This window comes from Blastocatellia bacterium, assembly GCA_016713405.1.
GTDB lineage: Bacteria > Acidobacteriota > Blastocatellia > Chloracidobacteriales > JADJPF01 > JADJPF01.
In genome coordinates this window covers 288,358-346,028 of sequence record JADJPF010000004.1, presented here as the reverse complement: position 1 = coordinate 346,028, position 57,671 = coordinate 288,358, and the positions used below count along the sequence as shown (strand labels likewise).

The 57,671-nt window shown below is 35.1% G+C and carries 50 protein-coding genes, 1 tRNA gene and 3 pseudogenes (2 of these 54 only partly in view); 37 read left to right on the top strand and 17 right to left on the bottom strand.

Annotation, left to right across the window (positions count from 1 at the left end; genetic code table 11):
* The 3 genes in view from IPK14_07865 to IPK14_07855 are tightly spaced (at most 34 nt apart) and all read right to left on the bottom strand, a layout consistent with a single transcriptional unit that may run on beyond the window.
* Nucleotides 1-1,203: the 5' portion of a penicillin acylase family protein gene (locus IPK14_07865; protein ID MBK7993332.1), read on the bottom strand. The gene continues 906 nt to the left of window position 1, outside the view; 1,203 of the gene's 2,109 nt are visible here — the first part of the coding sequence; the start codon lies at nt 1,201-1,203; its stop codon lies off the left edge, out of view.
* 29 nt (nt 1,204-1,232) lie between these two features.
* Nucleotides 1,233-1,628 (bottom strand): penicillin acylase family protein, encoded by a 396-nt coding sequence (locus IPK14_07860; GenBank protein MBK7993331.1) that lies wholly within the window; start codon nt 1,626-1,628, stop codon nt 1,233-1,235.
* A 34-nt stretch (nt 1,629-1,662) separates the two neighbouring features.
* Nucleotides 1,663-2,490, bottom strand: coding sequence for a Uma2 family endonuclease (locus tag IPK14_07855; GenBank protein ID MBK7993330.1), 828 nt, complete (start codon nt 2,488-2,490; stop codon nt 1,663-1,665).
* Nucleotides 2,491-2,656: 166 nt separating this feature from the next.
* Here IPK14_07855 and IPK14_07850 point away from each other — a divergent pair, with 166 nt between their 5' ends.
* The 4 genes from IPK14_07850 to IPK14_07835 all read left to right on the top strand — a co-directional run bounded on the left by IPK14_07850 (nt 2,657) and on the right by IPK14_07835 (nt 7,086).
* Nucleotides 2,657-3,382, top strand: a complete 726-nt coding sequence (locus IPK14_07850; GenBank protein ID MBK7993329.1) for an SDR family oxidoreductase — start codon at nt 2,657-2,659, stop codon at nt 3,380-3,382.
* Nucleotides 3,383-3,399: 17 nt separating this feature from the next.
* Nucleotides 3,400-3,672 (top strand): hypothetical protein, encoded by a 273-nt coding sequence (locus tag IPK14_07845; GenBank protein ID MBK7993328.1) that lies wholly within the window; start codon nt 3,400-3,402, stop codon nt 3,670-3,672.
* A 1-nt stretch (nt 3,673) separates the two neighbouring features.
* The gene (locus tag IPK14_07840; GenBank protein ID MBK7993327.1) at nt 3,674-5,680 is read left to right on the top strand and encodes a hydantoinase/oxoprolinase family protein; all 2,007 of its coding nucleotides are present in this window, start codon (nt 3,674-3,676) and stop codon (nt 5,678-5,680) included.
* Nucleotides 5,681-5,883: 203 nt separating this feature from the next.
* The gene (locus tag IPK14_07835; GenBank protein ID MBK7993326.1) at nt 5,884-7,086 is read left to right on the top strand and encodes an ATP-dependent Clp protease ATP-binding subunit; all 1,203 of its coding nucleotides are present in this window, start codon (nt 5,884-5,886) and stop codon (nt 7,084-7,086) included.
* 96 nt (nt 7,087-7,182) lie between these two features.
* On the opposite strand, the gene IPK14_07830 is transcribed toward IPK14_07835, so the two are convergent.
* A complete protein-coding gene (locus tag IPK14_07830) occupies nt 7,183-7,380 on the bottom strand; it encodes a hypothetical protein (protein MBK7993325.1) in 198 nt (65 codons plus the stop codon).
* Nucleotides 7,381-7,609: 229 nt separating this feature from the next.
* Here IPK14_07830 and glmS point away from each other — a divergent pair, with 229 nt between their 5' ends.
* The 5 genes and pseudogenes from glmS to IPK14_07805 all read left to right on the top strand — a co-directional run bounded on the left by glmS (nt 7,610) and on the right by IPK14_07805 (nt 12,869).
* Complete coding sequence (glmS, locus tag IPK14_07825; GenBank protein MBK7993324.1) at nt 7,610-9,466, top strand: glutamine--fructose-6-phosphate transaminase (isomerizing); 1,857 nt, start codon at nt 7,610-7,612, stop codon at nt 9,464-9,466.
* A gap of 157 nt (nt 9,467-9,623) precedes the next feature.
* Nucleotides 9,624-10,989 (top strand): annotated as a pseudogene (gene rimO, locus IPK14_07820) (30S ribosomal protein S12 methylthiotransferase RimO).
* A 127-nt stretch (nt 10,990-11,116) separates the two neighbouring features.
* Complete coding sequence (locus IPK14_07815; protein ID MBK7993323.1) at nt 11,117-11,491, top strand: hypothetical protein; 375 nt, start codon at nt 11,117-11,119, stop codon at nt 11,489-11,491.
* Nucleotides 11,472-11,696, top strand: coding sequence for a hypothetical protein (locus tag IPK14_07810; protein MBK7993322.1), 225 nt, complete (start codon nt 11,472-11,474; stop codon nt 11,694-11,696). The genes IPK14_07815 and IPK14_07810 overlap by 20 nt, the downstream gene beginning before the upstream one ends.
* 162 nt (nt 11,697-11,858) lie before the next feature.
* Nucleotides 11,859-12,869 carry an NAD-dependent epimerase/dehydratase family protein gene (locus tag IPK14_07805; protein ID MBK7993321.1) on the top strand — a complete coding sequence of 337 codons (1,011 nt, stop codon included), beginning with the start codon at nt 11,859-11,861 and terminating at the stop codon, nt 12,867-12,869.
* A gap of 18 nt (nt 12,870-12,887) precedes the next feature.
* On the opposite strand, the gene IPK14_07800 is transcribed toward IPK14_07805, so the two are convergent.
* The 5 genes from IPK14_07800 to IPK14_07780 form a co-directional block, all read right to left on the bottom strand.
* Nucleotides 12,888-13,400: a HEAT repeat domain-containing protein gene (locus IPK14_07800; protein MBK7993320.1), complete on the bottom strand. Its 513-nt coding sequence runs from the start codon at nt 13,398-13,400 to the stop codon at nt 12,888-12,890.
* A gap of 153 nt (nt 13,401-13,553) precedes the next feature.
* On the bottom strand, nt 13,554-15,122 hold the full coding sequence (locus IPK14_07795) for a HEAT repeat domain-containing protein (GenBank protein ID MBK7993319.1): 1,569 nt from the start codon (nt 15,120-15,122) through the stop codon (nt 13,554-13,556).
* A 1-nt stretch (nt 15,123) separates the two neighbouring features.
* Nucleotides 15,124-17,409, bottom strand: a complete 2,286-nt coding sequence (locus IPK14_07790) for a HEAT repeat domain-containing protein (protein ID MBK7993318.1) — start codon at nt 17,407-17,409, stop codon at nt 15,124-15,126.
* A 262-nt stretch (nt 17,410-17,671) separates the two neighbouring features.
* Nucleotides 17,672-17,959: a hypothetical protein gene (locus IPK14_07785; GenBank protein MBK7993317.1), complete on the bottom strand. Its 288-nt coding sequence runs from the start codon at nt 17,957-17,959 to the stop codon at nt 17,672-17,674.
* 353 nt (nt 17,960-18,312) lie between these two features.
* Complete coding sequence (locus tag IPK14_07780) at nt 18,313-19,653, bottom strand: hypothetical protein (protein MBK7993316.1); 1,341 nt, start codon at nt 19,651-19,653, stop codon at nt 18,313-18,315.
* 239 nt (nt 19,654-19,892) lie between these two features.
* On the opposite strand from IPK14_07780, the gene IPK14_07775 reads away from it, so the two are divergent.
* From IPK14_07775 to IPK14_07755, 5 genes are all read left to right on the top strand, one after another.
* Nucleotides 19,893-23,843: a protein kinase gene (locus IPK14_07775; GenBank protein MBK7993315.1), complete on the top strand. Its 3,951-nt coding sequence runs from the start codon at nt 19,893-19,895 to the stop codon at nt 23,841-23,843.
* A gap of 10 nt (nt 23,844-23,853) precedes the next feature.
* Nucleotides 23,854-25,182, top strand: coding sequence for an SUMF1/EgtB/PvdO family nonheme iron enzyme (locus IPK14_07770; GenBank protein ID MBK7993314.1), 1,329 nt, complete (start codon nt 23,854-23,856; stop codon nt 25,180-25,182).
* 172 nt (nt 25,183-25,354) lie between these two features.
* Entirely contained in the window at nt 25,355-26,005 is a 651-nt protein-coding gene (locus IPK14_07765) for a ferritin-like domain-containing protein (protein MBK7993313.1), read from the top strand.
* A gap of 42 nt (nt 26,006-26,047) precedes the next feature.
* Nucleotides 26,048-27,232 (top strand): acyl-CoA dehydrogenase family protein, encoded by a 1,185-nt coding sequence (locus IPK14_07760; GenBank protein ID MBK7993312.1) that lies wholly within the window; start codon nt 26,048-26,050, stop codon nt 27,230-27,232.
* Between the two features lie 42 nt (nt 27,233-27,274).
* Nucleotides 27,275-28,171 carry a phosphotransferase family protein gene (locus tag IPK14_07755; protein ID MBK7993311.1) on the top strand — a complete coding sequence of 299 codons (897 nt, stop codon included), beginning with the start codon at nt 27,275-27,277 and terminating at the stop codon, nt 28,169-28,171.
* Nucleotides 28,172-28,230: 59 nt separating this feature from the next.
* Here the strand turns inward: IPK14_07755 and IPK14_07750 are convergent, their stop codons facing one another.
* Both IPK14_07750 and purH read right to left on the bottom strand, forming a co-directional pair.
* Nucleotides 28,231-29,226 (bottom strand): M48 family metallopeptidase, encoded by a 996-nt coding sequence (locus IPK14_07750; protein ID MBK7993310.1) that lies wholly within the window; start codon nt 29,224-29,226, stop codon nt 28,231-28,233.
* Between the two features lie 20 nt (nt 29,227-29,246).
* A complete protein-coding gene (gene purH / locus IPK14_07745) occupies nt 29,247-30,827 on the bottom strand; it encodes a bifunctional phosphoribosylaminoimidazolecarboxamide formyltransferase/IMP cyclohydrolase (protein MBK7993309.1) in 1,581 nt (526 codons plus the stop codon).
* Nucleotides 30,828-31,031: 204 nt separating this feature from the next.
* Between purH and IPK14_07740 the strand changes: the two genes are divergently transcribed.
* The 5 genes from IPK14_07740 to IPK14_07720 all read left to right on the top strand — a co-directional run bounded on the left by IPK14_07740 (nt 31,032) and on the right by IPK14_07720 (nt 35,525).
* Nucleotides 31,032-31,907, top strand: coding sequence for an ABC transporter ATP-binding protein (locus IPK14_07740; protein MBK7993308.1), 876 nt, complete (start codon nt 31,032-31,034; stop codon nt 31,905-31,907).
* 46 nt (nt 31,908-31,953) lie between these two features.
* On the top strand, nt 31,954-32,937 hold the full coding sequence (locus tag IPK14_07735) for a hypothetical protein (protein MBK7993307.1): 984 nt from the start codon (nt 31,954-31,956) through the stop codon (nt 32,935-32,937).
* Between the two features lie 201 nt (nt 32,938-33,138).
* Nucleotides 33,139-33,663: a hypothetical protein gene (locus IPK14_07730; protein ID MBK7993306.1), complete on the top strand. Its 525-nt coding sequence runs from the start codon at nt 33,139-33,141 to the stop codon at nt 33,661-33,663.
* Nucleotides 33,664-33,669: 6 nt separating this feature from the next.
* Complete coding sequence (locus tag IPK14_07725) at nt 33,670-33,957, top strand: hypothetical protein (protein ID MBK7993305.1); 288 nt, start codon at nt 33,670-33,672, stop codon at nt 33,955-33,957.
* 98 nt (nt 33,958-34,055) lie between these two features.
* Nucleotides 34,056-35,525 carry a hypothetical protein gene (locus IPK14_07720; protein ID MBK7993304.1) on the top strand — a complete coding sequence of 490 codons (1,470 nt, stop codon included), beginning with the start codon at nt 34,056-34,058 and terminating at the stop codon, nt 35,523-35,525.
* 5 nt (nt 35,526-35,530) lie between these two features.
* Here the strand turns inward: IPK14_07720 and IPK14_07715 are convergent, their stop codons facing one another.
* The 4 genes from IPK14_07715 to IPK14_07700 all read right to left on the bottom strand — a co-directional run bounded on the left by IPK14_07715 (nt 35,531) and on the right by IPK14_07700 (nt 39,123).
* On the bottom strand, nt 35,531-35,893 hold the full coding sequence (locus IPK14_07715) for a hypothetical protein (GenBank protein MBK7993303.1): 363 nt from the start codon (nt 35,891-35,893) through the stop codon (nt 35,531-35,533).
* A gap of 27 nt (nt 35,894-35,920) precedes the next feature.
* Nucleotides 35,921-36,241, bottom strand: a complete 321-nt coding sequence (locus IPK14_07710; protein MBK7993302.1) for a hypothetical protein — start codon at nt 36,239-36,241, stop codon at nt 35,921-35,923.
* 153 nt (nt 36,242-36,394) lie between these two features.
* The gene (locus IPK14_07705; GenBank protein MBK7993301.1) at nt 36,395-37,081 is read right to left on the bottom strand and encodes a response regulator transcription factor; all 687 of its coding nucleotides are present in this window, start codon (nt 37,079-37,081) and stop codon (nt 36,395-36,397) included.
* Nucleotides 37,078-39,123, bottom strand: coding sequence for a HAMP domain-containing histidine kinase (locus IPK14_07700; GenBank protein MBK7993300.1), 2,046 nt, complete (start codon nt 39,121-39,123; stop codon nt 37,078-37,080). The genes IPK14_07705 and IPK14_07700 overlap by 4 nt, the downstream gene beginning before the upstream one ends.
* Before the next feature lie 166 nt (nt 39,124-39,289).
* Here IPK14_07700 and IPK14_07695 point away from each other — a divergent pair, with 166 nt between their 5' ends.
* Nucleotides 39,290-40,372 carry a hypothetical protein gene (locus IPK14_07695; protein MBK7993299.1) on the top strand — a complete coding sequence of 361 codons (1,083 nt, stop codon included), beginning with the start codon at nt 39,290-39,292 and terminating at the stop codon, nt 40,370-40,372.
* Nucleotides 40,373-40,529: 157 nt separating this feature from the next.
* Here IPK14_07695 and IPK14_07690 read toward each other — a convergent pair whose 3' ends face one another.
* On the bottom strand, nt 40,530-41,366 hold the full coding sequence (locus IPK14_07690; GenBank protein MBK7993298.1) for a PEGA domain-containing protein: 837 nt from the start codon (nt 41,364-41,366) through the stop codon (nt 40,530-40,532).
* A 363-nt stretch (nt 41,367-41,729) separates the two neighbouring features.
* On the opposite strand from IPK14_07690, the pseudogene IPK14_07685 reads away from it, so the two are divergent.
* The 8 genes and pseudogenes from IPK14_07685 (at nt 41,730) to IPK14_07650 (ending at nt 47,265) form a co-directional block, all read left to right on the top strand.
* Nucleotides 41,730-43,048 (top strand): annotated as a pseudogene (locus tag IPK14_07685) (inositol-3-phosphate synthase).
* A gap of 10 nt (nt 43,049-43,058) precedes the next feature.
* Complete coding sequence (locus IPK14_07680; protein MBK7993297.1) at nt 43,059-43,775, top strand: hypothetical protein; 717 nt, start codon at nt 43,059-43,061, stop codon at nt 43,773-43,775.
* A gap of 145 nt (nt 43,776-43,920) precedes the next feature.
* Nucleotides 43,921-44,355: an STAS domain-containing protein gene (locus IPK14_07675; protein ID MBK7993296.1), complete on the top strand. Its 435-nt coding sequence runs from the start codon at nt 43,921-43,923 to the stop codon at nt 44,353-44,355.
* Nucleotides 44,356-44,530: 175 nt separating this feature from the next.
* Nucleotides 44,531-44,935: a large-conductance mechanosensitive channel protein MscL gene (gene mscL, locus IPK14_07670; protein MBK7993295.1), complete on the top strand. Its 405-nt coding sequence runs from the start codon at nt 44,531-44,533 to the stop codon at nt 44,933-44,935.
* A 24-nt stretch (nt 44,936-44,959) separates the two neighbouring features.
* Nucleotides 44,960-45,460: a hypothetical protein gene (locus tag IPK14_07665; protein ID MBK7993294.1), complete on the top strand. Its 501-nt coding sequence runs from the start codon at nt 44,960-44,962 to the stop codon at nt 45,458-45,460.
* A 7-nt stretch (nt 45,461-45,467) separates the two neighbouring features.
* Entirely contained in the window at nt 45,468-45,710 is a 243-nt protein-coding gene (locus tag IPK14_07660; GenBank protein MBK7993293.1) for a hypothetical protein, read from the top strand.
* 229 nt (nt 45,711-45,939) lie between these two features.
* Nucleotides 45,940-46,860, top strand: a complete 921-nt coding sequence (locus tag IPK14_07655; protein MBK7993292.1) for a VWA domain-containing protein — start codon at nt 45,940-45,942, stop codon at nt 46,858-46,860.
* Nucleotides 46,861-47,142: 282 nt separating this feature from the next.
* Nucleotides 47,143-47,265 (top strand): hypothetical protein, encoded by a 123-nt coding sequence (locus IPK14_07650; protein ID MBK7993291.1) that lies wholly within the window; start codon nt 47,143-47,145, stop codon nt 47,263-47,265.
* Between the two features lie 221 nt (nt 47,266-47,486).
* On the opposite strand, the gene IPK14_07645 is transcribed toward IPK14_07650, so the two are convergent.
* Nucleotides 47,487-47,559, bottom strand: a tRNA-Phe gene (locus IPK14_07645).
* A 200-nt stretch (nt 47,560-47,759) separates the two neighbouring features.
* On the opposite strand from IPK14_07645, the gene IPK14_07640 reads away from it, so the two are divergent.
* From IPK14_07640 to IPK14_07600, 9 genes and pseudogenes are all read left to right on the top strand, one after another.
* Entirely contained in the window at nt 47,760-48,533 is a 774-nt protein-coding gene (locus tag IPK14_07640; protein MBK7993290.1) for a hypothetical protein, read from the top strand.
* Nucleotides 48,534-48,642: 109 nt separating this feature from the next.
* Entirely contained in the window at nt 48,643-49,728 is a 1,086-nt protein-coding gene (locus IPK14_07635; GenBank protein ID MBK7993289.1) for an ABC transporter ATP-binding protein, read from the top strand.
* Between the two features lie 20 nt (nt 49,729-49,748).
* On the top strand, nt 49,749-50,633 hold the full coding sequence (locus tag IPK14_07630; GenBank protein ID MBK7993288.1) for an ABC transporter permease: 885 nt from the start codon (nt 49,749-49,751) through the stop codon (nt 50,631-50,633).
* 1 nt (nt 50,634) lies between these two features.
* Complete coding sequence (locus tag IPK14_07625) at nt 50,635-52,461, top strand: extracellular solute-binding protein (protein ID MBK7993287.1); 1,827 nt, start codon at nt 50,635-50,637, stop codon at nt 52,459-52,461.
* Nucleotides 52,462-52,473: 12 nt separating this feature from the next.
* A complete protein-coding gene (locus IPK14_07620) occupies nt 52,474-53,082 on the top strand; it encodes a phosphoribosylglycinamide formyltransferase (GenBank protein MBK7993286.1) in 609 nt (202 codons plus the stop codon).
* Nucleotides 53,083-53,126: 44 nt separating this feature from the next.
* Nucleotides 53,127-53,495, top strand: coding sequence for a DUF423 domain-containing protein (locus tag IPK14_07615; protein MBK7993285.1), 369 nt, complete (start codon nt 53,127-53,129; stop codon nt 53,493-53,495).
* Between the two features lie 147 nt (nt 53,496-53,642).
* Nucleotides 53,643-56,490 (top strand): annotated as a pseudogene (locus IPK14_07610) (bifunctional transaldolase/phosoglucose isomerase).
* Nucleotides 56,491-56,731: 241 nt separating this feature from the next.
* On the top strand, nt 56,732-57,316 hold the full coding sequence (locus tag IPK14_07605; protein MBK7993284.1) for a hypothetical protein: 585 nt from the start codon (nt 56,732-56,734) through the stop codon (nt 57,314-57,316).
* 114 nt (nt 57,317-57,430) lie between these two features.
* Nucleotides 57,431-57,671, top strand: partial view of a hypothetical protein gene (locus IPK14_07600; protein ID MBK7993283.1) — the 5' portion only. 59 nt of this gene lie beyond the right edge of the window; 241 of the gene's 300 nt are visible here — the first part of the coding sequence; the start codon lies at nt 57,431-57,433; the stop codon falls past the right edge of the window.

Here is a 57,671-nt window from a genome sequence, read left to right as displayed (position 1 = left end):
AGGGTTATAAAGATGTGGCATTTCTTCAAAAGGAATATAACCTGTCCATTCCCCTTCATTTGTCCGACCATCAAAAGGCAAATCTCCTTTGCCATTTGCGCGTATTGGGATACGACCGGCAGCATAATAGCCAATATTTCCTTCCTTATCAGCATAAACATAATTAATTATCGGCATTGCTCCACCGCGCAAAGCATCACAAAATTCTTGCCAATTTTTTGCTTGATTTAATTTATAGGTGACAGGAAATTCTGATGGAGCATCTCGACCAGTCCAACAAAGAGCGATTTTTTGACCTTTAGAACTTGCAACAATGGGGCCGTGACGAGTGATAACTATTTCATGCTCAATAGTTTTTGTTTTAGAGCTTGCAAGCGATTCTCTAACCTGAATTTGTTCTTTAATTATTTCTGCTTCTTTCCATTCTTCGCCAATACGATAACGAGTAGGGTTAGTTGGGTCAAATTCTTCTATATAAACATCTTGCACGTCAGCCATTACATTTGTTGCGCCCCAAGCAATATGGTCATTATGACCAATCACTACACCAGGCGCGCCAATTACAGAAACGCCAGCAGCATAATAACTGCCATCTGTAGCACGTAAATTTATTTGATACCAAATCGCTGGTAAAGATAAGCCTTGATGAGGATCATTAGCTAGCAAGGGTTTACCAGTATCAGTAAGTTTTCCTGATATTACCCAGTTATTACTACCAATCATTGCTTCATTGCTGCTTAAAACTAAGTCTGACAAAGCATTATCTGTTCTTTTAGTAGCAGCAAAAATTTCTGTTTCTATTTTTGGATAACTATTTTTAGCTGTTTGTGCTTGTATTTTTTTTGGCTTTTCTAGATTTTCTTGTGGCTTTTCTTCTATTTTTGCAGGCAAGTCAAAGATCGGTTGGCTAAAGTCGCTACTATCATCAAAAAGCATTTTATAGACTTTTTCATCTAATTTTTCTTTTAACTCTGCACGCATTAAATCAAATTTCCAAGTCCCTGTAAGCGATAGTGCCATCAATTTTCCTATTGCCAAGCTATCAACAGGTTGCCAAGGCTCAGGTTTGTACCTAAGCATCTTAAATTCAAACGGTAATCTATCTTGATGAGCAGTTATATAAGCATTTACACCTTCAGAATAAGCCGTTAGCATCTGTTTTAAGTCTTCAGAAAGACCAGGAAAATCCCTTTCCCGCTGCACGTCTTAACCCTAAACTTCGGTGTAGTCTATCAACTTCTAAAGTAGCGTCTTTTTTCACCTGCCCCTAACACAGCAGAAAGTTCCCCTCTAGCAGCACGCCTAAGCAAATCCATTTGCCAAAGCCTATCTTGAGCCGTTGCATAACCTTGGGCAAAAGCTACGTCTGCCATATTACCAGCTACAATATAAGGAACTCCCCATTTATCGCGGTTAATCGTAACATCTGTTTTAAGACTAGTTACCTGCACTTTTCCTACTACTTCGGATAATGCTCTGTTCTTCCAATTTTCATAAGTTACTTTACCAACAACTATTACACCTAAACCAATAATAAATACTCCTAAAATAACTATAGAAAGAAGTCGGACTATCCAATGTCGCTGTTTAGGCTTTTTTTCAAAATCGTTTGTTTTTTTATCTGTCATAAATTTATTATAATCAACATATTAAAAGCAATTATTAGAGATTATCAGGATCTATTCCTAATAATCGTAATTTCTCTGCTAGCTTTTCAGCACGCAGTTTTTCGGCTTCGGCACGTAGTCTTTCTTCTTCAGCGCGTGTTGCTTCGGCTTCAGCGCGTAGTTTTTCAGCTTCGGCTCTTGCTTCTCCTTCTTCAGCACGGGCTTTTTGTCTTTCAGTTCGTATTTTTTCCTGCTCTAACTCCAATTCTTTTTCCTCAATACTTTTAGCCATTTTTAAGTAATCAAGAAAAGGTTTGCCGTCAGGCCGGTAAAGTTGAATTTCTTTGTCTTTAATTTCAAACTTTATTTTTAATTTAGGACTAACCCAACCATTCATTTGAACAATTGGAGATAATTGATCCCCTGCTCTAATATAACCCTTAAGTTTTTTTCTATCAGGGTCAATAATGTAGTATTCTTGCACTCCATATTTTTCATAAAATTCAAGTTTCTTTTTCATTTCCCTAGCACGGTTGCCAGGTGAGAGAACTTCAAAAACAACTTGAGGGGCAATATTATTTTCTTTCCACTGCATATAAGAGCCTCGGCGACCTTTGGGACGACCAAAGGCAACCATTGTGTCTGGAGCAAGTCTAGTCTTATTATCACCTTCCACTGGATACCAAAGTAAGTCCCCCGCTACAAATACATTTGGGTCATCAGCAAAAATTAGCTCTATTCCTAGCTTCACAACTACTATTAAGTCAAACTGCTCTGTATTATCTGCCATACGTTTACCGTCACTATCTGGGTAAATTATTTCTTTTGTCTTCTTTTGTTGTAGTGTTTGTATTGTTTGATCAGTTTTTAATACTTTTGACATAGCAATTACCTTAAAAAACTTAATTTATAAATGAGGTAAATTTTCTGATTTTCTAGCAAGTTAGCTTAAATAAAACATCTTTTCCATCAAATTTCTAGCCTAGTTTGCAATCATAACTATAGCTAAGGCACAATAGCCAGCAGAAATTTTAAGTATCGAGGTTTCTATGTCTTCAACAAATAATGAACGTGTTGCACTAGTAACAGGCGGAAGTCTAGGTATCGGCTATGCTACTGCATCAATGCTACTAAAAGAAGGTCTAAAAGTAGTTATTTGCTCACGTAGACAATCAGAATTAGACCATGCCATTAGCGAGCTAAAAGAAATAGGTGGAGATCGCATTACTGGAAAGACTTGTGATGTACGCCAATATAGCCAAGTCGCTAGCCTCTTTCAATATGTTGAAAACACTTTTGGCGGACTAGATATTTTAGTTAACAATGCTGGTGTTGGCTTATTCGCAAGCGTAGCAGACATGACGGTTGAACAGTGGCACACAGTTATAGAAACTAACCTTAATAGCCTGTTTTATTGTTGTCATGAAGCAATCCCTAAAATGCGTATGCGTGGAGGCGGTTATATTTTTAATATTGGCAGTTTAGCGGGTAGAAATGCTTTCCCTAATGCCTCAGCTTATAATGCTTCTAAATTTGGCCTCATAGGATTTTCTGAAGCTCTAATGCAAGAAATTCGTTATGACAACATTCGTGTTAGCTATATTTTACCTGGAAGCGTAAAAACTTCTTTTCGTGGTGCAGACCCTAATGATGAATCAGCAAACTGGAAATTAATGCCTGAAGATGTTGCCCAAGTTGTTATTGACCTGCTACATCACAATCCGCGAAGTTTGCCCAGTTGCGTTGAAATTCGACCCTCAAAACCAAAGAAATAAAGAAATTAAGAGGTTTTATGTCTGTATTTAAGACTCATCAAGAAGAATTAGAAAAACATGAGTTTATGCTAGGAAAATGTCGCGGACGTTTAGCCGTTTCGCTTGATATTTTAACCGATGCACTTACTTCAGTAGGAATGCATGGAGTTTACTGCCATAGCGCAAGACATCCAAATAAACCTAAACTTGATATTCAACAAGTAATTAAAGATTTAGAAAGCACTAAAGAATTAATTAGCAGTGTAATGCAAGAGCTAAAACAACAAAAAGCTTTGGAACAATCAAAATAACATGCAAGTTTTAGTTGGTATTGATACAGGTGGCACATTTACAGACTTTGTTGCTTGGTCTAAAGAAAAATTACTTACTTTTAAACTTCCCTCCACACCAAATAACCCTGCAACCGCTATACTTGCGGGGTTAAAACAAATTCATGAAAAATTCCAAGCTACTAGCTATCAAGTTGTACATGGAACAACTGTAGCAACAAACACTTTGCTAGAGCGCAAAGGCGCGAAAACTGCACTTATCACAACATCAGGTTTTGAAGATGTATTGGAAATAGGCCGTCAGGCCCGCCCAGAAATTTATAATTTTAGTGTTACTCGTAGCCAACCGCTTGTCCCTTCAAAACTTCGCTTTGGAGTAAAAGAACGTATTAACAAAAATGGCGATGTTTTAGCCCCATTGGATGAATCTCAACTAGATGAAATTTTGCTTCAATGTCAAAAAAATAAGGTAGAGTCCGTTGCTATATGTCTATTGTTCTCTTTTGTTAACCCTACTCATGAAAGAAAAATAGCGGAAAAGTTTGCTCCCATTTTCCCTACGTCTTTATCCAGCGTTATTTTGCCAGAATATAGAGAATATGAACGTACTGCTACAGTAGTAATTAACTCTTATCTAAGCCCAAAGGTAGGAAACTATTTATCATCATTAAATAATAGCTTATCAACAGTTGTTCAAGGCCAAGCTATATCATTAAGAGTAATGCAATCTAGCGGTGGGGTAGTTTCTGCTAATTTAGCTAGCCGCGAGCCGGTGCGAACAATTCTTTCTGGCCCAGCAGGTGGCGTTTTAGGTGCTTGTTTACTGGCTAACAAGGCTGGTTTTAACAAACTCATCACTTTTGATATGGGTGGAACTTCTACAGATGTTGCGCTAATTGATGGTCAGCCAACAACAACTAATGAGGCGATGATTGCAGGTTTACCTGTTTCTGTTCCTGTTTTAGATATTCATACGGTTGGCGCGGGTGGTGGCTCAGTTGCTTGTTTAGACAGCGGTGGAGCATTAAAAGTAGGCCCGGAAAGTGCTGGAAGCGTCCCTGGGCCAGTTTGCTATGGTCAAGGTGAAAAACTAACTGTTACAGATGCAAATCTAATTTTAGGGCGTTTTGGAGAAGATAGTTTGCTAGGTGGAGAACTTAAGTTAGATAGAGCGCGAAGTTTAGCTGCTTTTGAAAAATTTGCTGCTGAAATTACAAATAAAACAGGGTTTCAAACTACAGCTATTTCTGCTGCACTAGGTGTAATTGCTGTAGCAAATGCCAACATGGAACAAGCTTTAAGAGTAGTATCAATTGAACGAGGTTTTGACCCACAAGACTTTATTTTAGTTAGTTTTGGCGGTGCTGGCGGATTGCATATTGTAGAACTTGCCCAAGCTCTAAAAATTTCTAAGATCTTGATTCCTCCTTCGCCCGGCGCACTTTCTGCTTTAGGCGTACTTCAAGCCGATGTAGCTAAAGATTATTCTCGGACAGTAATGTTAAAACAGCTAGATTTAGACAGGGCAGAAGAAATATTTACCGAGCTTAAATCTATTGCTCAAAATGACTTAGAGCAAGAGGGTTTTACAATTGAACAAATAAAATTTTCTCGTGCTGCTGCAATTCGTTATCAGGGTCAATCATTTGAATTAGATATTCTATGGTCAAAGCAAATGTTAGCTAATTTTCATCGCGCACATGAAAAAAGATATGGTTATGCCGATCCAACGCGGAAAATAGAAATTGTTAGCTTAAAACTTAGAGCAACAGGACAAACTCAAAAAGTACCTGTTAAACAACATCGAGCAAATACAAAAAAGGTAAATGCTAAGTTTTTCTCCACAGTTTACTTTTCTTCTAAACCAACCAAAACCCCTGTTTATGAGCGTTCAGAACTTGGAGTTGGTACAGAATTAGTAGGGCCTCTAATTATACTAGAATATAGTTCTACAACATTAATACCTATAAATTTCAACTTAAAAGTAGATGAATTTTCAAATCTAATAGTTTTTCGTAGTGAAAACTAACGTATATCTGGTAAATAAAACCAAAAAAGGTAAATATTTCTGACAGGAAATTTTGCTGTTACTAATGAAAAGTCTTATAATCTCCAAAGCCAACTCGCTAGTTTAGAAATACATCTGAAGTAACACAATGGTAAGCCATCAAGCTCCTTGTAAGTTGGGCTTGAGGATGAGTTAAGCACTGGCAGAAAAAAGAGGGTTATTCAATGCAAAAAGAAACTAAAGAGTCTAAAGACAATAAACCTACTCAAAAAAGGATAAAACTTAATCCTAATCTTAAAAGCTCCCGCGCCCAGGAATTTGAAGATAAATTAATGTCTCGTATTGTTGGCCAGGATCGTGCCGTCAGGCGAATTGCTAATCTTTATCAAATTCACTTAGCAGGACTTGCTAATCCTGGACGACCTGTTGGAACAATGTTATTTCTTGGCCCTACAGGATCAGGAAAAACTCGTGTAGTCGAAGCCGCCGCAGAAGTGCTTTATAATGACCCAAATGCAGTAATAAAAATAGATTGTGCTGAATTTCAACATAGCCATGAAATTGCTAAGTTGATTGGTTCGCCCCCTGGTTATTTAGGACATCGTGAAACCTCTCCTATGCTTACCCAAGAAAATTTGGATCGTTATCATACTGATAAAGACCAAATTAGCTTTGTCCTCTTTGATGAAATAGAAAAAGCGTCTGATGCTCTTTGGCAACTTCTCTTAGGCATTTTAGATAAAGCTACTTTAACTTTAGGTGATAACCGTAAGGTAGATTTCTCTAAAGCTATGATTTTTATGACCTCCAACCTTGGAGCAAAAGAAATGTCTGAGTTAATTTCTGGTTCTATAGGTTTTGCACCTGCACGAGGCAGAGCCGGCGAGGAAAGCGATGTAGACCAAAAAATCTATCGCACTGCTTCAGAAGCTGCAAAACGCAAGTTCTCCCCTGAGTTTATGAACCGAATTGACAAAGTAGTAGTTTTCCGATCATTAAAAGAGCATCATTTACAAAGAATCCTAGAATTAGAATTAAAAGCCGTTCAAGACCGCATAATGAAAGGGACTGCACAAAAATTTATCTTTCAATGTTCTGTGGAATCAAAGAAATTTTTACTTGAAGAAGGAATAGATCTTAAATATGGCGCACGCCACTTAAAACGCGCAATTGAAAGGTTTATTGTTTATCCATTGTCTAACTTAGTTGCTACAGAGCAAGTTAAACTAGGCGATTTAGTTTTAGTAGAATTAGAAGGTGATAGCGACAATTTAGATTTTTATAAAGAATCTGGAGGCGCGTTAGTTCATCCTAGTGCAGGTGATTACGCAGAGCAGTTAGGTTTAGAAGGAGATGGAAATACAGCTTTAGCTGCTCGTCCTAAAGCTGCTTCAGCTAGCAATAAATCCAGTGAACATGACTCTTAGTTTTTAATCTAATTTAAGCATCAAAAGATAAAGCCACAAAGTTGATTAAAATCTTGACTTTGTGGCTTTTATCTTTGAAAAATAAAGCTTTTAACTCTAGGACGCACTTTGTTGCTCGCTTGACTCAGTTGATTCTACACCTTCTTGTGAGGGTTGATAAGAACCTAATAGCCGTTTTCCTTCATTGCTACGTGGGTCTATTGTGCGAACGTGTTTACGTCCTTTCATTTCCCATATTGCGGTGACAACCCCATTTCTTTCTACCGCGTTATAGGTAGTTTCTTGATCTGACATTATATTTCCCCCTAAACAATTATCTATTTCTAATATTAATCTTCTTAAATTCCGAACATTATTCCATAAGGAAAGCAAAATGGAAAGCCTCTTAATCCTGTGTTGCTCTAAGAGTGAGCTTTCTGCTAAATTGCTAATTTATTTATGCAAAGCTTTTGCAACCTATTTCAATAGCAGTTGTTTAAGCACATTATTATTTGTGTTATTTTTGAAAGGAATAAATTTATTTATGTGTGGTATTGTTGGCTATGTAGGCAATAAAAATGTTGTTGATGTAATTTTGGATGGGCTAAAACGCTTAGAATATCGGGGCTATGATTCTGCTGGCATTGCTGTAGTAGAAAACTCTAAGCTAGAACTTAGAAGAGCATCAGGAAAACTACGAAACTTAGAAGAAATCATTCGCCTTCATCCAATACATGGCACATATGGCGTAGGACATACACGTTGGGCCACACATGGCCGACCAACAGAGGAAAACGCCCATCCACACCGCGATTGCAGCGGACGCATTGTAGTAGTTCATAATGGAATTATTGAAAATTATTTAACCCTAAAAAGAAGTCTCCAACAAGAAGACCATCAATTTGTTACTGAAACTGACACAGAAGTAGTAGCACACCTTATTGAAAAACACCTCCGTCAAGCTCCTAATTTAGAAACTGCCGTCCGTGAGGTTGCTGTCCAATTAAAAGGAATTTTTGCAATTGTTGTAATGTCAGCCGACGACCCAGATAAAGTTATAGCTCTTCGTCAAGGCCCTCCTGTAGTAATTGGCTTAGGTAATAATGAATATTTTATTGCTTCTGATATTCCTGCAATCCTCTATCACACAAGAGATATTTTCTTCCTAGGTGATGGTGAAATGGCTGTGCTTAGGCGTGATGGAGTAGTCACAACAGACTTTGAAGGTAATCCTGTTACTCCTATTCGCCAACGTATTACTTGGGATCCAATTATGGCGGAAAAAGGCGGCTTTAAGCACTTTATGCTTAAAGAAATTTATGAACAACCCCGCGCCGTTAGAGAAACTATCCAAAATCGAGTCTCCATTGAATCAGGAAAAATTTATTTAGATGAAATGCAGATTACAGATCAAGACTTCCGTAATATCACTAGCATAAAAATTGCTGCTTGTGGTACTAGTTGGCATGCTGCTCATATTGGTAAATATATGATTGAGGAACTAGCCCGCGTTCCTGTTGAAGTAGATTATGCTAGCGAGTTTCGATATAGAAATCCATTGCTAGATGAAAAAACTCTTCTTATAGTTATTACTCAGTCTGGGGAAACTGCTGACACTTTAGCCGCACTTCGTCAAGCAAAAGAAAATAATTGTTATATTCTTGCTATTTGTAATGTTCAAGGGTCAATGGTGACTAGAGAAGCTCATGGAACAATTTTAACTCATGCTGGCCCGGAAATCGGCGTAGCTTCGACTAAGGCTTTTACTTCACAAATGACCGCACTCTATCTTTTTGCTCTTTACTTAGCTCAAGTTCGCGGCAATCTCACACCTGAACAAGCCCGCAAACATATTTCTAGCTTAAATGAAATTCCTATCAAAATAGAAGCTTTACTTAGCCAAGATGATTTAATGGAAGATTTAGCTAAAGAATTTCAACGCGCCAGCAACTTTCTTTATCTTGGACGAGGAATTAATTTTCCTGTAGCTTTAGAAGGCGCGCTTAAATTAAAAGAAGTTAGCTACATCCATGCAGAAGGCTATCCAGCAGGAGAAATGAAACACGGGCCCAATGCTTTGATAGATGGTCAACTGCCAGTAGTTTTTATTGCTCCTAAAGAAGTAGGTAATAGTGCTTCAGAATTACGATATGAAAAAACTATCTCTAATATAATAGAAGTAAAAGCGCGTGAAGGTCGTGTGCTAGCAATTATTACAGAAGGTGACACAGAAGTTGCTGAAGTTGCTGATCGTGTTGTTTATGTTCCTGCTACTTCAGATTTACTTTCCCCAATACTTGCTATTGTCCCTTTGCAACTACTTGCTTATCATATTGCTGTAAGGCGAGGATGCGACGTTGACCAACCAAGAAATTTAGCAAAATCTGTTACAGTAGAATAACTAATCATAGTAATTAGTTAGCTGTCTTGGATTTAAATTTACTTTTGGTTAAATTAAACTTTTGGCGAAAAATTTTAAAGTAAGTAGGAAGTAATTAGTGAGTAAGATAGGTTTTGTTAGTCTAGGTTGCCCCAAAAATTTAGTAGATAGCGAAGTAATGATGGGACTTTTAGAAAATGCCCAACATGAACTTACCCCAGAAAAAGAATCTGCTGATATTATTGTAGTAAATACTTGTGGTTTTATTGACGCTGCTAAACAAGAATCTATAGATACAATTATAGAAATGGCTCAATATAAACAAACAGGTCAATGCCAAAAATTAATTGTAACTGGCTGTCTTGTAGAACGTTACCGCCAAGAACTACAAACAGAAATCCCAGAAATAGATGCTCTTTTAGGCACTAATGAGGTAGAAGAAATTCTCTCTGCTTGCAGCCCAAACACAAGCAGTAAAACTTTTTCTCGCTCATTGCCAATTATTCCTGCCGCTGTGTTATCAGACACAGATAATTTTATTGATTTAACTGGTGAAACACCTATTAGAGAGCAAGCTAACCCTGCATCAGCATATCTTTATAATGATGCAACACCTAGAAAACGCACTACACCAAAATTTTATTCTTATGTAAAAATTTCTGAAGGCTGCGAGCATCCTTGCACATTTTGCATTATCCCAAAACTGCGCGGAGATTTTCGTAGTCGTCGTCTTGGTTCTATACTAAATGAAGCTGAAAAGCTGGCCGCTCAAGGTGTAAAAGAATTAGTGCTAATTGCTCAAGATAGTACCTGGTATGGTCAAGACTTAGGTATTAAGGATGGGCTAGCAACTTTACTTAGATCTTTAGCTAAAGTAGAAGGTATTGAATGGGTACGATTTCTTTATAGCTATCCTTCCCGGCTTTCTAATGCTGTTTTAGATGTAATTGCACAAGAACCAAAGCTTTGCAAATATGTTGATATTCCGCTTCAACATGCTAGCACTCGAATGTTAAAAGCTATGAAACGTCCCGGGAAATCGTGAGTTTGTAGAAAAGTTAGTTATGCGAATGCGCGAACGTGTGCCAGGTATTGCACTTAGAACTACTTTTATTGTTGGCTTTCCTGGAGAAACTGAAGAAGATTTTCAAGAATTAATGGATTTTTGCAAAGCAATGGAGTTTGATCATTTAGGAGTGTTTACTTATTCTGATGAAGAAGGCACGCCTGCCTATGAATTAGCTGATAAAGTACCTTTGCGAACGGCTCAAGCTCGTCAACGTAAATTAATGGCACAGCAAGCAAAGATTTCTCGCCGCCGTAATAAAAAAATGATAGGCCAAAAAGTAAAAGTCTTTTTTGAGGGCCCATCTAAGGAAAGCGATCTACTTTGGCAAGGTAGAACTGAGTTTCAAGCACCTGACATTGATGGCTGCATATTAATTAATGACGCGCCAGAAGATTTTTCACCTGAAAACGGTAAATTTGTCACAGTAGAAATTACCGAAGCTCATGACTATGATTTAATAGGACGAATAATCTAAAGCTATAAACTATTATCTTTACTAATAATGTAAAAATTGATATACATTTAAGTTTTGTTGGAAAACATTTTTATCTATTCAAGACATCAAAAGAGCGACTTTATAATGCTACTTTGGAGTTAAAAAATTGAAAAAGCTTATTTTATCTTTATTAATATTAATTCTTTTTACTATAAATTTATCTGCACAAATCTTAGGAATTTCTGGCTCTCGTGTAATGCCTGTCAATGAATTATCTGTAAGGGCTGATGTAATAGTACGCGCCAAAGTAAAAAAAGTAGAAAAGGCCAGTTATTTAGACTACACTCAATTAGCCTCACTCCAAGTAACAGAAATTATCAAAGGCGACAATCGATTAAAAGATGTCCGTGTTTGGTCAGGAACGCAAAACATTAATGCAAACGACACATTTAATAAAGATATAGAAGTTTTAGTTTTTTTAGTTTATGAACAGACCTTTTATAGACTCTTAAACTTCCAACATGGAATTTTTTGTTGTTGAAGGTGAAGCTGTAAGAAACTGGCGTGTTCCTATTGTCTTATCACCAAATGCTAATAGCTCAAATAATCCAAATACTCCAAATAACTCAACAGATAATGAACTTGAATATACTCCAATAGATAAAAGCTATCAGGAAGTACGAAAAGAAATAGAAATTGCAGTAAGATCAATTAAAACTACTGGTAAAGAATTTCTTCCTAAGTAAAATATATTTTCAGTTAAACAGCTTTTTTGATTTGTCCCTGAATTTCTCAGAAAAGCTATCCATTCCTACACTCTTTTTCTAAATCATAATTTTCATGCTAATATGCTAATTTCCCACAAATAAATAAATCATTTTAATTCTATTAAACTAGGTGTATTTGCTATGAAGAAAGTTTTAGTAACTGGTGCAAATGGGCATGTAGGCAATATTTTAGTCCGACTTTTAGTAGATCGCGGCTATCAAGTACGTGCTTCTGTTAGAGATGCAAATAAAAAAGATCTGACCCAACCTCTAGCAGGTTTGCCCATTGAAATAGTTTCTGCTGATATTATGAAGCCAGAAACGCTAGCAAATGCAACTAAGGGAATGGATGGCGTTTTTCAAGTAGCAGCCGCCTACACCACAATCTCAGACGACCCACAAAGAGATATCCTTGACCCTAGCATTATTGGTGGAATCAATGTTTTACAGGCTTGTAAAGATGCAGGAGTTAAAAAAGTAGTTTTTACATCTAGTATTGCTGCTGTAGGTTCTGATGGTCAAAAAGATAATCCGCTAAATGAAAATAATTGGAATGATAAGGCTTGTAGCCCTTATATGGTTGCTAAAACTCAAGCAGAGAAGAAGGCTTGGGACTTTGCTAAAAAAAATAACTTAAATTTAGTAACAATTTGTCCGTCTGGTGTTTTAGGCCCAGGCTTTTATCGTCATACTCCAACAACCCAACCTTTTGAACTAGCTCTAAGAGGCCAAGTTCCTGCTGTCCCTCGCTTTGGATTAGGTTATGTTGATGTTCGTGATGTAGCTACAGCACATCTACTTGCTTATGAAAATGACAAGGCTGAAGGTAGATATATTGCTACAGATCAATGTTTTTGGTTAAAAGATGTTTTAGCTTTGGCTAAAGAAATTGACGACCGAGTAAAATTACCGCTTATTGAAATTCCTGTTGCTGTTGCTGGAATTATCCCACTTTTTGATTGGTTAGGCTATAAGCTTACTGGCGCACCTCGTCAAATTACTAGCGAGATGTTAGAAGACTTTAATGGTAAAGCCCAGTATATTTCTAGCGAACGAATTAAAAAAGAATTAGGCTGGAAGCCTATGGACATCAAACAAAGCATAAAAGATACCCTTGATTGGATTCATAAAACTTTTATTAATAAAAATTAGGTTGTTTATTGCTAAAAGTTATTCTTTATTTATTTCTTTTAATGCCTTTTTAGCACTATATCGAACATAGAAACGATCGTCTTCTAAAAGTAGGTTTAAAGCCGGAATAGCTTCCTTTGCTTTTAAGTTGCCTAAAGCTTTTGCTGCCTCACTACGTATAGATTCTGTTTTACCCTTAAGAATTGGTATTAAAATAGGGATTGATTGCTTCCCCATTAAATCGCTTAATCCTTTAAGTGCTGCACTACGAAGAAAAAAATAACTATCTTCTTTCAAAATAGTTATTATAGTATCTGTAGCTAGCTTCCCACCTATAACACTTAAAGTTCCTACTATATCTTGTCGTAATTGCCTTTCGATGTTTTTATCTTTCAATTTAGAAATCAAAAGGGGTATTGATTTTTTGGATTTTAATAAACCTAGAGCTTTAATAATCTGACTATGAAAATTACTATAAGACTCATCCTTTAAGTTAGCTATTAATCTTGTTTCAATATCTTTTTGTCCTAACTTGCTCAAAGCTACTGCCACGGATCCATAAACTTCTTCTTTATAGTTATCAAAATAAAAAAATTTAAGTTGTCTATTTCTAATCTCTCTACTTAATAAAGATTGTAGTTGAGTAGTAGCTTCTTTTAGCTCCTAAGTCTCCCTAGTGTTGTTGCTACAACAGATACAACTTTACTATTTTTCATGCTCTAGCAACTTTATTAAGTCAGGAATTATTTCTTTGACTTTTAATTCTCCTAAAACCTTTGCTGCAACACATATTGCATCAAAATTTTCACCTTTCAATAACTCTATTAAATAAGGAATTGCTTCTTGAGATTTTATTTCGCTTAAAGCTGATGCAGCATCTCTACGAACATATTCATTTTTATCTTTTAATGACTCTATCAATAATGGCAAGGTTTCTACGGCTTGAAGCTTTATAAAAGTATCTAAAACATAAGACCTTTCTTTTGGGCTATCATTAAAAGCTTTTATTAATTCTGGGATTGCTTCTTTTGCTCCTGAACGACCTAAAATATAAGCTGCTGTTCTACGAATATTTGGGTTTTTATCATCTAAAGCATTAATAAATAAATCCTTTGTTTTTTCTAAATCTATTTCTTTCAAGCTGTTAGCAGCTACTATTCGCAATTTTTCAGGCTCATTTTTATTTACAAAAATTTTAATTAATTCAGGTATCGCTTCTTGGGCAGTTAAGCTAGCTAAACTATAGCAAGCAGAGGCACGAATCTTTTTTTCTTCATTTTTATCTTTAATCACACTAATTAGTGCATTTATAGACTCTTTGCTGTCTATAGAGCCTAAACTAAGAACAACTCGATTTCTCACTTCTAAAGTCCCATCTTTTAAAGTTTCAATTAATAATGGAACTGCTTGTTTTGCTCCTACTTGTCCTAACAATTGAATAATTCTAATTTGTGTAAACTCATTTTCTGTTTTTAGAGCTAGCATTAGTTCTGGAATGTTTTCTTTTGTAACTAACTCATATAAAGCATTAAAAGCAGTATTTTTGATATTTTCATCTTCATCAGACAAAGCAGTTATAAAAGTAGGAATAGTTTCTTTTGCACTTAGATTGCGTAAAACGCTGGCTACTGCATTACGTTTCACACTAGACTTATTTTTATCTTGTAAAATCTCAGTTAAAGTATCTATCGCTTCTTTTCCTACTAAACCAGTTAAAGCCTGTTCTATAGATGAAGAATTTTCTAAGATGTTTAACTCACTTATCAAATCTGGAATTGTTTTTTTTGCACCTAGCTTTTTTAATACATTATTTAGGTTGTGCCTAAGATTATCTTTAGTATCTTTATCTTTTAAGATATTTATTAGAATTGGAATTGCTTCTTTTGCTTCTAATTCTCCCAATGCTCTAGCAGAAGCTTCTTTTACATAATCATTTGGGCTATTTAAGCTCTCAATCAAAATTGGAATTGCTTCTTTTGCTTTTAATTGGCCTAAAATGTAGATTGCAGAAACAGCATAAGATCTTTCAGAAGAATCAGTTGCTTCATCTTCAACAAAATCTATCAAAATTGGAATTAGTTCTTTAGCATTTAATTTTCTTAACACGTCGATAAACGCAGTTTTATAAAAATTATCATCTGTTTTTTTTAAAGCAGTTATTATATCTGAAGTGGCTTCTTTAGCACCTAAAGAACCCAATGCTTCTGCAATATAAAGTGCTAAAAGGCTTGATTCTTCAAACTGAACATTTATGTCTTTTAGAAGACTTTGCAAGCTAGGAATTGCTTCTTTTTGCTTTTAATTTGCCTAATGTTGTAACAATATAGACTAAGGGTATCTCTTCATCTGTTTCAAAAACTTTTATTAGCTTTGGACTTACTTCTTTAGCTTCTAATTCGCCTAATACATCAACTGCCATTCTACGTAATTCCATACTTTCATTTTTATCTTTGAAAATACTCAATAAAGGTAAAGTAGCTTCTTTTGAGCCTAAATTTCCTAAAAACTGAGTGACTTTATGACGCGTATCCTCCGATTGGCTTTTATCAACTAAAATTTTTAATAAGTATTCTGTAGCTTCTTTTTTAATTTTTAGATCAAATAAAGATAAAGAAGATATATAAGCTCTATTAAAAAAAGTTTTCTCAATTTCTTTATTCTTATACTCAAAAGCAGCCATTAAAGCGATAATTTTTGAATCGTCTGTTAATTTATCTATTATCCCTATTAATTGTTGATTTATAGAATAACCTGCAAAATTAACGCTCTTTACTAGAGTTACAATTAGATTTTTACGCTCTACTTCTCCTAATTCTTCAATAATTCTCGCTGTATTTTTATTATTTTGTAAAGCAATAATTATATCTTTACGAATATCCATATCTTCATTGTTAAGAGCATCTACTAGCATTACAACGGCTTTTCTATTGCCTAAAATATCTAAAGATGTAATTGCAACACGTTTCACATTTTTATCTTCTCTTTTAAGCATATTTATTAATATTTCGGCTGCTACATCTTTTTTTGTATATGAAGATAAAGCTATTGCTATATCTTCATATAATTCTTTGTCCTCTGACATTTTTATCAATATGTTTTCTGCTTCTTTATTTTCAAGACTTATTAGGCTATTAATAGCTGCTTTGCGGGTAAATTTACTTTCATCTTTTAACATCAAAGTTGCTATAGAAATAGTTTCCTTTGCTTCTAGTTTTGCTAACTGCTCAACGACAACACCCCGTATAAATTCATCCTTGTGAGTTGCTAATTTAATTATATTTGGAATAGTTTCTTTAGCTTTTAGTTTCCCTAAAACCATAATGGTTTCCTTTACCACTTCATTATCTTTATCATCTAAAAGACTTATCAAATCAGGAATTAGTTGCCGACTATCTAAATCACCCAAAATCTTAACAAAAACACGTCTAACATTTGCATTATGATCCTTAAGCAAAACAATCAGATCTTCTATATTTTCATCCCTTGTTAGTTTAGTTAAAAGAGCCTCAGAGTTATTTTTAATATCAGCATCAGCATTTCTAAGTAAATTAATTAGGATAGGGATAATTTGCTGCTTTTCTTTTAATATTTGCAAAGTATCGTAATAACTAAATTTGCTTAAAACTTTCAGTACATATTTATGAAGTTCTATATCTTCATTCTTAAGCAAATCAAATAGTGTTAGTTGATTTTCGTCATGTACTTCTATTTTTATTAAAGCTTCTGTTAGTTGATTACGAACTTCTATTTCTTTATCTTCTTGCAGTATTTTTATTAATTTAGCACCATTTTGTTTTGTCGCTATACTGACTAAAGTTTTAGCTGCATATCTACGAACTTCTAAATTCTCATTTTTAAGTGCTGAAATAAAAATTTCCTCTGTTTCACTTGTAGCCAACTTTCTTAAAAGCTCTAGCATAGAGTTTCTAACATCAGCACTTTCATCTTTTCTAAAAGCGGTAACTATTAAATATGGAACTACTTCTTTAGTTCCTACTCTTTCCAAAGCTAAAGTTATAGTTTTACGACGCTCAATTTCAATATCTTTTGTTGTCTTAAAATAATCTATCAAATTTGGAACTACTTCTTTAGCTCCCATATTTCCCAAAGCTAAAAATATTTCTCTATAAACAGCCTCTTCTTTTTCTTTTTTAAGAGCAGCTATTAAATCTGGAATTACTTCTTTAGCTTCCATGTTTCCCAAAACCCTTACCGCATTGCTTCGTAAATGAATAGGCTCATATACATCTTTTAAGATATTAAGCAAACTAGGAATTGCTTCCTTCACATTTGATTTACCCAATAACCTAGCTATGGTACTACGGCTTCCTTCATACATTTCTTTGTTGTTAAGCATAAATAACAGATCAGAAGTTAGCTCTTTAATGTCCATATCTGCTAAGTTATAAGTAATCTGATGATGTATGGTATCTGGTATTTTCCCTTCCTTCATAAGACTTATTAAAGTTTGGGCTACAGATTTATCTTTTAACCATGATAAAAAATTAACTATCTGCTTTTGAGCCTTTGGATCTCTATTTTCTTTAATTATATCTAGCAAAACAGGAACAATCTCTTTTTTAGATAGTTTTTGCCTTGAATTTATACTTTGTAAAGCAGAAAAACTAGAATTTAGTATATCTATATCATTATCTTTTAAGAGGTTTATTAAGGTATTTTTTAACTTGTTTACTATATAAAAAGCTTAAGTTGTTTATTGTGTATTTACGAATTTCTTTATCTTCACTTTGGTTTTCTGCAATTAGAATAAGTGTTTTCACAGCATTGTTATTTGTATTAAAATCTGATCGTTTTACAACTCCCTATATTCTTTTTAAAGCTACTTCCTTCAAGATCTCTATTGCCATTTTACGAATCTGTTTATCTTTACTTTGATCTTGTGCAATTAAGGCAACTAAATTTTTAGTTTCTTCTGGTAATTTACCAATTGCTGATAGTTTAGCTGTATAATTGTTAGTTGGGAGTTGTTTATACAATTCTTTTAATGAGTTTTCATCATTGGTTTGTGCTTGCAAATTTGAAGTTAAAAACATTGATAAAGCTATTATTATAAATATTTTAGCTAAGTTTTTTCTAATAAAACTATTCATGAACTTAAAATCCTCTTCTTAAACTTTATACACTTTAATGATTTTTATTTTAAAAACATTACAAATATTTATCGCTAACCTTCCTATTTTGCATTTGTTAGAAAATTTGAAGGGTTTGATCATTAACGCGAGATTAAATAATGGTTTGGAGAGTTTTTTAATTTGATTTGTAATTTAAAAAAAGATAGAACTTAAAGCAAAAAAGTCCAAGAAAAGATTGATTTCCATATATATTTCTTGGACATCGCTTTTTTTAATCGCAAGTATTGTTTTTATATATTTTTCTATTAAAGAAAAAAAGCTCTCTTCAAAAAAACAATACAAATATTAGATCTAAAAACTAATCATTTTTATTACTTTGCTGAAGCTTTTCCTTCAATTAAATGTTCTGGAATTTCACCAAGTGAATAAATGAAATCACTTCCATCTGTTGCAACTCTAGCGTTTTTATAAGCAGTTTTTCCACCATCATCTTTTCCATCAAAACCCGCTAACCATACAATAGGCTTATTATTTTCTAGCCTATAACCAGCAATTTTTTTTGTAGCTATATCTAAAGGTATTTTTAGGCTTGCATCTTGTAAAGCTGCTTCTAAATTCTCAGGGAATTTCCCATTTTCTTGTTCATAAGCTCGAATTATAGCTAAAGTTTCAAGTGCGGCTGCGTTTGCTCTTTCGGCGTAAAAACTGTTTACTACACCTTTTGCACTTGGTATGGCTACACTAAACAATACTGAGGCTATATATTTATCTACAAATAAGTTTTTATACCATTTATTTTCTTGTTCAATAAATTCACTTATTTTCTTATCCACTTCTTGCATAGCTTTAACATCAAGTGTTTCAAGACTTGGTTTTATAAGTTTTTCTACCATCTCATTATGTTTAAGTACAAAATTATTATAAACCCTTACAGATAGATTTTTAGGAAACTGTTTTTGTGTGGGGCCATTAACTAAGGAATCTTCTAAAGACCTATTACCAAATTGCCATTCCCATTCCATAATCTCCTGTGGAGTAGAAGATTTGCTGTCATCTTCTGCTATTTTATTTGCTATTTTTAAGTATAAATCCTTGTCTCCACCACCTTTATTTAGTCTCTTAAACAAAGCTTTAGCAACCACTCTATGACAACTCCATGACAACAATGCCGATGTCATAGGTGTATAAGGCTCAAATACTTGTGTACCCATATGATAAACAGCTAATTCTAAGTCTAAAGCTTCGTTTGATTTGCCTTCTTTTTCTAAGCGAGAAGCTTGGGCAATAGCTAATTTACTTAAGTGAATAAAATCGGTAATGCTTAAAAGTTTGGTGTCATGTGTTGCTAATTCTTTGTAAAATTGAAACTTAGGTTTATTTACTCCTACTTTTAGATAATCTATTGCTTTGATATGTTTATCCAAATCTGCTTCTTGTTCAGGAGTTAATTCTGCAAGTCCATCATATTTTTCCCATACGGATTTATCACTATCCTTAAACACTTCTGTAGCAAGTTTATAGTCTAACCAAGCGTTTTCTGCATCAGAAACTTTTTCAATTGTATATCTTTTTGCAGGTGATTTAATGCTAGCAGGAAAAAAGCCTAAGTATAAATTCACAGCTAAAATTACTCCAAAAATCACTCCAAAACCTAAAACTAAACGTCGAACCCATTTTTTTAAGCTTGTCTTAGAGCTAGTTTGATTAGACATAATAATTTTCCCTTAAGTATATAATTATTGAAAAAGATTTTTGAATTGTACCATTGAAACAATATAAGCAAATCACAAACTTAATTATCCAGCAAAAATTTTGTCCACTTTTTTATCTTTTCGCGCCTTACCTAATAACAAAACAAGCCCAAAATTTTATGTTATCCAACAAAATACTAAAACCTGCTAATACTTACGGATAACCATCTAAAAATTAAGTTTTTGTGGGAGAAAAAGCTATGCTACTACTAAAAGAAGAACCTACAACATTAATAGGTCGCACATTAGGGGAATTTATTATTCGTGAAAAGCTTGGAGAAGGCGGTTATGGAACGGTTTATCGTGCTGAACAGCCTATTCTTGGGCGTGAAGCCGTTATTAAAGTTATTCGTAATAAACATAATTCTGACCAAAAATTAATAGAACGTTTTAAGAAAGAAGCTAAACTTGCGTCTAAATTAGAACATCCTTACACAGCTTCGGTTTACGCTTTTGGAGCAGAAACTGACGGGCTACTTTGGATTGCTATGGAGTTAGTAAATGGCACACCTCTAAGCAATTTATTAAAAGTTCAAGGCCCTTTGTCACTAGAAAGATTTGTTCCTCTTTTAGAAAAGATTTGCGAAGTCGTTCATACAGCACATGAAAGCGGAATTGTTCACCGTGATATAAAACCATCTAATGTAATGGTTATTTCTCGCGCTGGTCGCTTGCTTCCTAAACTGCTTGATTTTGGTATAGCTAAAGGTTTAGAGCAAAACGATCTAACAACCCAAGAGCAAAAATTTACTACTAGCGACTTAGAAAAAGAGTTTAGCGAGAACACAAACGAAACCATAAATTCTTCAACTGAGCAAAACGCTAAAGATACAAATTCCAACCAAGCAAAACAAACTCAAAAAGATGCTACAGGTGCAATAGGTTCACCTCGTTATATGCCTCCAGAACTTTGGGAAAGTGGTTCAAATGCTGATACTCGCACAGATATTTATGCTCTAGGTGTGCTAGCTTTTGAGGCTCTTACAGGTAAAGTTCCTTTTCCATTAACAGGCCCTCAACTTATGTTTGCACATATGTTTAAGCCGGTTCCTTCCTTAGAAGGTTCCTTTCCAATAGCTCTTGATGAAGTAATTAAAAAAGCAATGGCAAAAAAGCAAGCTGACCGCTACCAAACAGCTTTAGAATTTGCTGCCGCTTTTCGTGAAGCAGCCGGAATGCTTGAACTTAAAACCCCATTGCCCCAGCTTGAAGAGCTTTTAAGAGAAGAACTTTTAACTAATGCTCCTAAACCTTTGGCCGCTTCTGTTGCTAATTTATCTGCCACTCGTAACTCCTACCAAGCAAGAGAGCGTATTTCTGATATTTTACAAGTTTTAGCACAATATTTAGGCGTTTTAGCTCTATCTTGTCGCGTTCGTGTAGGTAGCGGAAGCAAAAATGATTCTACTTCTATACTTAATACAATACAAAAACTTAGCCAACAAAATCTTAATGAAATAGAATGGTTAGAGCTTGCTCAAGAATTATGCAAACCTTTTTGTTTTCAACGTGATGCTTATCCAATTCCAGAATTAATAACTTTTTTCTATGAACCAAATAGCGATAAAAAAACAAATCAAATAAATCTTTTCCAATCAATTCTTGAAATGTGCCAGTCACGTACAGCAAGCGACAAAGAAGCATACTTGCAAAATTTGTTAAATGAAAAAATGACGCAACTTGTTTCTTTGCTTCGCTCACTAACTTTTCTTTCTGACTACAACTTAATAGTCCCAAGAAAAAACCACTCTGAAAAATGGATGGGACATCAATTAAAAGAATCTTTTTTTGTCTCCAATGAAGCTTTACTTGAAGAAAATAAAGTAGTTTTAGCAAATGCTCAAGGTGATGTAATTATTTCTCTATGGCCGCTTGTTCAACTAGCCGCACCAACAACAGCAGCAACAGAAGAATTATTTTTCTTTTCTGGAAAAGGCCGCACAGGTGCAAAATTCCTAGCAATTCCATCAAGCTTTGAACTTTATGACGAAGATTTTTGGCAATGGTTTGGAGAAAATCTTTTTGATACACAAACACAAACAGGTGAATTAATCACCCAAGAACAAACACCTTATCTTGGTCTAGTTTCATTTAGCACAAGTGATTCAGAAATATTTTTTGGTCGTGAAAAAGAAACACAAAATTTTCTTAATCGATTGCGTAATCAAGCTTTTTTAGTTGTTGCAGGGCCTTCGGGAGCAGGTAAAAGCTCATTTATTCAAGCTGGCGTTTTGCCTTGGTTAGAAAATTCTCGATTAATAACTTTACGACCTGGTGCTTTTCCCCTAACAACATTAAGAAGCCGATTAATCAAAGAAGGAATAGAAGTTCATGATTTACATATTGCATTAAAACATGACGCAAATGCGTTAGGAAATGCACTTCGCGCATCATCAGATATTTATGATAAAGCTATTGTGCTTGTTATTGACCAATTTGAAGAGCTTTTTACACTCTGCCAAGATCAAACAGAACGAGATCTTTTTGCTTTAGCTTTATCAAATGCTGCACGTTCTGAAGAAGAATCTATCCGCGTTATATTAACTGTTAGAGATGATTTTTTGCTTAAAGTCAAAGAATTACCTGCAATTGGCGAGCGCGTTACAACTAGCTTAGAACTTCTTTCCACACCTGGCAAAGATGATTTAGTTAGAATCCTTATAGAACCTGCTCGTCGTGCTGGCTATATTTTTGAAGATAAACAAATGCCGCTAGAAATGGTTGAGTCTGTGATAGGTCGACCTGGAGCATTACCGCTACTTGCTTTTACGGCTGCAAAACTTTGGGAGCTTAGAGACCGTCAATTTAAGCAACTGCGACGCAAAACCTATGACGCATTAGGTGGTGTTGGTGGTGCCTTAGCAAGTCATGCTGAAGAAATGATGAAAGGCATGACGCAGCATGAACAAAAATTAGTTAGAGCCGCTTTTCAACGTCTTGTTACTAGTGAAGGAACTCGTGCTGTAATGAAGCGTGATGAACTTTATCAAATTTTAGGCGCGGAAAATCAAGATGTACTAGAAAAACTTGTTGCTTCGCGTTTATTAACGGCCTCAGAGGGTGAAGACGGCTTAGAACAAATTGAAGTTGTACATGAAGCTTTGCTTTCTGCCTGGCCTCGACTGGTTAAATGGCAGCAAGAAACTGCTGAGGGTGCAAGACTACGCGATCAACTTCAAGCTGCATCCAGGCAATGGCAAGAGCGAGGCCGTCCAAAAGGCTTACTTTGGCGTGATGAAGCACTAACAGAATATAAACTTTGGCATTCACGATACAACGGAAAATTAACAGATATTGAAAACGCTTTTGCTACTGCTAGCTTAAATGAAGCCTCTCGCGCTCAACGTCAACGGCGAATTTTAAGCTCTGTTGCAGCTATATTTTTAGCAATTACGTCCATTGTTTTTTACTGGCAAAATCAACAAACAAAAGAAAAAATCCTTAGTCTTTATGAGGAACAAGGTCGCCAAGCTTTACTTGCTAACAAAGCTGACCAAGCAGTTCTTTATTTAACGGAAGCTTATAGTGGAGGTAATAACAAATATTCATTAAAATTTTTGCTTTCACAATCTTTGCTACAATTTAATCAAGTTCAACCGCTTACAATTGCTGGGCATAAAAATTTTGTTTTTCATTCAACATTTAGCCCTGATGGAAAAAATATACTTTCAGCAAGTGCTGATAAAACTGCAAAACTTTGGGAAGCTTCAACAGGAAAGCTTTTGCGCTCATTTGAAGGACATAAAGATTGTGTTCGCTCTGCTAGTTTTAGCCCTGATGCAAGCAAAATTGTAACTGCAAGTTTAGATGGCACTGCAAAAGTTTGGAAAACTGACACAGCCGAAGTTTTATTAACTTTATCTGGTCATAACGCAGCAGTAAATTCTGCTGTTTTTAGTCCTGATGGTAAGTTGATTGCTACATCTGGTTTAGATAGAACTGCTAAAATTTGGGATGCTGAAAGCGGCAAGTTGCTCTTTTCACTACAAGATCATCAAGGAAGCGTTAACTATGTAGCGTTTAGCTCTGACAATAAAAAATTAGTAACAGCAAGTGCTGATAACACCGCTAAAATCTGGGATATTGCTTCTGGTAAATTATTAGTCACTTTCTCAGGTCATAGAAAATTCGGTAAATTCTGCATCTTTTAGCCCTGATAACTTGCTTGTAGTAACAGCTAGCTCTGATAACACTACTAAAATTTGGGATGCTATTTCTGGCAAAGAATTACGAATACTTAAAGATCACACATCTGTAGTTAATTCAGCACAATTTAGCAGCGATGGAAGGCTTATTATTACTTCTAGCACAGATAGAACTGCTAAAATTTGGCAGACTGAAACCGGAAAATTAATGAACAACTTAAAAGTTTATGATTTTCCTCTAAAATGGGCTGCATTTAACAATGATGGTTCTAGTGTAGTTCTTGCTAGCAATGACAATACAATGAAAGTTTGTAATGTTGAACTAGAAAAACGTGATGCTTCAACTATTGCTGAAATGGTAGAAAAAATAGTTCCTATCAGATTTGAAAAAGATAGTTTTGCACCTAATCTAAAAGCTGCAATTACTCCAAAACCTATTGAAAAAACGCCAACTTCTACACCAACTCCTGAAGTCCCACACCCAGAAAAAGTTGCTAGCGTTCCTGCATTGCCTAGCGAGCTAAACTTAAAAACTTTTGATTTTTTAACTGTAAAACTTGATGAACAAGGCAAAATCGCCGAGCAAATCAAAAAACAAGCCCAATACTTTACACAAGAACTTGTTAACGGCCCTGGTATTGATATGATTTTTATACCTGAAGGAAGTTTTCCTATGGGACAACAAGATTGTGGCCCAAATGATAAGGAAGCTTGCCCAAAACGCGAAGTAAAATTATCAGCATTTTATATGAGTAAATTTGAAGTTACCCAAGCTCAATGGAAAGCCGTCATGGGCAATAATCCTTCACATTTTACAGGTGATGAAAATTTGCCTGTAGAGCAAGTAACTTGGTATGACGCGATGGAATTTTGCGAAAGACTTTCACAAAAAACAGGCAAGTTTTTTAGATTACCAAGTGAAGCAGAATGGGAATATGCTGCCCGTGCAGGCACTACAACAATGTTTGCTTTTGGAAATACCATTAATCCAGATATTGTTAATTATGATGGAACTTTCCCTTATGGCAAAGCACCAAAAAGCCTTTATCGTAAAAAAACTATCCCTGTTGGAAGTTTAGGATTTGCTAACAGTTTTGGTTTATATGATATACATGGAAATGTGTCTGAATGGTGCTTAGATCCACTGCATGAAAATTACATAGACGCACCTCAAGACGGAAGTAACTGGATAGAAAACGGTCAACTAAGTCATCGAATGGTTAGAGGTGGATCTTATAACAATATGGCAGCACTTTGTTTTTCATTTAACCGCAACTGGAACGCTGCCACCAGCAAATATAACCGTTACGGTATCCGTTTAGTTATGAGTGCTTCCAGCAATTAGTAGCTTAATTAAAACCAGGTAGCTTAATCTATAAATATAACTTAAGCTACCTGATTGCTTTTTTATACTATGATAAACCTTCTTTATCTTGTTCGCTTGACGCAATATTGAGGCTAATGTTAATTTCCTGAAATAGATTAAACAGTCTTAATTATTTGTTTTAGGATAAATTATGGGTTTTATAGAAGGACTTTATCAAGAAGTAGCACAAGCCTTACGAAAATTAGAAGTCATCCCTGTTTTACCTCCAAACATATCACCTCAAAACGCGGTTATTGATTTACTAAAAATAGCATTAAAAAATGAAATAGAAGCTAGCCAGCTAGCAGCATTTTGGATGCCATCTACAGCAGAGCTTGATGTAAAGCTAGGTTTAGCTCGTCAATGTGGCGATGAAGCTAAACATTATCGCTTAATAGAGAACCGACTTTTAGATTTAGGAGTTAATTTAGAAAACTTTTCACCTCTAGCCACTGGCTTTAGCCCTCTTTATCAATGGCTTACGACTTTAGAAACCACTGTTGAACGAGTTGCTGCTGGGCCTTTTGCCCGTGAAGCAATTGCAATTAAGCGCAATAGCCAATTAATTGCTGTACTTGATGCTATGGGAGATAAAACTAGCGCGGATCTCTACCGCAATCAAATCCAGCCAGATGAAGAATGGCACCATAAATTTGGACTAGAAATATTACGTAAATATGCAATTACTCCCGAACTACAACAAAAAGCTTTTTCTGCAACACTTCATACAATTAATTTAGCAGATGAGCTACGTAGCGCGGCAATGAGCAAAACAGGTGCTTGTGTAGTTCCTGGTTGTTAAAACTTTTATTATTACAAAAAATTATTTTAAGGAGCTAGTAGAATGATTGACTTTAGCATTCCTCCCGATGTAGCCGAAATGCAAAAACAACTATCTGAATTTATGGAGCAATATGTTTATCCTAATGAAGCTAACGCCGATGAACACGCAGGTTTAGACGAAGCAATAGAAAAAGACCTGCAAAATAAAGTTAAAAGTCGTGGTTGGTGGGCCCCTCATATGTCAAAAGAAGAAGGAGGAATGGGAACTAGCGTTGTTAATTTAGGGTTGATGAATGAAATTATTGGACGCTCCCCTATTGGGCCAAGAATTTTTGGTTGTGCTGCTCCTGATGCTGGCAATGCTGAGTTGCTTCATATAGCAGGCACAGCAGAGCAAAAAGAAAAATACTTAAAACCTTTGGTTAATGGTGATATTCGTTCTTGCTTTGCTATGACTGAACCTGAAGTTGCAGGATCTGACCCTACAGGGCTTTTAACAAGTGCCGTTCGTGATGGTGACGATTGGGTCATAAATGGTCATAAATGGTTTATTACTGGTGCAATTGGGTCACAATTTGCTATTACTATGGCAGTAACAAACCCAGCAGCAAAACCACATCAACGCGCTAGCATGATTATTGTCCCTACCGATACACCAGGCTTTAATATTATTCGTGATATTGATGTTATGGGATCTGGTGGACTTGGGGGACATTGCGAAATCCGCTTTCAAGATTGCCGAGTACCTGTAACTAATTTACTAGGCAAAGAGGGAGAAGGCTTTCATCTAGCACAAAAACGCTTAGGCCCAGGCCGAATCCAACATTGTATGCGCTGGCTAGGAATTGCTCAACGTAGCTTTGAACTAATGTGCAAACGCGCTTTAAAACGTATTTCTTTTGGTGAGCCGTTAGCTAATAAACAAAGCGTTCAAAATTGGATTGCTGACTCTGCCGCAGAGCTTAACGCAGCTAGGCTTATGACCTTGCATGCGGCTTGGAAAATGGATCAAGGAGATGAAGCTAGAGTGGAAGTTTCTTTAATTAAATTTTATGGTGCTAAAGTGCTTCATGATGTAATTGATAAAGCAATTCAAGTGCATGGAGCATTAGGATTTTCTAAAGACACTCCGCTAGAAGCCTTTTATCGTGGTGCTAGAGCAGCGCGTATTTATGACGGAGTTGATGAAGTACATAGAATGGTAGTAGCTAGAAAAATCCTATCCGATTTCAAAGAGGATAAATAAAAATGATTAAAGCCCACGAGTAATTTAACTTATTTAGTTAAAATTGGTAATCAAGAATTTGTTTTGCGTCGTCCGCCTTTTGGCCCTGTTCCACCCACTGCACACGATATGCCAAGGGAATTTCGATTGCTTTCAATGATTAACCCTCATTTTAATTTAGCTCCTCGTCCCTATTTGCTTTGTGAAGATACAAATGTAATTGGTGCAACATTTTATCTAATGGAGCGTCGTCAAGGGATCATTATCAGACGGACATGGCCGTCTGAATTAGCACCAGATCCAGAACTGCGAAAAAAAATTAGTTTAGCAATGATTGACACATTAGCTAAGCTGCACTCAGTAGATATTTATGCTAATGGGCTAGATAAAATTGGAAAGCCTGCTGGGTTTGTTGCTCGTCAAGTTAAAGGTTGGTCAGAGCGTTGGCAAAGGGCTAAAACTACAGTTGTGCCAGCTATGGAAACTGTAATACAGTGGCTAAATGAAAACATGCCGCTAGAAAGCACTCCAGCAACGTTAATTCATAATGATTTTAAGTTAGACAATGTAATTTTAGACTCGCAAGATCCTAGCAAAGTTATAGGTGTGTTGGATTGGGAAATGAGCAGTGTAGGAGATCCGCTAGTAGATATAGGGATTTTCTTGGGCTATTGGGCGCAAGCTGATGATCCGGTAGCACGTCGGGAATCCATAAGCCCTGTTACTTGTGAAAATGGCTGGCTAACCAGAGTAGAATTAATTAAGCGTTATCAAGAACAAACTGGCCGAGATTTATCTAGCATTGCCTTTTATGAAACATTTGCAGTATTTAAGCTAGCTGTAGTTTTACAGCAAATTTACTATCGTTATGCTTGTGGTCAAACTAAAGACGAGCGTTTTAAAGAATTTGGGCAAGTGGTTATTGGTTTGGCTGATGCTGCTTTGGGATTAATTAAATAACAAAAATAGCCTAGCAATAATCAGCTAGGCTATTTTAGGTAAAAATAAGCAATTTTAATTTATTTGTTAATTAGACGACGGTAGCCTTCTTCTTTTTCTGCCCATTCAATAATTTCTGACACACGCCAAACTGGGAAAGGATGGCTCATAGTACCAGCAATTATTGTTGTCCAGAATTTATGTAAGAAATCTTCGGCAGCGCGTTTATCAAAATCACGTGCTTGTGCGATAAATTCATCTAAATCAAGTCTGGATGCTAATGTCCCGCCAGCAAGTTTCATCATTGTACTAGCAACAACTCTTTCATTTTGAGTAACTAGCAAAGCAGCACGATCACAGCTTAATTCTGCTTTATGTCGCCAAGTGAGTAACGCAATTCTAATCGGGAGAGACAGCAAATCGGCTATTGCTGCAAATGGAGAACCTCTTAAAATTACGTCACTTAGGAAGAACAACAAATCAGCAGCAACTTTATATAAAAGGTGTTGGGAATGAATATGTCCTGCTTCGTGGGCTAAAACGGCTAAGACTTCCATATCGTCCAAGCGTTCTAAAAGCGAGGAATATATAACAATAAAAGGCTTTTCTACACCTCCAGTAAAGGCATTAAATCCTAAACCACCGCCAGGCCCGGTGACAGCAATATAAAGCTCTGGTTTTTCAATTCCTAGAGTTGAGCAAACTACATCTAACTTAGCGTCTAGGTCTGGGCATTGTCGCTCGTTGACTCGGACACTGTTGGCTGTAAACATCACTCTAGCCGAGCTTTCATGAAAAATTTCCAGTGCTTTTTTTAGAATTGTGTCTATGCCAGGAAGTTTTTGTAAGGCACTTAAGGCTTGAGAATCCAACGGATGAATATAGCTATGTGGGTCTAAATTTGTCCATTTTTTATGAGGATCACTACTTAAAGGTAGTCTACAGCGTCCACAACGAATGCTAGCACTTGTAGTTGTGCTAGGGGTTTTAACTTTATTTAATCTTTCACAAAAGCGGCAACGGACGCGCTCTTCTTCTGGCTCGATAATTGGTAAATCATCAGTAACTTCACTCATTTAGAAATATCCTTTCTTAATTAATGCTTAAAATGTCTCACCCCAGTAAAGACCATTATTAACTGATGTTCATCAGCAGCATCAATTACTTCTTTATCACGAATTGAGCCGCCTGGTTGGATTATTGCGGTGATCCCATATTTTTTAACTTCGTCAATGCTGTCTCGGAACGGGAAGAAAGCATCACTCGCCAGTACGCTACCAACTAAAGAAAGTTGCGCTTTTGTTGCACCAAAACGAACAGAGTCAATCCGGCTCATTTGCCCTGCACCAACGCCAATTAGTTGTTCCTCTCCAGCATATACAATTGCATTTGATTTAACATGTTTGCAGATTTTCCAAGCAAAGTCGAGAGCCAGTAATTGTTCTTTGGTAGGTTGTTTTTTAGTTACAACTTTAGCATTTTCTATTAGTAATTTTTCTGTGTCTTTAGTTTGCACTAAATAACCGCCGGAAATATGCTTTATTTCTAGTAAGTTCTGGGTTTGTTTTTCTTCTTTTTCTAGCATTAAAAGCCGTAAGTTCTTTTTACTAGCAAAAATATCTCTAGCCTCTTGTGAAAATGCAGGAGCAATTATAGCTTCAACAAATAAATCTGACATTGCTTGGGCTGTTTCTCCATCAACGGTTGTGTTAAGTGCAATAATTCCACCAAAAGCGGAAACTGGATCTGTAGCCCTTGCACGTTCAAAAGCATCTTTAGCATTTATCCCAATAGCAACGCCACAAGGATTTGTATGCTTAATAATTACACAAGCGGTTTTATCAAACTCACTCACTAAAGCCCAGGCAGCATCTAAATCTAAGAAATTATTATAGGAAAGCTCTTTTCCTTGTAGTTGTTCTGCACTTGCAATGCCTGTTTCAGCCGCCAAATCATCAACATAAAGTGTTGCTAGTTGATGAGGATTTTCACCATAACGCAAAGCTTGCTTTTCTTTTAAGCTTAAGACTAATTGATTAGGCATTTTATCAGCAGTTTTACCAGAAAAAGCAATTTTATCTTGACCAGTTAGTTTTGTTAGATAATTAGCAATAGTCAGGTCATAAAGTGATGTATGAGTAAAGGCTTTTGCAGCTAGGTTTTGACGTGTTGGCTTGCTTAAAATCCCATCGTTTTCTTTTAGCTCTAACAAAATTGCTGGGTAATCTTCTGGATCAACAATTACAGCAACATCTTGATAATTTTTTGCAGCAGCACGGATTAGACTTGGGCCTCCAATGTCAATATTTTCTATAGCATCCTCTAGGCTAACATGTGGTTTTTCAATAGTTTGACGAAATGGATATAAATTTACTATGACTAAATCAATATAATTTATAGAGTGTTTTGCAACTGCTTCATTATGTTCTAGATTATCGCGCTGGGCTAAAATACCTCCATGAATTTTTGGATGTAGGGTTTTAACTCGTCCGTCTAAAATTTCTGGAAAACCTGTAAAATCAGCAACATCAATTATTTGAAGATCCACTTGACGTAAAGTTTTTGCTGTCCCACCTGTTGAAAGTAACTCTACACCAAGACTAGTTAACTGCTTAGCTAATTCTACTAGTCCAGTTTTATCAGAAACGCTTAATAATGCTCTACTTATTTTTCTCAATTTGCTCTCCTATCAATTGGTTTAATATTAAAAGCCAATTAAACCCAACAAGATAGCATAAGTTAACAGCAGAGGCGATTCCATTTAGAAGTCTGCCAAGAACAGGCAACCAAATGATTTTTGCTGACGTTAAAGGTTTTTCCTAAGACAAAAATAGCAAATATATCCTAATAAATAATTTTAATTAATAATGGAAATTCTACTATGGAACTAACAATTAATAACCTTTCTAAAACTTATCCAAATGGAGTTAAAGCATTAAATAATCTTTCTCTTAATATTCCTAGAGGGATGTTTGGGCTACTTGGCCCAAATGGAGCAGGTAAATCTAGCCTAATGAGAACTATTGCGACGCTACAAGAAGCCGACCAAGGCACAATCTCTTTAGGTGAAATAGATGTATTAAAAAATAAAGAAGAAGTAAGGAAATTGCTTGGCTATCTACCTCAAGATTTTGGTACTTATCCAAATATGAGCGCAGAAGATTTGTTAGACCATATTGCTATATTAAAAGGTATTACCAACAGAAAAGAGCGCAAGGAAATAGTCAAGGCATTGTTAGAACAAACTAATCTTTATGCAGTGCGGAAAAAAAACTTGGGTGGCTACTCAGGTGGGATGCGGCAACGTTTTGGCATTGCCCAAGCCTTGTTAGGTAATCCTAAATTAATCATTGTTGACGAACCTACCGCAGGACTTGATCCAGCAGAACGCAACCGTTTTCTTAATTTACTAAGCGAAATTGGCGAAAATGTTATTGTTATTCTCTCAACTCATATTGTTGATGATGTAAAAGAACTTTGTACCAATATGGCAATTATCAACAAAGGTTCAGTTTTAATGTCAGGCGACCCACTAAAAGCAATTGAAAAGATTAAAAATAATATTTGGAAAACTTTTATTAATAAACATGAATTAGAAAATTATCAAAGCAATTATAAGGTAATTTCTAATAAATTAATTGCTGGAAAAATGCAAATAAACATTTATTCTGAAAGTGAGCCTGGCAATGGTTTTCAAGTTTCTGATGCAGGTTTAGAAGAAGTTTATTTCCTTGCAATTAATGAAGGTGTTGTCTAAAAAATTAATGGTTAAATTAATAAAAATAATTATTTAAGGTGTTTATATGTTTAAAGAAATATTTCTTTTTGAAATAAAATTTCGCTTAAAACGAATATCTACTTATGTTTATTTTGCACTTTGGCTACTTATAGGATTTTTACTTACTAGCTCTGATTCAATTAGCATTGGTGGAACAGGAGCAAAAATCTTAAAAAATAGTTCTTATTTAGTAGGCTTAAGTAGTTCGGTTTTAATGGCTTTTGGAATGGCTGTAGTCTCAGCACTTACAGGGATGGCTGTTTATCGAGATTTTGAACAAAACACCTATGCAATGTTTTTTACTGCTCCAATTAAAAAATCTAGCTACCTAAATGCTAGATTTTTAGCCTCTTTTCTTTTAGCAGTAATAGTTTTTATTGGTATTCCCTTAGGTATGATGCTAGGAAGTTTTATGCCTTGGGTTGACAGCGAAAAAATAATGCCTTTTAGCTTAATGGCTTATTTACATCCAATAGCAACCATAATAATACCTAATATTTTCTTTATTGGAGCTTTATTTTTCCTAGTTGGTACTCTAAGTCGTAGTGTAATAGCAGTTTATTTACAATCAGTGGTACTTTTGGCACTTTATTTTGCAGCAGTAATTTTATCACGTAATATTGATAATAAGTTTTTACCTGCTCTGTTTGATCCATTTGCAATTAGATCTATAGGTTATATAACAAAATATTGGACAATTTCCGAGCAGAATTCTTTACCAATTCCATTGACAGGAGTAATGCTTTATAACCGACTTTTATGGATTTCTTTAGGCATTATTGCAATGTTAGCTGTTAATTATTTTTTTACTTTTTCATCTGAGGCTATTTCAATTCGTCGCAATAAAAAGTTAACTCAAGTAGAAGAAAAAGTAGAAAAATTTCAATTACTGTTGCCTAAAGTTACACAAGGCTTTTCTTTTAATACCACAATAAGCCAATTTTTTAGTCTTACTCGCTTTAATTTTTTAGTATTGTTAAATCGCTTTCTTTCTGGGCAATATTATTAATAGGAATGTTTATAGTTATCCTAAATGGTTCTTTAGCTGGTAGGTTGTATGGAACGCCAACTTATCCAGTTACTTATGCTGTTGTAGAGCTAGGAGGCGGCCTTTATTTTATTCTTCCTGATTATTTGCACAATTTATGCTGGGGAACTTGTTTGGAAAGAGCGAGAAATAAAATTTGACCAAATTTATGATGCCTTTCCCTTGCCTAATTATTTAACTTATCTAAGCCATCTTACAGCTTTGACTTTTCTAAATATTATTTTAATCTTTGCATTGATAATTACTGGGATATTAATTCAAGCTTATAATGGATATTTTAATTTTGAAATAGGAGTTTATTTAAAATCTTATTTTGGACAAACTTTTCCATATTTAATACAAATTTCTGTATTAAGTTTGATAATTCACACTTTAATAAAAAATAAGTTTGCAGGCCATGCGGTAATAATACTTTTTTACATCTCACAAATAGCTTTAGCCCAACTTGGCTATCAACATAACATTTATCTATATGCTAGCAATGTAAGCAGCACTTATTCTGATATGAATGGGTTTGGACATTTTGTTGTCCCTACATTTTGGTTTAACTTTTATTGGACATCTTTTGCAGGAGTGCTAGCAGTTTTATCAATACTTTTGCTAGTTCGAGGTACAGACACCAGCTTAAAATCACGGCTTAACCAAGCTAAACTTTTGTTTAATTTACCAACCAAAGTATTGTTATGACTGTTTTTGTTAAGTTTTGTTTTTACAGGTAGTTATATTTTCTATAACACTAATGTATTGAATAAATACTTTGATGAGGATAAACAAGAAAAACTGCAAGTTCAGTATGAAAAACTTTATAAAAAACATCAAAATATCCCTCAACTAAGAATTATCGCAACTCAAGTAAAAGTAGATATTTTCCCAGAAACCAGGTCTTTTCTAGCAAAAGCTACCTACACTTTACTTAATAAAACTGATCAAGAAATAGATTCTGTGCATCTTTCATTTAATGAAACAGGCCTAAATCAGTAACTTTTGACAAAGAAAATAAGTCAGAGTTAATTGATAAAGAGCTTAATTATCATATTTATAAGCTTGCTACGCCATTAAAGCCAAAAGAGCAATTAATAATGAATGTTGAGATTGACTATAAATCTAAGGGTTTTCGTAACAACGGCGAAATCAATCAATTAGCTGCTAATGGAACATTTTTTAACAACTCTCAATTTTTTCCATCCATAGGCTATAATTCCAGTTTTGAACTAAATGATAAAAGCAAACGCAAGAAAAATGGGCTAGCAGAAAAGGCTGAACTCCCGCCACCAGATGATATGAAAGCTAGAATGAATAATTATATTAGTAGCGATGCTGATTGGATGACATTTGAAACTATCGTTAGCACCTCACCAGACCAAATAGCAATTGCTCCAGGCTATTTACAAAAAGAATGGCTAGAAAATGGACGACGCTATTTTGAATATAAAATGGGAGATACAAAAATATTAAACTTTTTCTCTTTTATGTCAGGTCGCTATGAAGTTAAGCGTGATAAGTGGAATGATGTCAATATTGAAATTTATTACCACAAAGCACATCCTTACAATGTAGATCGAATGATTGAATCTACTAAAAAAGGCTTAGAGTATTTTTCAAAGAGCTTTTCACCTTATCAGCATAAACAGTTTAGAATCATAGAGTTTCCCCGTTATGCTAGTTTTGCTCAAGCTTTTCCAAACACCATTCCCTACTCTGAAGCAATTGGATTTATTACCAGAATAGATGAAGACGATGACATAGACTTTCCATTTTATGTAACAGCACATGAATTAGCTCATCAATGGTGGGCCCACCAAGTAATTGGAGGTGATGTACAAGGCTCGACAATACTTTCTGAAACCTTAGCTCAATATTCTGCACTCATGTTGTTAGAAAAAGAGTATGGCAAAGAAAATATTAGAAAATACTTAAAATATGAGCTAGACCAATATTTAAGAGGTCGCACAGCAGAAGAAAAGAAAGAAAACCATATTGGGTTAGTACAAAATCAGCCATATATTCACTATCAAAAGGGTAGCCTGGTAATGTACGCGCTTAAAGATTATATTGGAGAAGAAGCCGTAAATAATGCTCTAAAACTTTTTATTAGTTCTGTAGCTTATCAAGAGCCGCCTTATGCAAGTTCTTTAGAACTAATAAAATGCTTAAAAGAAGCTACCCCATTAGACCTACAATATTTGATTACAGATTTATTTGAAACCATAACTTTATTTGAAAATAAAGCTATAGAAGCAACTTATACAAAAACTTCAGATGGAAAATATCTAGTTAAATTAAAAGTACAAGCTAAAAAGCTTCGTGCTGATGGCGAGGGAGCAGAAAAACCAATTGAAATCAGTGATTTAATTGATATTGGTGTTTTTGTAGGTGAAAAGAAAAAACAAAAAGAACTTCACCTACAAAAATATAAAATCGATAAAGAAGAACAAACCTTTGAAATTACGGTTGATGAAGTGCCGACTAGAGCAGGTATTGACCCTTACAATAAATTAATAGATCGTAATTCCGATGATAATACAGTAGAGGTTAAAAGTGGCTCATAAAACCGCTACCTAGATCCTCCAAGAGCAAAAAATATTAGTGGGAAAAGAACCACTAATATTGGTTCTAGTAAAAGGGTAATTGCGGCCATTACTCTTACCCTTCTGCGTGCAGATAACTCTTCTAAACTCATTTCTTTGTCTCTTGGACTAATAAATAAGCTAGCAATAAAGGCACTTATCCCGCTAATAGGTAAAATCACCAGCAACGCTAAATACATAGAAATAAGGTTTGTAAATCTATAGTATTGATGCCCTATTCTAAAATTCAAATAATTTGCCACAGTAGAAGTCACAGTAATTACTATTGGAGTAGATAAAATTCCAACCAAAATAAAAAATATTAAATTAAACTTTTGTTTTAAGCTCATAGTGTTTCCCCTTTTATCATTAAAAATTTATTTGACACTAGTAGAAATAAATGAAGGCCAATGTGTAAGACCAAAAATAATAAAGCCAAAGCTGGCTATCAAAATGAGAATTAGGTTTATAGGAATACTAATAATAAGCAAAAAAATAAATTTAAGCAGGTAATCTTGAGTAAGAAACATTTCTTGAATAGGATCAAAAGTATTAAAAAATATATCCCATGTTATTACTAAAGTAGCTAAAGAAGTAGTAATAGCAGGTATTGCTATTACAGTTTTATAAAAGCGTTTTTCTATAGTTTTTCTTTCTCTATCTTTTTCTCTATCTTTTCCTCTATCTTTTTCCAACATTGCTTTACCTCAATAAATATTTTGTGATTTATGTTTTAACACAAGCTCTACAAAATATTTATTTTTCAATATGACACTTTTTAAAATGTATAAGGAATTAGAACTAGAAGTAAGTAATTATCGTGTATATAGATAGCGGTTTTGAGAGTATTTTTATCCTGTAAACTTATAGCCTAGGCCATGAACAGTTAAAATGTATTGAGGATGGCGGACGTTGATTTCTAGTTTTTGTCTAAGCCAAGCAACATGAACATCTACCGTTCGTGTTGAAAGCATTGCGTTATAACCCCAAACTTCGTCTAACAGATCATCGCGTGAAAGAATTTGACTGCGATGTTCAATTAAATGTTTTAATAGCTTAAACTCTTTTGCAGAAAGCTCTATGACTTGCCCATCTTTTGTAACTTCAGCACTACGAAAATCTACACGAACTGCACCAAATTGATAAATTTCTGATGAAGCTATTTCAACACTTGGCGCACGTCTAAGTAAAGCTTCAATTCGAGCAAGTAGTTCCATCATTTCAAAGGGCTTAGTAACATAGTCGTCTGCTCCTAATTTTAGTCCTACAACTTTATCTACAACCTGTCCGCGAGCCGTTAACATAATAATTGGAATGCTAATCCCTTGTTGGCGCAGATCTCGACAAACATCAAAACCATTTTTGCGAGGTAACATAACATCTAAGATAATTAAATCAAAGTTTTCACTTGTAGCACGCTTAAATCCTGCATCCCCATCCCTAGCATCTTCTACTTGATAGCCTTCACTTGCTAGGCGATCAGTTAATGTTAGTACTAAACCTAGTTCATCTTCTACTAACAAAATTCTTTTACTCATAAATTTTCTGTTGTTTCTTTCATTTCGCTTATTTGATTTGTTGCCTTTGCTGTTTTAAGAATGGTATCAGCTAAAGGTAGGCTTAAAGTAAATGTGCTACCTTGACCAACAACACTACTAACATCAACTTTTCCACCACAAGCGGAAACTATTTGTTTTACTAAACTTAAGCCTAATCCACTACCATGAATTTGTGCGTCAATCACCTCTTGACCACGATAAAAAGGTTCAAAAATATGTGGTAATTCTTTTGCACTAATACCAATACCTTTATCAATAACATTTATTTGAACTTGTTTAGCAGTTACGTGAAAATTAGCCTCAATTTTTAACCATTTGCTATCACCACTATATTTTATTGCATTAGCAATTAAGTTTTGAATTGCTCGTTGTAAGGCTAATTGATCAGCATTAACTAAGGGTAAATCCGAAGGAAAAGTTTTAACTATTTCCACACCACTATCAGCAATTAAAGATTTACAGGAAGTAACTGCATTTTCAATTACTTCTACAACTTGAGTAGGTTGTAATTGATAATTGCGGCGGTGAGATTGCCAACCAGCAAATTCCAGTATTTGCTCAACCATATCGGTCAAACGTCGGCCTTCATCACGAATTAAACCACCATAGCGTTTTACTTGATTAGAACTGCCTACCACACCATCTGCAAGGTTTTCTCCTGCCGAGCAAATAACTGCTAAAGGTGTGCGAAGTTCATGAGAAACGCCTGCAACAAATTCTAGTTGCTGTTTAGCTAAATTTTGAGCGCGACGGCTAGAAATTAAAATCATTACCATACTAACAGCTAATAAAAGCAATATGCTAAAGCTAATAGCTACATTTCGTTGTCTAAGATTGGCTACTGCAACATCTAAAGAGCCAGTATTATGTTTAACAACTAACTGCCAAGAATTTGCATTTTCACCCTTAGCAGTAAAACTCATCATTTTTACTGCTGGTATTCTAGGCATTGATATAGAACTATCTGTTCTAACTATGCTAATTGTGGCTTGTTTGATTTGTTGGTTTATTTCTTTACCATCTTTTTTGATTTCTGTGCTTTCTGTTTGAAAAATACTTGCTCTAACAGATTCTTGATCTTCTTTGTTTTCTTTATTTTCTTTGTTTTCTGCTTCAACTCTTACATTAATTTTATTATTTTGACTATCTTGGCTATTTATACGCTTAACAACAGGCAGAAATTTCTCTAACTCTTCAGGTCTTAAAGAAAAAAAGCTCATAGCAATATCGCTAGTTGTTAGTTGCTCAAGGTTAAATTGCTGGCTAGATTGATAAATTAGCTGATTGTTATTTTCTTTGTTTACTATCGCTACATAGTAATCTAGCTGGTTATTGGTCGCAAAATATTGATTTATAAGCTTTGGAAGCCATTGCTGCTGTATATATTTAAGATCCAGTAAAACAACTAAGTAACTTATAGGGGACTCTATCTTTAGAATAAAATCTCTTTTTGGCTCATTCATCTTAATTCTTGGTAGTAAATGATGGGTGCGATTAATAACAATAGCTGGTGTTTTAGCAATTATTGGATGATTGCTAGAAAATTTTATAAAATTATTAGGCCCGACATTTTCTATTTTAGACTCTTCTTTCCAAGAATTTTTTAAGTTTGTTAGTTCTTCGGGCCAGGCAGCAATTTGAAAACTACTTGTTTCAGGAGTAAATCTTAATAATTCCTGTTTTGATTCACTTAAATTAGCAACATATAAATCTTTAATTAGTTGTGGGTGTCGTGTGTTAGTCTGCCATTTTTGATAAGCCTGCAAATAACTTTGCCCTGAGTCAGTCACCTCTATTTCTGTATGCTCTAGGGTTTGAAAATTAAAGAAAATATGTGTTATTTCCCGATCAAAGTCTGTTGTAAAATTACTAGCGGCTGTACGTAAGCCAGAAAGCATTCTTTCTCGTTCAGCACTGCTAACTTGGCCTAACCATTGGTATTGCAATATAGCCAAGGATGGAAGCAACACCAACAAAAGCAAAACAAAAATTAAATGTGATTTTGAATTAAGTGTTTTCATAGTTGAAAATTATAGCACTAGAAAAAGCGAGAAAAAGCCGTTAACTAAAGATTTTACATTCTTAACAAATCCTTAGCCATTTCTTAACCACAGCCTTTTAATTTTTGTTTATTATCCACACCGTAGCAAATACAAACTTTTTGAAATTTTTGGAGGATAAATAAAAATGAAACGACGATCAATAAATTGGTTAATTTTGGGACTAATATTTACAGTAATCTTTAATGTTGTAGGAATTGCTCAATCCAGCAATGATCCTGTCAGAGGCCAAGAATTAATTACACTTGCTAAACAAGCTATAGGTGGAGAAGCCAGGCTTAACGAGGTAAAAGGCTTAGGCTTAGAAGCAAAAGCTATTGGTCAAGATCCAACTAAAGTAGAAAAACTTAAGTTAATGTTTGCAAGTCGCGCTTTAGCAGGTGTGCCTGGTGTAATGGACGGAGAAATTAATGTTCATATTTCAAAAGCTGATCCAAATGCTCCAGAGCAAGTAAGAATATTTACTGATGATAAAGGTCAAACTCATAAAATCGCTGGTGATAAGACTATTGTTTTTATGAGTAATTCAGGAAACGCTCAAGTAGTTGATAGTGATGCTACAAAAGTAACAATTACTAAGCATAAAGATGATGAAAACAAAGAAGCTAGCACAGAAAAAAGAATGATTGTAATTACTAAAGAACATAGTGGTAATGTTCCTGCTGATGCAAAAGTAGAAAAACGAAATGTAATTATTAATGCTGAAGTAAACAGTGAAGGCGGTGGACATGCTTTTAGACAACCATTTGATTTAGCTCATACTATGATAGGTCTTTTGTTGAATTCTTCTATCCCACTAGAATTTAGCTATGTTGGTGAAGTTGAAAATGGAACTGCTTTTGCAATTAGCGTTAAAGATAAAATTGGCTTTTCTGGAACACTTCTTTTAGATAAAGCTACGTATCTGCCAATAGGACTAAACTATCGTAATACTCCCCAAGCTATTTTCTTACATGTTGATAAAAATGCTGGTGGAAAAATTGATAAAGCAGAAATAGAAAAATTAGCTCAAGCTCAAAACAATCTTCCAGCAGAAGAAATTAGTTTAAGATTTTCTGACCATCGTTTAGTTGATGGGGTACTTTTACCATATCGTATTGCTAGATCTGTAAATGGCGAGTTAAAAGCTACTTATGAAGTTGAAAAATTTGAAATTAACCCAAATATTGAAGCCATAAGAATGCGCCGTCAAAAACCTGATCAAAACTAAATTATTTAGTTAAATAAAATAGAAAAAAGCCACTAGGTTTAATTCTAGTGGCTTTTTTAATTAAAAATAAAAAAAGCGGTCTATTTTTTGATAGACCGCTACTATTAGCATTATTATTGAGGACTGTTTAGTTCTTTTAATTATTCTAGGAGATTACTTATCTACGTCGGGATGTTCTGACTAAAACGCCTTCAAATTCAACTCTTAAGGTGACATTGCCTGGTACAACTGTTACTGTGCGAACCCAAGGAGCATAACCAGCACGTTTTACAGTAATTGTGTGAGTACCAGCAGGAAGTTGAACGGTTGTAGGTGCGTTGCCAAAGAAAACTCCATTTACTTCAATATCTCCACCTTTTTCAGAAATTACATTTACAAAGCAAATCTTTCCAGAATTAGCACTAGCAGAAGTGTTGTAAGCAGTGGGACTACCAGAAAAAGAACCTGCAAAACTTGTATTTTGTGGGAGGTCTATACTTCTAGTTCCATCAATAAAAGCGTCTAGGTGTTGGCCTCTAGGAACGGTGATGTCTTTGCCTTTGATAAGTAGGAATGCTGGTGCTGCTGGGAAGAATACGACAGCGGAAACTCCTACTGCTACACCTGTTGCAACGCCTTTACCACCACCTTGATTAACAGAAGTTGCACGGATAGGGATTTTTGTACCATCTACAGCTTTAACATATTCTAATCTAAAATCAAGTTTTCCACCTCGTCCTAAACTTCTTTTAGGTTGGGCTTGAGTAATGGTTCCAAGTGCTTGTGCGCCCTCTGTTATAACGGTTACACCGTCTACTTTGATCGGGTCAAGAACTTCAAAACTAACAGTTTGACCAACTTGGGAGGTTGCAGAACTAATATCTTGCAAGAGTTTTAATCTGATTTGTGTGCCTTCTTCCAGCTTGATACCTTGTCCAAAGGCGGTTATAGCACTAAAGAATAGGGTTATTAGGGTTGTTGCTAAAACGGTTAATAGAGTGTTAATGTTTTTCATTGTTGTTTCCTCGCTTTTATTTATATTTGATTTAATTTTGTTGTGCCTTTGCTAATATCAACTGCTATTCCAAAGGAAATTTTATATTTCTTGTTTTAACTAACTTGTTATTAATCAAATAATTACCAATCATTGTAAATCTTTAAATTCCTAAAATTTTAATATTTTCCGCCAAAAGTGACGCTTTTTATAGTTGTCAGTTTTGACAAGTCTGCCAAAACTGGCATAAAGGGCAGATCGCAACATATCGCTAACTTTTAGCAAGCTAGCGATATACAGCATTATCTATTTGATATAAGCTTGCCAACTTGCTAGAAAAGCGTTTTTCTATCTAGTCATATATTTAAAGTAGGAGTATTAAAAATGATTGCAAAAGGAACTCATATTGATGAGGCAAAAGGAAAATTAGGGGTGTTGCTGGTTGGAATGGGTGCTGTTAGCACCACTTTTATTGCTGGAGTTGAAGCTATTCGCCGTAAAATGGCGCAACCTATTGGTAGTCTTGCAGAAATGGGAACTATTCGCTTAGGCAAAAGAACTGAAGGACGTTCACCAAAAATTAAAGAATTTGTTCCTCTAGCTAACCTGGATGACTTAGTTTTCGGTGCTTGGGATTTATTTGAAGATAATTGTTATGAAGCTGCACTACATTGTGGAGTGCTAGAAAAAAGCATGCTTGAAGCCTTGCGCCCACAACTTGAAAAAATTCGCCCAATGGCAGCAGTATTTGATCAACATTATGTAAAAAGACTTAATGGAACAAATATTAAACAAGGAAAAAATAAACGTGATTTAGCAGAACAGCTAATTAATGATATTAAAGAATTTAGTGCTAAAAATGATTGTTCTCGTTTAGTGATGGTTTGGTGCGCTTCAACAGAAATTTTTATGAAGCTTAGTCCAGTTCATGAAAATATTGAAGTATTTGAAAAAGCTTTGGAAGAAAACCATCCTGATATAGCTCCTTCAATGATTTATGCCTATGCTGCAATAAAATCTCGTGTACCTTTTGCTAATGGTGCGCCAAATTTAACAGTTGATGTTCCAGCCCTAACTCAGCTTGCACAAGAAATGTCTGTTCCTCTTTGTGGAAAAGACTTTAAGACCGGCCAAACTTTTATGAAAACCTTGCTTGCTCCAGGGCTAAAAAGTCGTATGCTAGGACTTCATGGTTGGTATTCAACTAATATTTTAGGAAATCGTGATGGCGAAGTTTTAGACGACCCAGAATCATTTAAGATTAAAGAAGGTCTAAACTTTCTGTTTTAGAGTATATTTTACAACCAGAAATTTATCCTGAACTTTATGGAGATTTTTCCCATTTGGTTAGAATTAATTATTATCCTCCTCGTGGCGATAACAAAGAAGGTTGGGATAATATTGACACATCTTTGGTTGGTTAGGCTATCCAATGCAAATCAAGATTAATTTCTTGTGTCGTGATTCAATTTTAGCTGCTCCAATTGTGCTAGACTTAGCTTTATTTATGGATTTAGCACAACGTTGTGGAATGCGTGGCGTTCAAGAATGGTTAAGTTTCTATTTCAAGAGTCCAATGACTGCTCCACAGCTTTATCCTGAACACGATTTATTTATTCAATTGATGAAGCTAAAAAAATACTCTTCGACACTTAAAAGGCGAAGAACTAATTACTCACCTTGGCTTAGAATATTATGACTAAGTATTAACTTATGAGTGAACTTACTTTGAGTAAAGCAGGCAAGCGGCGTAAAAGCTTAATGCCTGCTAATAAAATTTGTTTGTCTTGCTGCTATTCTCAGGTCGCTACTGATCGTGGAAAGCTACGTGTTTTTTGCCAAAAGGAACATAAACAAGCAACAGAAAACTGCATAGATTATTCTGATAATGGTACAAGCCATTTATTAACAGCAATTAAAGAAAAAATTATTCAAGTTCAAGAAAGCTATCGGGCAAGATTTAACCAAATCCATCCTAACTGTTTTACTTGTGTGCAAAATTGTTGTACCACCCCTTTTTTAACCCACACACCTTTTTATCCTGAAGACGTAATTTATTATATGTTATCGGATAAGACTGTCCCAAAAGTTCCAAAAGAGCTTAAGCATTGCATGTTTTTTAATAATGGTTGTAGTTTGCCTATAAATTTACGCCCTCATGTATGTATTGAATATAAATGTATTTATCAAAATGATGCTGAAATTAATAGTTTAGCTACAACCATTAATCAAGCAACTATCTACCTTCTTGCCATAACAACAGAAGATTATTCAGGCTGGAGAGGTGAATATACAATAGAAGATCGTCCCATATTAAAAGAGCTTGGAGGAGTAGAAGGAAAAATCTATGACCGTTTTAATCGTGAATGGAACACAAAAACCCCTATAAAAGACCTTTTAGAATTATATCTACCCAAAACACTGGTGTAATAGGCAAATAAGCAAAACTATATCGCACACAATAATCAAGTTTGTTATAATCACCGCCACACATTTGACTAAAAAAATCCCAAAATATTAAGTTATAAAAATTATCTGTGTTTTTTGCTGTCTATTAACAGTCAGGAGTATCTTAATGAACAATACTAGACGTCCAACAAAGTGCCGCGCTCAAAAAATTGGCAAAGTTAATCTATTAAAATTGACAGGTCGTCTTACACCAGATGAACATGAAGACGTTTTGTTAAGTAATGTTAAACAGTTGGTTGAAGCGGACGAAAAGTATTTTTTGGTTGATCTTAGTTCCGTCAACTATATTAATAGCTCAGGAGTTGGAACAATAATTCAGTGTTTTCGACTAACTAGGGCCAAAGGTGGGGACTTAAAAATACTTAATCCTTCTCAAAGTGTTACTCACATTATTCAAGTATCTAAACTAGATAGTATATTTGAAGTTTTTCGTGATCAAGCAGTAGCTATTGAGAGTTTTACGGAAGATCCTTCCTCTGATGCAAATAAAAAAGGTCGTAGTCGTAAACAAACAGCTAGCGAAGATGATAAAGAAGACTAGTTTTATTTACTAAATAGTTGAAAAACTTCTTAAAAATCTTTAAGGTTTATTCTTCAAGTTAGTTAATCTTAAATTAAGGTCTAAAAATCAATCCGTTAAACACTTATAAATTAAGGTTATTATTAACTACTTATTATAAAAGTATATAAACTTGTAGTTAACATAATGAGGTATTATGAGTATAGTACAAGAATTTAGGGACTTTGTTAATCGTGGTAATGTAGTAGATTTAGCTGTAGGTGTGGTAATTGGAGGAGCTTTTGGTAAGATAGTATCTTCTTTAGTGGCAGATGTGATTACTCCTGTTATTGGTGTAGCTGTTGGAGGTGTAAATTTTACAGCCTTAAAAATAAGTCTTGGTGGTAAACCGGATGCTCCTGTTACGTTAAATTATGGCAATTTTCTACAGTCAATATTTGATTTTTTAATTATTGCATTTGCAATATTTATGTTTGTTAAAGCAATAAATAAAATGCAAAAGCAAAAGGAAGAAGCCCCTGCTGCACCACCTGCACCAACTAAAGAAGAAGTTTTGCTAACAGAAATTAGAGATATCTTAAAAGACATTAAGAAACTCTAGTGTATTAAAATAGGCAAACCGTTAATGTCAAATATTAAGCGGCCAATGAATTTAGCACATCGTGGAGCGCGCAAAGTTGCTCCAGAAAACACTTTGGCTGCTTTTGCCCTAGCTAATACTCTTGGTGCTGATGGAATAGAATTAGACGCTTTTTTATGTGCTTCTGGTGAACTAGTAGTCACCCACGATGATGATTTAAGTATTTGGTCTAATGGATCAGGCCAGATTTCTAACACACCTTTAACAGTTCTAAAAGAATTAGATTTTGGCTCACATTTTAGTTCAAGTTTTAAAGGCGAAAAAATCCCAACCTTCCAAGAAGTAGTTGATTTACTTCCAAATTCGATGTTTATTAATGTTGAGATTAAGACATTATCCTTACGTCCAACAATGGAAGTTAAAGCAATTGTTGAATTAGTTAAAAAAAATAATTTATTCTCAAGAATTTTAATTTCTTCTTTTAACCCACTTGTTTTATACCACTTAAAGAAATTAGCCCCTAATATTGCAAAGGTTGCTATTTGAATCTCGTTTGCCAATACATTTTGGAAAAATTAACGCTGCTTTATTAAAACTACAAGCCTTACATCCCCCAGCACGTTTAACAAATGAAAAATTAATGCTGCTTGCTAGAAAGAATGGTTATCAAGTCAATACCTGGACAGTAAATGAACCAGATGAGATGCACAGACTTATAGATTTAGGTGTTAATAGCATTATTACTGATTATCCAGATCGACTTAAGCAGGTTTTTATTGAACGAAATCTGTTATAAAAAACAAAGATTCCACCTTTTGGTGTACTAAATCTTAATTTTGGTGTACTAAATTTTTACATCCATTGCTTTATAGAGTTTTACTAATTTATGGTAAATAGCTAATCCATTGTAAATACTATGGATAATCTTAATTATAGGAGAATAATTTTTTACTGATTTTGGCATAACCTTTGCCTTTAAGCCGGACAGAAATAAAATTAAACCTAATAGCTGGAGGTAATAACCTATGTTAAGTAAAAACACTGTTAAATCATCTTTAGTTTTATCCCTTTTATTCGCCTTGTTCTTAAATTTTAGTCTTACCAATACCAATGCTGCTAACTCTGAGCAAGTAAAAACCGTAACCGTAACTCTTAAATCAAATAACAAAACCTCTTTACCTTCACTTGGACGCGAAGATTTCTTAGTCTCCGAAGATGGAACCAAACAAGAAGTAATTTCCGTTGTTGCTGCAACGGCTGAAAATGCTCCTATTAACTTAGCTATTGTAGTTCAAGATGGTATTTCTCAAGTAAATACTGAATTAGGAACTCTTAAGCAATTCCTAAAGAATTTACCTACGGGTTCTCAAGTAATGATTACTTACTTAAATGGTAGCTTTACCCAAGTCTTACAGCCATTTACTACAGATTTAGAATCAGCTACACAAAAAATACGAGTAGTTAATAGTTTTTCAAATGGCCCTGCTAGCCCTTACTTAAACTTAATTGATGTAATGAAACAGTTTAATGGTAAAGCTCACGGACGTAATCAAATTTTATTAATTTCAAACGGTGTAGATTCATTACTAAATGATTTTTCTCCACCTAATAACTTATACCTAAATCAAGCAATCAAAGCTGCTCAACAAGAAAACATCAGTATTTACTCAATTTTTGCTAATGGAACAAATAGCCGTCGGGTTTTCTTAGGTCAAAACAATCTTAACTATCTTGCTGAAGAAACAGGTGGTTATGCTTTTATAATGGGAACAGGGTTTGTTACTTTTGATGCTCCATTAAAACAGTTTAGAGAAATGTTAGATAATCAATATGTAGTTACTTACAAAAGTACAAATGATGAGAACGGTTTTCGCAGAGTAAAAATTACTACAGATTTTTCTAATATTAAAGTTACTACTCTAAGTGGTTATACAGCTAAAAAGTAAATCTTACAAAATTCGGTCGTGTTGTAAAAAAGTTGGTACTTGGTTTGAGCAGCAATTAAGCAAAAGGCTGCAACTGCATTACCAACTCTACTGAAACACGACCAAATTAAAGTTCTTAAGCGTCGTTGCTATGGCATCTTCAATTTATCTCATCTCTTTCAGCGTATTTTTTAGATTTGCTTGGTTATGATTTCTTTGCTTCTTCTTACTAGATATTGTGGCTTTTGCGCCAATTATCAATGAGCCGGATTATCTCAAGAAGAACTTGCTTTTCGGGCTGGAATACATTCAAGACATTTACAAAAAATCGAAAAAGCTTCTATTAACCCAACTATTTTGAGTCTTTTTAGATTAAGTCAAGCTTTAGAAATTAGTTTAGAAGATTTGGTAAAACTTGTTTACTAACAAAATCAATTTATATCATTCAACAAAGTATCAAAAAAACAACTATTAAGTTTGTTATTAAAATACAGTTGTAGCTTACTAATTCATTCTAAATATTTTTAATTTAAGTCATCAAATTTAAAAACTTCAACAAATTAGAGTTTTCTTTAATGTGGGTATGAATGTGGGTACAAACAAAAACAGCCACTAACAAAGTGGCTGTAATTTGTTGATCTAATTGATGGCCAGGGACGGAATTGAACCGCCGACACGCGGATTTTCAGTCCGCTGCTCTACCAACTGAGCTACCTGGCCGGAAGTTCTGTATACTACTCAGCTAACTAAGCATTGTCAACCTATTTTTGGTAATTTTTTTGATTTTTCAGAAAATTTTTCCCAGAAAAAATTTTTCTGACTTTTATTAGAGAAATCTTGACGCTAACTTAGGCTAAGTGTAACTTTAGCTAGTAACTCAAATTTAATTAACAAAACAAAGTTTTCACCTAGTAGAAATTATGTCTTTAGAATTTGGTGTAGAATTTAGTTGCAGTGTTAGACGACGCTATGGCGAGCAATATCTACGTGAACTAGCTCGTGCAGCTAGCATTAATGCTCGCTTTATTAACGTTTGCATTAGTTCTGACCAAACACCTACTAAGGAAATGGTACGATTTGTCGAACAGTTTAATGAAAAATTGCAAAAAATTGATGAAATTTTACCTATTTGCCAAACTTGTCCAGCTAATCTTAACTTGGATGAAGTCCCAGCTTTTGGAGAAACTATTGGTTGTCTAGGACGTGTTAACTACCCAATAGATGCACATATTGAGCATTTTTTAGCTAATCGTTTTCAGTTGATTATTGACACAGTCTCTATTGAAGAATGGCCTAGGGCTTTACATGTTTTTATGGATAAAGACTCGCCTTTTGATGGAGAGGTTACTAGAAGTCTTAGGCAAGTTGTTACTCCTGATGGACTACGCTTTTTTGCCCTAAGAAATGCCATAAAGCTTTGTCGTCGCGCAGTAAATTTAAGCACAAACAATATTTTTGATCTATTAGCAGGTTTTTCTGCAACTGATCAAGGGATAAGTAGTTACACTAGAGAATTACCAATAATGGCACTTTCTGATTATAACGAACTTTTAGAAATGGTTTTTGACAATAACTTATTTGAAGGCGAAAAAAAGCGATTAATAGAGTTAAGCAACTCTTTTCGTCAATATTTGCGTTATACAGAAGCCGTTAAAAAGGCTGATGAGCTACAAGTAAGAATGTTAATCGATTAAGTAATATTTTGTGTCTTAAAATAAACTTTCAATAAAATCCAAAAAATCCAAAAAAAAATCTAATTGCAGATTAGAAAAATCCATTGTTTTTGTGCTAATCTTTAGGTTTATGTCAACCGAATATGATATTGAGCTATCTCAAGTAACTAAAACCTTTGGCAACACTAATGCTGTAAACAATGTGTCATTGCAAATAAAACAAGGGGAATTTCTGACATTGCTTGGGCCTTCAGGTTGTGGCAAAACTACGTTGCTACGTATGATTGCAGGCTTTGAGCTACCAACATCAGGGAAAATTCTTCTTGCTGGGCAAGAGGTGACTTATTTGCCACCTTATAAACGCAATGTTCACACGGTTTTTCAGCATTATGCTTTATTTCCTCATCGAACTGTTGCGGGAAATATTGCTTTTGGGCTGGAGATAGCACGACTATCAAAATCAGAGATTAAAAATAAAATTGCTAAAGTGTTGGAATTAGTACAATTAAGCGGCTTTGAAGATCGCTATCCACAACAACTTTCAGGCGGACAACAACAACGCATAGCCATTGCTCGCGCTTTAGTTTTACAGCCTAAAGTTTTACTTTTAGATGAGCCTCTTGGCGCACTTGACTTAAAACTACGTAAGGAAATGCAGGTAGAACTAAAAAAACTCCAACAAAGTCTAGGAATTAGCTTTATTTTTGTTACTCATGATCAAGAGGAAGCACTTGTTATGTCTGATCGTATTGCAGTGATGCAGCACGGAAAAATTGAACAACTTGGTAGTGCTAATGAAATCTATGAACGACCACAAACAGAATTTGTAGCTAATTTTATTGGTGTGTCAAATGTGCTAACTGCTCAAGTAATTGAACTTAAAGACAAGCTAGCTACTTTAAATTTTAATGGAAGTAGAATATCTGCTCTTACCAATACCGATTTAGTTTCAAATTCAAAAGTAAAATTTGTAGTACGCCCAGAAAAAATTTCTCTTTCTATAAGCCCAGATAATTCAATTACTTCTGGAAACATTGAGGAGAAAGTTTATTTTGGCTCTACTACACAATGGCGTGTTAAATTAAGTGATAACACCAGCATTATTATTTATGAACAAAACCGTAACTCTAGCAATAGCTATGATATAGGACAAAAGGTTTATCTTAATTGGCACCAGGAAAGTAACGTAATTCTTAAGGATTATTTAGCTGTTTAAGTTCTTAAGGACTATAAATAATGAAAGTTCCTCTAAGCGAAAAAATCACCAACTTTTACCACCAACGAATTAAAGCACAAATAGCTAGTTTGTTGGGGCCGTCGTTAGTTTGGCTAGGGCTATTTTTTGTTTGTCCTTTGATGGTGATGCTATTTTATAGTTTTGCTCGTCGTGGCGAGTATGGCGGCGTAGAGTATATTTTTGGCCTTTGGAATTACCTGCAATCTTTTGACTCACTTTATTTAATTATTTATTGGCGTTCTATTTGGATTGCTGCGCTAACTACAATTATTTGTTTATTTATAAGCTATCCGGTAGCTTACTTTATAGCCTTAAAAGCTAAAAAACAATGGAAAGGTGTTTTGCTAATTTTAGCTGTTGTGCCATTTTGGACAAGTTTTTTAATTCGTACTTATGCTTGGATGATGCTGCTACGTACAGAAGGATTACTTAATACTTTACTAATAAACCTTCATATTATTGATGCTCCTTTGAAAATGCTTTACACAGATTGGGCGGTGTTAATTGGGCTAATTTATGGAGAATTGCCTTTTATGATTTTGCCGCTTTATGCCTCGTTAGAAAAATTGGACACAAAATTACTAGAAGCAGCAATGGATTTAGGAGCAAACCGACTAGCTACTTTTCTAAAAGTCACTGTACCACTTACTAAAGTAGGAATTATTACAGGTATTATTTTAGTCTTTATTCCTTCTCTAGGTGCTTTTGTTACTCCTGATTTGTTAGGAGGTGCAAAGTCAATAATGATTGGTAATTTAATCCAAAATCAATTTGTCCAACGTAATCAACCCTTTGGCGCGTCGCTTTCTTTTTTATTAACTGCGCTAGTGCTAATACTGCTTTGGATAGGGCTTCGTGCAGGTATGAAGGTAGAGGAGAAATAAATTGGCAAAGCGTGCAGAAAATTTATCTCTAAAAATTTTTTCCTCTCTAGTTTATTTATTTCTATATACACCAATCATAATTTTAGTTATTTTCTCTTTTAACCAATCAAAGCTAAATGTTGTGTGGCAAGGCTTTACTTTTAAGTGGTATATGGTCGCTTGGCAAGATTCAGCGGTCATTCAATCTGTAAGAGTAAGTTTATTAGTCGCTTTACTTTCCACTGTTTTTTCTACTGTTCTAGGAACACTTGCAGCACTAGCACTTTCACGCTATCAACTGCGCTTACGCGCACTTTATGACACACTTTTTTATTTACCTGTAATTATTCCAGAAATAGTAATTGGTTTTGCTTCAGTAATATTTTTTGGTCTTATTGGGTTAAAACTTGGTCTATCGTCAATAGTTATCGGACACGTAGCTTTTAGCGTTTCTTATGTTGTGTTTGTTGTACGAGCGCGTATTTCTGGAATGAACCAAACGCTAGAAGAAGCAGCAATGGACTTAGGAGCAAATGAGTTACAAACTTTTTTCCGTGTAACACTTCCCCTGCTAATGCCAGGAATTATTTCTGCGGCCTTGCTGGTTTTTACTATTTCGCTGGATGACTATGTTATTACTAGCTTTGTTGCCGGAAGTAATGCTACTACATTGCCACTACAAATTTATTCAATGGTTAAAACTGGCGTGACTCCTGAAGTAAATGCTATTTCAAGTATTTTGCTAGTAGTTACCATAGTTTTAGTTTATTTATCTCACCAACTACAACAAGAACGCCCTCCACGATCAGCAGTAGCAATACTTGTAGTTGCAGGAAGTTTACTAGGTTTATTTGCTATTGGCGGAGCAACAGTTAGCAACCAAGAGCGTCAACTTAACCTTTATATTTGGTCAAATTATGCTTCTGCTGAGATGTTAAAGGAGTTTGAGCAACGCTATAATGCTAAAGTTCGTGTTGATCTTTATGATTCAAATGAAGCACTGCTAGCCAAACTTCAAACAGGTTTGGTTGATTATGACTTAATAGTCCCTAGTGATTATATGGTCAGCATTTTAATCAAGCAAAACTTATTACAGCCTCTTGATAAAGACAGACTAAGTAATTTAGTTAATTTAGATTCAAGATTTTTATCTTTGCCCTTTGACCCTGAAAATAAATATTCTATTCCTTATACTTGGGGAACAACTGGCATTGGTTATCGAAAAGACAAACTCAATAATGCTGTTATAGATAGCTGGTCAGCACTTTGGGAAGAAAAATATCGAGATCATATTTCAATGCTGGATGATGTGCGCGAGACATTTGGAGTAGGGCTTAAACGACAAGGATTATCATTAAATACAACGGATGCTAGCCAACTAGCCAAAACAGCAAATCTATTAAAACAGCAAAAGCCTTTGGTCAAAGTTTATGATAGCGCGACATTTGCCGAGTTGTTGCTTTCTGGCGATGCTTGGCTAGCACATGGCTATAGCGGTCAACTTGGTAAAGCAATGTCGGAAAATCCTAATATTGGCTATGCAATCCCCAAAGAAGGTGCGACGATTTGGACGGATAATATTTGTATTCCTAAAAACGCCCCTCATCCAGATTTAGCAACGCTGTTTATAAATTTTATTTTAGAGCCTCAAGTATCTGGTGAAAATACTAATATAACTGCTTATTCAACACCTAACAAAGCAGCAAAACAGTTTATTAAGCCAGAAATACTTAATAATCCTGCTCTTTTCCCACCAGATGAAAGCTTAAAAAACTGTGAATTTATTAAAGATGTTGGTTCAGCAATTCAAACCTATGATCGTTACTGGACAGAAATAAAATCTGATTAATCAATAACTCATATGACAAATAATCGTAGTATTGCAATTTTAATTTCTGGGCGTGGCTCAAATATGTTAGCTCTATTTGAAGCTATAAAGACAGGTCGCTTACATGCAAACGTGGCAGTAGTTATTAGCAACCGTGCAGATGCAGCAGGGATAAAATTAGCCCAAGAACAGGGTTATCAGACTTTGGTTATTCCAAGTAAAGGACTAACAAAAGCAGAACATGAAGCCAAATTAATTAGCGAATTGGAAAAATATAATCCTTCATTAATTTGTTTAGCTGGTTATATGAGGCTACTTTCAGCCGAGTTTATACAGAAATTTCCCAGTCAAATCTTAAATATTCATCCATCCTTGCTACCTGCATTTCCTGGGCTAGATGTACAACAGCAAGCTATTGACTATGGGGTAAAATATTCTGGTTGCACAGTTCATTTTGTTGATGAAGGCTGTGATAGTGGCCCAATAATCGCCCAAGCTGTTGTAGAAGTGTTAGACACAGACGACAAAAACACTTTAGCAGCTAGAATTTTAGTCCAAGAACATAGAATTTATGCTGAAGCACTGGAATTTATCCTTAATGGCAATTGGAAGATCCTTGGCCGACGTGTTATAAAAACTTAATCATTTTTATTTTTCCTTTTTTATTTATCTTAGGAGTTGCAATTATGGATAGAACATTTTTTGCGTTAGGTGCAATTTGTGCCTTTATTGCTGTTGCTGCTGGTGCTTTTGGCGCGCATGGCCTAAAGAGTAGAATTTCTGCTGAAATGCTTACGATTTTTGAGGTAGGCGTAAGATATCATATGTATCATGCCTTAGCACTTTTAGCAGTATCTTGGGCATATAGCCGTTGGCCTAGCTCCCTAGTTACTACTGGAGGCTGGCTATTTATCATTGGGATAATTTTATTTTCTGGCAGTCTTTATGCGTTAAGTTTAACAGGCATTCGTATGTTAGGGGCAATCACTCCTTTTGGAGGACTTGCTTTTTTGGCTGGATGGTTTTGTTTATTTTGGGTAGCGTTAAAGAAGTAACCATAGAAAATCCGGCAAATTACTTATTTAGAAGCATTGTAAAGAGTTAGCAGGCAAACTATAATTGCCTTTTTAGCTATATTTTTACCATTACCCCAAAAAAATAGGTAAAGCATTAAAAATAATTGAAATAGGAGAATATATACTATGAGCAATCCATTAGTAGAATTACAAAAACTGGGTCAAAGCATTTGGTATGATAATATCCGCAAAGCACTATTAGTTACTGGTGATTTACAAGCCAAAATTGGTTATGACATGAAGGGCATCACCTCCACCTTACAAGCTAAGATTGGTGGGGATGACCTGCGTGGTGTAACTTCTAACCCAACCATTTTTGAAAAAGCCATTATGGGTAGCACAGATTACAACGAACAGTTGAAAAAACTGATTGCTACAGGCAAAGAAGTTAATGAAATTTACGAAGCATTGGTAATTGATGATATTAGACAAACTGCCGATCTGCTTTATCCTGTCTTTGTTCGCACTAATGAAGTTGATGGTTATGTAAGTTTGGAAGTATCTCCAAAACTTGCACATGATACAGAAGGAACTATTGCTGAAGCAAAACGCTTATTTAAAGAACTTAATCGTAGAAATGTAATGATTAAAGTACCTGCAACAGAAGCCGGTATCCCAGTAATTGAAGAGTTAATTGCTTGTGGTATTAATGTCAATGTAACACTTATTTTTTCTATTAAATCCTATATAGATGTAGCAGAAGCCCATATTAGAGGTTTAGAACGTCGTGCAGCAGAAGGAAACCCTGTTGATGATGTTGCATCAGTGGCTAGTTTCTTTGTTAGCCGTGTTGATACTGCTGTAGATGGTAAGTTAAGAGAACGTATGCGTTTAACTACTGATGAAACAGAAAAAGCTGAACTCTCAGCACTTCAAGGTAAAGCAGCAATTGCAAATGCTAAGCTTGCTTATGCCAAATTTAAAGAAATTTACTATGGTGAGCGATTTGCAGCATTAAGAGAAAAAAATGCTAAAGTACAAAGACCTCTTTGGGCCTCTACTGGTACAAAAGATCCTGTTTATTCAGACGTTTATTATTTAGAAGAATTAATTGGTGCCGATACAGTAAACACTGTACCACCAGCAACTTATAGTGCTTTTCGTGATCATGGTAAAGTTCGAGGTGCTACCCTAGAAGAAGATCATGAAGGTGCAAGAGTAATTTTTGAGAAATTAGAAGCATTTGGTATCAGTTTGGCCGAAGTAACACAGTGCTGCTTTATCAGGAATATTTGACCGCTTTACTGCTTCTTTAGGTTCAAATGCTGAACGAGTAAGAGAAAGATTAAAGACAGCAGAAAAAGAAAAATGGGTTGAACGAATTTGGAAGAAAGATGCTAGCCTTTGGAAATCTGAAGCCGAACATCAAGCAATTATCAAAAATGCTTTAGGTTGGCTTACTGTTGCAGCTAAAGTACATGAACATAGTCAAGAATTAGCTGATTTTGCTGGAAATATTCGTCGTGCTGGCTTTAAGCACTTAATGCTTCTTGGAATGGGTGGTTCTAGTCTTTGTGTTGAAGTATTTAGACAAAGTTTTGGTAAAGTAGAAGGTTCACCTACAGTTTTAGTCCTTGATAGCACTGATCCATTAGCTGTCAAAGCTTTAGAGGATCAAGTTAATGTAGCAGAAACTTTATTTGTTGTTTCTAGCAAATCTGGTAGCACTACTGAACCAAACGCATTTTTCCAATATTTCTATGACAAAGTAAAAGCTGTAAAAGGTTCCCGTGCTGGTGAAAACTTTGTTGCTGTAACTGACCCAGGTACAAGTATGGAACAAAGAGCTAAAGACCATGATTTCCGTAGAATTTTCTTAAACCCTGCTGATATTGGTGGTCGTTACTCTGCACTTTCTTATTTTGGAATGGTTCCTGCTGCTGTACAAGGTTTTGATTTCCAAACCCTTTTAGATCGGGCTGATCGCATTGCGCATGCTTGTGATAGCTGTGTACCAGTAGCAGAAAATCCAGGTGCTTACCTTGGTGCAATAATGGGTGAAATGGCTAAAGCTGGACGCGATAAGCTAACTTTAGTAACTACTCCTGAACTAGCTTCTTTAGGTCTTTGGATTGAGCAATTAATTGCTGAAAGCACTGGGAAAGATGGACGAGGAATTTTACCTGTAGCTGGTGAAGCATTAGGTAGCCCTTCTTCTTATGGTGACGATCGCCTTTTTGTTGCATTAAGCATTGGTGGTTCAATTAGTGCTGATGTTGATGCAAAATTAAAAGCTTTAGAAGATAATGGACATCCAGTAGTCCGCCATATCCTACACGATAAATTAGACTTAGGCGAACAATTTTTCTTATGGGAATTTGGAACTGCTTTTGCTGGCGCAGTTCTAGCAATTAATTCTTTTGACCAACCTAATGTTCAAGAAAGTAAAGATAATACCAAAGCTTTACTAGCTGAATATGCTCAAAATGGTAAATTACCAGAACAAACCGTTGCTGCTAGCGATGGTGGTTTAACAGTTTACTGTGATGATGAAACTAAAGCTCGTTTAAGTGCTAATGGTTCTACAGTAGCTGACATAGTTTCTGCACATTTACATCAAGCAAAAGCTGGTGATTACTGTGCATTACTAGCTTATATTAATGAAACTCCTGAACATGATAATCTGCTTCAAGAATTACGCACCCATTTACGCGATGGCTTAAAGGTAGCAACTACAGTTGGTTATGGCCCAAGATTCCTTCACTCCACAGGCCAATTACATAAGGGTGGAAGTGATGCAGGAATGTTTATGCAAATTACCGCAGATGATGAAACCGATATGCCTGTTCCAGATGAAAGCTATACTTTTGCAGTTCTAAAAGCTGCTCAAGCTCTAGGTGATTTCCAATCCCTTTCATCTCGAAATCGTCGTGCAATTCGCGTTCATTTAGGTAAAGATCGTCAAGCTGGATTAGATAAATTACTTAAAATCGTTCGTCAAGCCGTTCCATTAAAACGAAGTGCTGACGCTTAATTTTTAGCACTTGCCAAAGTTATCAAAAGGCTGCTCATTAGGGCAGCCTTTTACATTTGTAGCTTAAAAAATTTTTTGATTTTAGACTTTAGAATCTGCCAAAATTCCCAGAAATTTAACTATTAACTTAAAATTTGGGTTGGATTTAATAAGTTCTCTTAGAACCTTATAAAGCCATTGTGCATCTAACGGGCAACTTTTCTAATATATAAATATAAAGAAGATTTGTTGGGAGCAAGAAATGGAAATTACTAAAAATTTTATTAAAGCATTTTTTTTATCAATTCTATTAACTCAACTTGCCGTTGCCAAAGATTGGCCGCGTTTTCGTGGTGATGTGGCTTTAAGTGGACGTACTGAAACCAGAGTTGCGGCTAACAATATACCAACAAATTTTTTAGAGTCCCAATTAGGTAGTAGCCAGATACAACCCTTGGTTGCTGATTTAGATAATGACACTTTGCCAGAAGTAATCTCATTGCAACAAGGCCGGCTTGTTGCCGCAAGTCAAGATGGGACGATTTTAATTAATAAATTTTTTGCTGTCACTGAAGTAGTATCTGTAACAAATTTAGACAATGATAGTTCTGCCTCAGAAATTATTGCACTAGATACACTTCAAAGAAATTTATTAATAATAAACGCTGATGGTAATTTACGTTGGCAGTTTCAATTTCCAGAATTTGCCACTTTAGCCAGCATTTATATAAAGGTTGCTGATGTTTCTGTAGATTTTCCTGGCAAAGAATTAGTTATTTTCCCTGACCACACTAAAACACAATTAGACGCTAATGGTTACTTTTTTCTAGCGAGGGATTTTATATAGCAAGCCTGTAGTTTCCATCTTTTTGGTGGACAACTTAATTTTCCACAAATTGCAATTAGCGATATTGATAATGATGGAACGACAAGAAATTGTTGTTGTAGGCCGCCTAGACTTATGGTTTTTGCTGGTAACGGCCAATTAAAACAACAATTAGATTTTCGTGAAGGAGATCCTGAAGGGCGACATTATGGACTGCTAAGCTTAGCTGATGTTAATGGTGATAATACTTTAGAAGCAGTAATAATTGCTGATGATATTCCAGCTTTGGCCGATAATAATAAAGCTTCTGCAATCACTGTTTTACAACTTCCCTTTGTTAAACGTTTATGGGGAACAACCTTTCCCCTGCCTCAAG

Bases quoted from the DNA above. Each gene is read 5' to 3' on its own strand.
- IPK14_07860 (MBK7993331.1), bottom strand. From the start codon at position 1,628: ATGACAGATAAAAAAACAAACGATTTTGAAAAAAAGCCTAAACAGCGA.
- IPK14_07855 (MBK7993330.1), bottom strand. From the start codon at position 2,490: ATGTCAAAAGTATTAAAAACTGATCAAACAATACAAACACTACAACAA.
- IPK14_07850 (MBK7993329.1), top strand. From the start codon at position 2,657: ATGTCTTCAACAAATAATGAACGTGTTGCACTAGTAACAGGCGGAAGT.
- IPK14_07845 (MBK7993328.1), top strand. From the start codon at position 3,400: ATGTCTGTATTTAAGACTCATCAAGAAGAATTAGAAAAACATGAGTTT.
- IPK14_07840 (MBK7993327.1), top strand. From the start codon at position 3,674: ATGCAAGTTTTAGTTGGTATTGATACAGGTGGCACATTTACAGACTTT.
- IPK14_07835 (MBK7993326.1), top strand. From the start codon at position 5,884: ATGCAAAAAGAAACTAAAGAGTCTAAAGACAATAAACCTACTCAAAAA.
- IPK14_07830 (MBK7993325.1), bottom strand. From the start codon at position 7,380: ATGTCAGATCAAGAAACTACCTATAACGCGGTAGAAAGAAATGGGGTT.
- glmS (MBK7993324.1), top strand. From the start codon at position 7,610: ATGTGTGGTATTGTTGGCTATGTAGGCAATAAAAATGTTGTTGATGTA.
- IPK14_07810 (MBK7993322.1), top strand. From the start codon at position 11,472: ATGGAATTTTTTGTTGTTGAAGGTGAAGCTGTAAGAAACTGGCGTGTT.
- IPK14_07805 (MBK7993321.1), top strand. From the start codon at position 11,859: ATGAAGAAAGTTTTAGTAACTGGTGCAAATGGGCATGTAGGCAATATT.
- IPK14_07785 (MBK7993317.1), bottom strand. From the start codon at position 17,959: ATGAATAGTTTTATTAGAAAAAACTTAGCTAAAATATTTATAATAATA.
- IPK14_07780 (MBK7993316.1), bottom strand. From the start codon at position 19,653: ATGTCTAATCAAACTAGCTCTAAGACAAGCTTAAAAAAATGGGTTCGA.
- IPK14_07775 (MBK7993315.1), top strand. From the start codon at position 19,893: ATGCTACTACTAAAAGAAGAACCTACAACATTAATAGGTCGCACATTA.
- IPK14_07765 (MBK7993313.1), top strand. From the start codon at position 25,355: ATGGGTTTTATAGAAGGACTTTATCAAGAAGTAGCACAAGCCTTACGA.
- IPK14_07760 (MBK7993312.1), top strand. From the start codon at position 26,048: ATGATTGACTTTAGCATTCCTCCCGATGTAGCCGAAATGCAAAAACAA.
- IPK14_07750 (MBK7993310.1), bottom strand. From the start codon at position 29,226: ATGAGTGAAGTTACTGATGATTTACCAATTATCGAGCCAGAAGAAGAG.
- IPK14_07740 (MBK7993308.1), top strand. From the start codon at position 31,032: ATGGAACTAACAATTAATAACCTTTCTAAAACTTATCCAAATGGAGTT.
- IPK14_07735 (MBK7993307.1), top strand. From the start codon at position 31,954: ATGTTTAAAGAAATATTTCTTTTTGAAATAAAATTTCGCTTAAAACGA.
- IPK14_07720 (MBK7993304.1), top strand. From the start codon at position 34,056: ATGAATGTTGAGATTGACTATAAATCTAAGGGTTTTCGTAACAACGGC.
- IPK14_07715 (MBK7993303.1), bottom strand. From the start codon at position 35,893: ATGAGCTTAAAACAAAAGTTTAATTTAATATTTTTTATTTTGGTTGGA.
- IPK14_07710 (MBK7993302.1), bottom strand. From the start codon at position 36,241: ATGTTGGAAAAAGATAGAGGAAAAGATAGAGAAAAAGATAGAGAAAGA.
- IPK14_07705 (MBK7993301.1), bottom strand. From the start codon at position 37,081: ATGAGTAAAAGAATTTTGTTAGTAGAAGATGAACTAGGTTTAGTACTA.
- IPK14_07700 (MBK7993300.1), bottom strand. From the start codon at position 39,123: ATGAAAACACTTAATTCAAAATCACATTTAATTTTTGTTTTGCTTTTG.
- IPK14_07695 (MBK7993299.1), top strand. From the start codon at position 39,290: ATGAAACGACGATCAATAAATTGGTTAATTTTGGGACTAATATTTACA.
- IPK14_07690 (MBK7993298.1), bottom strand. From the start codon at position 41,366: ATGAAAAACATTAACACTCTATTAACCGTTTTAGCAACAACCCTAATA.
- IPK14_07680 (MBK7993297.1), top strand. From the start codon at position 43,059: ATGAGTGAACTTACTTTGAGTAAAGCAGGCAAGCGGCGTAAAAGCTTA.
- IPK14_07675 (MBK7993296.1), top strand. From the start codon at position 43,921: ATGAACAATACTAGACGTCCAACAAAGTGCCGCGCTCAAAAAATTGGC.
- mscL (MBK7993295.1), top strand. From the start codon at position 44,531: ATGAGTATAGTACAAGAATTTAGGGACTTTGTTAATCGTGGTAATGTA.
- IPK14_07665 (MBK7993294.1), top strand. From the start codon at position 44,960: ATGTCAAATATTAAGCGGCCAATGAATTTAGCACATCGTGGAGCGCGC.
- IPK14_07655 (MBK7993292.1), top strand. From the start codon at position 45,940: ATGTTAAGTAAAAACACTGTTAAATCATCTTTAGTTTTATCCCTTTTA.
- IPK14_07640 (MBK7993290.1), top strand. From the start codon at position 47,760: ATGTCTTTAGAATTTGGTGTAGAATTTAGTTGCAGTGTTAGACGACGC.
- IPK14_07635 (MBK7993289.1), top strand. From the start codon at position 48,643: ATGTCAACCGAATATGATATTGAGCTATCTCAAGTAACTAAAACCTTT.
- IPK14_07630 (MBK7993288.1), top strand. From the start codon at position 49,749: ATGAAAGTTCCTCTAAGCGAAAAAATCACCAACTTTTACCACCAACGA.
- IPK14_07620 (MBK7993286.1), top strand. From the start codon at position 52,474: ATGACAAATAATCGTAGTATTGCAATTTTAATTTCTGGGCGTGGCTCA.
- IPK14_07615 (MBK7993285.1), top strand. From the start codon at position 53,127: ATGGATAGAACATTTTTTGCGTTAGGTGCAATTTGTGCCTTTATTGCT.
- IPK14_07605 (MBK7993284.1), top strand. From the start codon at position 56,732: ATGGAAATTACTAAAAATTTTATTAAAGCATTTTTTTTATCAATTCTA.